At 69.6% G+C, this 57,671-nt stretch carries 47 protein-coding genes and 3 pseudogenes (2 of these 50 only partly in view); 27 read left to right on the plus strand and 23 right to left on the minus strand.

The window, feature by feature from the left end:
- Positions 1–966, plus strand: the 3' portion of a protein-coding gene (locus ABT137_RS37165) for a helix-turn-helix transcriptional regulator (protein ID WP_351715670.1). The gene continues 24 nt to the left of window position 1, outside the view; 966 of the gene's 990 nt are visible here — the last part of the coding sequence; its start codon lies off the left edge, out of view; its stop codon occupies positions 964–966.
- A gap of 25 nt (positions 967–991) precedes the next feature.
- Here the strand turns inward: ABT137_RS37165 and ABT137_RS37170 are convergent, their stop codons facing one another.
- Both ABT137_RS37170 and ABT137_RS37175 read right to left on the minus strand, forming a co-directional pair.
- Complete coding sequence (locus ABT137_RS37170) at positions 992–1,747, minus strand: SDR family oxidoreductase (protein WP_351715673.1); 756 nt, start codon at positions 1,745–1,747, stop codon at positions 992–994.
- Positions 1,748–1,759: 12 nt separating this feature from the next.
- Entirely contained in the window at positions 1,760–3,238 is a 1,479-nt protein-coding gene (locus ABT137_RS37175; RefSeq protein WP_351715675.1) for an FAD-dependent monooxygenase, read from the minus strand.
- A gap of 95 nt (positions 3,239–3,333) precedes the next feature.
- Between ABT137_RS37175 and ABT137_RS37180 the strand changes: the two genes are divergently transcribed.
- From ABT137_RS37180 to ABT137_RS37190, 3 genes are all read left to right on the plus strand, one after another.
- A complete protein-coding gene (locus tag ABT137_RS37180) occupies positions 3,334–3,960 on the plus strand; it encodes a TetR/AcrR family transcriptional regulator C-terminal domain-containing protein (RefSeq protein WP_351715677.1) in 627 nt (208 codons plus the stop codon).
- A gap of 168 nt (positions 3,961–4,128) precedes the next feature.
- On the plus strand, positions 4,129–4,824 hold the full coding sequence (locus tag ABT137_RS37185; protein WP_351715679.1) for an alpha/beta fold hydrolase: 696 nt from the start codon (positions 4,129–4,131) through the stop codon (positions 4,822–4,824).
- Positions 4,825–4,912: 88 nt separating this feature from the next.
- The gene (locus ABT137_RS37190; protein WP_351715680.1) at positions 4,913–5,515 is read left to right on the plus strand and encodes a helix-turn-helix domain-containing protein; all 603 of its coding nucleotides are present in this window, start codon (positions 4,913–4,915) and stop codon (positions 5,513–5,515) included.
- 97 nt (positions 5,516–5,612) lie between these two features.
- Here the strand turns inward: ABT137_RS37190 and ABT137_RS37195 are convergent, their stop codons facing one another.
- The 3 genes from ABT137_RS37195 to ABT137_RS37205 all read right to left on the minus strand — a co-directional run bounded on the left by ABT137_RS37195 (position 5,613) and on the right by ABT137_RS37205 (position 7,493).
- Entirely contained in the window at positions 5,613–6,020 is a 408-nt protein-coding gene (locus ABT137_RS37195; protein WP_351715682.1) for a RidA family protein, read from the minus strand.
- Between the two features lie 90 nt (positions 6,021–6,110).
- Positions 6,111–6,920: a class II aldolase/adducin family protein gene (locus ABT137_RS37200; protein WP_351715684.1), complete on the minus strand. Its 810-nt coding sequence runs from the start codon at positions 6,918–6,920 to the stop codon at positions 6,111–6,113.
- A 123-nt stretch (positions 6,921–7,043) separates the two neighbouring features.
- Positions 7,044–7,493, minus strand: coding sequence for an Lrp/AsnC family transcriptional regulator (locus ABT137_RS37205; protein ID WP_351715686.1), 450 nt, complete (start codon positions 7,491–7,493; stop codon positions 7,044–7,046).
- A gap of 136 nt (positions 7,494–7,629) precedes the next feature.
- On the opposite strand from ABT137_RS37205, the gene ABT137_RS37210 reads away from it, so the two are divergent.
- The 4 genes from ABT137_RS37210 to ABT137_RS37225 are packed head-to-tail and all read left to right on the plus strand — an operon-like array spanning position 7,630 to position 11,365.
- Positions 7,630–7,860 (plus strand): acyl-CoA dehydrogenase family protein, encoded by a 231-nt coding sequence (locus ABT137_RS37210; protein ID WP_502984640.1) that lies wholly within the window; start codon positions 7,630–7,632, stop codon positions 7,858–7,860.
- A gap of 34 nt (positions 7,861–7,894) precedes the next feature.
- Positions 7,895–9,067 (plus strand): thiamine pyrophosphate-dependent dehydrogenase E1 component subunit alpha, encoded by a 1,173-nt coding sequence (locus ABT137_RS37215; protein WP_502984639.1) that lies wholly within the window; start codon positions 7,895–7,897, stop codon positions 9,065–9,067.
- Positions 9,064–10,035 carry an alpha-ketoacid dehydrogenase subunit beta gene (locus tag ABT137_RS37220; protein ID WP_351715691.1) on the plus strand — a complete coding sequence of 324 codons (972 nt, stop codon included), beginning with the start codon at positions 9,064–9,066 and terminating at the stop codon, positions 10,033–10,035. Before ABT137_RS37215 ends, ABT137_RS37220 begins: the two co-directional genes overlap by 4 nt.
- Before the next feature lie 10 nt (positions 10,036–10,045).
- Positions 10,046–11,365, plus strand: a complete 1,320-nt coding sequence (locus tag ABT137_RS37225) for a dihydrolipoamide acetyltransferase family protein (RefSeq protein ID WP_351715693.1) — start codon at positions 10,046–10,048, stop codon at positions 11,363–11,365.
- Between the two features lie 9 nt (positions 11,366–11,374).
- On the opposite strand, the gene ABT137_RS37230 is transcribed toward ABT137_RS37225, so the two are convergent.
- A complete protein-coding gene (locus tag ABT137_RS37230) occupies positions 11,375–11,737 on the minus strand; it encodes a winged helix-turn-helix transcriptional regulator (protein ID WP_351715695.1) in 363 nt (120 codons plus the stop codon).
- A 199-nt stretch (positions 11,738–11,936) separates the two neighbouring features.
- On the opposite strand from ABT137_RS37230, the gene ABT137_RS37235 reads away from it, so the two are divergent.
- The 3 genes from ABT137_RS37235 (at position 11,937) to ABT137_RS37245 (ending at position 14,402) form a co-directional block, all read left to right on the plus strand.
- Positions 11,937–12,977: a zinc-binding alcohol dehydrogenase family protein gene (locus tag ABT137_RS37235; RefSeq protein ID WP_351715697.1), complete on the plus strand. Its 1,041-nt coding sequence runs from the start codon at positions 11,937–11,939 to the stop codon at positions 12,975–12,977.
- Between the two features lie 170 nt (positions 12,978–13,147).
- Complete coding sequence (locus ABT137_RS37240) at positions 13,148–14,062, plus strand: SGNH/GDSL hydrolase family protein (protein WP_351715698.1); 915 nt, start codon at positions 13,148–13,150, stop codon at positions 14,060–14,062.
- 97 nt (positions 14,063–14,159) lie between these two features.
- Complete coding sequence (locus tag ABT137_RS37245; protein WP_351715700.1) at positions 14,160–14,402, plus strand: hypothetical protein; 243 nt, start codon at positions 14,160–14,162, stop codon at positions 14,400–14,402.
- 48 nt (positions 14,403–14,450) lie between these two features.
- Here ABT137_RS37245 and ABT137_RS37250 read toward each other — a convergent pair whose 3' ends face one another.
- Both ABT137_RS37250 and ABT137_RS37255 read right to left on the minus strand, forming a co-directional pair.
- Positions 14,451–14,879, minus strand: coding sequence for a VOC family protein (locus tag ABT137_RS37250; protein ID WP_351715702.1), 429 nt, complete (start codon positions 14,877–14,879; stop codon positions 14,451–14,453).
- A 46-nt stretch (positions 14,880–14,925) separates the two neighbouring features.
- Positions 14,926–16,413 (minus strand): FGGY-family carbohydrate kinase, encoded by a 1,488-nt coding sequence (locus ABT137_RS37255; RefSeq protein WP_351715704.1) that lies wholly within the window; start codon positions 16,411–16,413, stop codon positions 14,926–14,928.
- Between the two features lie 350 nt (positions 16,414–16,763).
- Here ABT137_RS37255 and ABT137_RS37260 point away from each other — a divergent pair, with 350 nt between their 5' ends.
- Positions 16,764–19,556, plus strand: a complete 2,793-nt coding sequence (locus tag ABT137_RS37260; RefSeq protein ID WP_351715706.1) for a lectin — start codon at positions 16,764–16,766, stop codon at positions 19,554–19,556.
- 103 nt (positions 19,557–19,659) lie between these two features.
- On the opposite strand, the gene ABT137_RS37265 is transcribed toward ABT137_RS37260, so the two are convergent.
- A complete protein-coding gene (locus ABT137_RS37265) occupies positions 19,660–20,787 on the minus strand; it encodes a glycoside hydrolase family 19 protein (protein WP_351715764.1) in 1,128 nt (375 codons plus the stop codon).
- Between the two features lie 95 nt (positions 20,788–20,882).
- The gene (locus tag ABT137_RS37270) at positions 20,883–21,704 is read right to left on the minus strand and encodes a lectin (protein WP_351715708.1); all 822 of its coding nucleotides are present in this window, start codon (positions 21,702–21,704) and stop codon (positions 20,883–20,885) included.
- A gap of 286 nt (positions 21,705–21,990) precedes the next feature.
- Here ABT137_RS37270 and ABT137_RS37275 point away from each other — a divergent pair, with 286 nt between their 5' ends.
- The 5 genes from ABT137_RS37275 to ABT137_RS37295 all read left to right on the plus strand — a co-directional run bounded on the left by ABT137_RS37275 (position 21,991) and on the right by ABT137_RS37295 (position 27,324).
- Positions 21,991–23,664, plus strand: coding sequence for an esterase-like activity of phytase family protein (locus ABT137_RS37275; protein WP_351715710.1), 1,674 nt, complete (start codon positions 21,991–21,993; stop codon positions 23,662–23,664).
- Between the two features lie 529 nt (positions 23,665–24,193).
- Positions 24,194–24,958 (plus strand): SDR family oxidoreductase, encoded by a 765-nt coding sequence (locus tag ABT137_RS37280; RefSeq protein ID WP_351715712.1) that lies wholly within the window; start codon positions 24,194–24,196, stop codon positions 24,956–24,958.
- A 187-nt stretch (positions 24,959–25,145) separates the two neighbouring features.
- Positions 25,146–25,934, plus strand: a complete 789-nt coding sequence (locus ABT137_RS37285) for an SAM-dependent methyltransferase (protein WP_351715714.1) — start codon at positions 25,146–25,148, stop codon at positions 25,932–25,934.
- Between the two features lie 83 nt (positions 25,935–26,017).
- Positions 26,018–26,179, plus strand: a complete 162-nt coding sequence (locus ABT137_RS37290; protein WP_351715715.1) for a hypothetical protein — start codon at positions 26,018–26,020, stop codon at positions 26,177–26,179.
- A 200-nt stretch (positions 26,180–26,379) separates the two neighbouring features.
- On the plus strand, positions 26,380–27,324 hold the full coding sequence (locus tag ABT137_RS37295; RefSeq protein WP_351715716.1) for a helix-turn-helix transcriptional regulator: 945 nt from the start codon (positions 26,380–26,382) through the stop codon (positions 27,322–27,324).
- 64 nt (positions 27,325–27,388) lie between these two features.
- Here ABT137_RS37295 and ABT137_RS37300 read toward each other — a convergent pair whose 3' ends face one another.
- From ABT137_RS37300 to ABT137_RS37325, 5 genes and pseudogenes are all read right to left on the minus strand, one after another.
- Entirely contained in the window at positions 27,389–28,291 is a 903-nt protein-coding gene (locus ABT137_RS37300) for a hydroxyquinol 1,2-dioxygenase (protein ID WP_351715717.1), read from the minus strand.
- A complete protein-coding gene (locus ABT137_RS37305) occupies positions 28,288–29,349 on the minus strand; it encodes a maleylacetate reductase (RefSeq protein WP_351715719.1) in 1,062 nt (353 codons plus the stop codon). Before ABT137_RS37305 ends, ABT137_RS37300 begins: the two co-directional genes overlap by 4 nt.
- Positions 29,350–29,353: 4 nt before the next feature.
- Positions 29,354–31,147 carry an FAD-dependent oxidoreductase gene (locus ABT137_RS37310; RefSeq protein ID WP_351715721.1) on the minus strand — a complete coding sequence of 598 codons (1,794 nt, stop codon included), beginning with the start codon at positions 31,145–31,147 and terminating at the stop codon, positions 29,354–29,356.
- 356 nt (positions 31,148–31,503) lie between these two features.
- A pseudogene (locus ABT137_RS37320) lies at positions 31,504–31,608 on the minus strand (transposase); the annotation flags it as partial.
- A gap of 353 nt (positions 31,609–31,961) precedes the next feature.
- Complete coding sequence (locus ABT137_RS37325; RefSeq protein WP_351715723.1) at positions 31,962–32,915, minus strand: DUF5996 family protein; 954 nt, start codon at positions 32,913–32,915, stop codon at positions 31,962–31,964.
- 994 nt (positions 32,916–33,909) lie between these two features.
- Between ABT137_RS37325 and ABT137_RS37330 the strand changes: the two genes are divergently transcribed.
- Positions 33,910–34,725, plus strand: coding sequence for an SDR family oxidoreductase (locus tag ABT137_RS37330; RefSeq protein WP_351715725.1), 816 nt, complete (start codon positions 33,910–33,912; stop codon positions 34,723–34,725).
- A 106-nt stretch (positions 34,726–34,831) separates the two neighbouring features.
- Here the strand turns inward: ABT137_RS37330 and ABT137_RS37335 are convergent, their stop codons facing one another.
- Together ABT137_RS37335 and ABT137_RS37340 are read right to left on the minus strand one after the other, a co-directional pair.
- Positions 34,832–35,803, minus strand: a complete 972-nt coding sequence (locus tag ABT137_RS37335; protein WP_351715727.1) for a helix-turn-helix domain-containing protein — start codon at positions 35,801–35,803, stop codon at positions 34,832–34,834.
- Positions 35,790–36,371 (minus strand): hypothetical protein, encoded by a 582-nt coding sequence (locus tag ABT137_RS37340; RefSeq protein ID WP_351715729.1) that lies wholly within the window; start codon positions 36,369–36,371, stop codon positions 35,790–35,792. Before ABT137_RS37340 ends, ABT137_RS37335 begins: the two co-directional genes overlap by 14 nt.
- Before the next feature lie 455 nt (positions 36,372–36,826).
- Here ABT137_RS37340 and ABT137_RS37345 point away from each other — a divergent pair, with 455 nt between their 5' ends.
- The 4 genes from ABT137_RS37345 (at position 36,827) to ABT137_RS37360 (ending at position 41,370) form a co-directional block, all read left to right on the plus strand.
- Complete coding sequence (locus tag ABT137_RS37345) at positions 36,827–38,494, plus strand: extracellular solute-binding protein (protein WP_351715731.1); 1,668 nt, start codon at positions 36,827–36,829, stop codon at positions 38,492–38,494.
- Positions 38,494–39,546, plus strand: coding sequence for an ABC transporter permease (locus ABT137_RS37350; protein WP_351715732.1), 1,053 nt, complete (start codon positions 38,494–38,496; stop codon positions 39,544–39,546). Before ABT137_RS37345 ends, ABT137_RS37350 begins: the two co-directional genes overlap by 1 nt.
- A complete protein-coding gene (locus tag ABT137_RS37355) occupies positions 39,543–40,469 on the plus strand; it encodes a carbohydrate ABC transporter permease (protein ID WP_351715734.1) in 927 nt (308 codons plus the stop codon). The genes ABT137_RS37350 and ABT137_RS37355 overlap by 4 nt, the downstream gene beginning before the upstream one ends.
- Positions 40,470–40,653: 184 nt before the next feature.
- Positions 40,654–41,370: a glycoside hydrolase family 12 protein gene (locus ABT137_RS37360; protein WP_351715735.1), complete on the plus strand. Its 717-nt coding sequence runs from the start codon at positions 40,654–40,656 to the stop codon at positions 41,368–41,370.
- A gap of 203 nt (positions 41,371–41,573) precedes the next feature.
- Here ABT137_RS37360 and ABT137_RS37365 read toward each other — a convergent pair whose 3' ends face one another.
- From ABT137_RS37365 to ABT137_RS37380, 4 genes are all read right to left on the minus strand, one after another.
- On the minus strand, positions 41,574–43,334 hold the full coding sequence (locus tag ABT137_RS37365) for a cellulase family glycosylhydrolase (protein ID WP_351715737.1): 1,761 nt from the start codon (positions 43,332–43,334) through the stop codon (positions 41,574–41,576).
- A gap of 99 nt (positions 43,335–43,433) precedes the next feature.
- Positions 43,434–44,948, minus strand: coding sequence for a glycoside hydrolase family 43 protein (locus ABT137_RS37370; protein ID WP_351715738.1), 1,515 nt, complete (start codon positions 44,946–44,948; stop codon positions 43,434–43,436).
- Positions 44,949–44,986: 38 nt separating this feature from the next.
- Positions 44,987–47,125 (minus strand): alpha-galactosidase, encoded by a 2,139-nt coding sequence (locus tag ABT137_RS37375; protein WP_351715739.1) that lies wholly within the window; start codon positions 47,123–47,125, stop codon positions 44,987–44,989.
- Between the two features lie 750 nt (positions 47,126–47,875).
- Positions 47,876–50,122, minus strand: coding sequence for an alpha-L-fucosidase (locus tag ABT137_RS37380; RefSeq protein ID WP_351715741.1), 2,247 nt, complete (start codon positions 50,120–50,122; stop codon positions 47,876–47,878).
- Between the two features lie 337 nt (positions 50,123–50,459).
- On the opposite strand from ABT137_RS37380, the pseudogene ABT137_RS37385 reads away from it, so the two are divergent.
- Both ABT137_RS37385 and ABT137_RS37395 read left to right on the plus strand, forming a co-directional pair.
- Positions 50,460–50,759, plus strand: a pseudogene (locus ABT137_RS37385) (sugar ABC transporter substrate-binding protein); the annotation flags it as partial.
- A gap of 290 nt (positions 50,760–51,049) precedes the next feature.
- Entirely contained in the window at positions 51,050–51,742 is a 693-nt protein-coding gene (locus tag ABT137_RS37395) for a FadR/GntR family transcriptional regulator (protein WP_351715742.1), read from the plus strand.
- 16 nt (positions 51,743–51,758) lie between these two features.
- On the opposite strand, the pseudogene ABT137_RS37400 reads toward ABT137_RS37395, so the two are convergent.
- Both ABT137_RS37400 and ABT137_RS37405 read right to left on the minus strand, forming a co-directional pair.
- Positions 51,759–52,601, minus strand: a pseudogene (locus ABT137_RS37400) (SGNH/GDSL hydrolase family protein); the annotation flags it as partial.
- A gap of 137 nt (positions 52,602–52,738) precedes the next feature.
- Positions 52,739–55,081, minus strand: coding sequence for an alpha-L-fucosidase (locus ABT137_RS37405; protein WP_351715743.1), 2,343 nt, complete (start codon positions 55,079–55,081; stop codon positions 52,739–52,741).
- Positions 55,082–55,420: 339 nt separating this feature from the next.
- Between ABT137_RS37405 and ABT137_RS51110 the strand changes: the two genes are divergently transcribed.
- From ABT137_RS51110 to ABT137_RS37415, 3 genes are all read left to right on the plus strand, one after another.
- A complete protein-coding gene (locus ABT137_RS51110; protein ID WP_502984636.1) occupies positions 55,421–55,669 on the plus strand; it encodes a hypothetical protein in 249 nt (82 codons plus the stop codon).
- A 264-nt stretch (positions 55,670–55,933) separates the two neighbouring features.
- Positions 55,934–56,323 (plus strand): RICIN domain-containing protein, encoded by a 390-nt coding sequence (locus ABT137_RS51115; protein WP_502984637.1) that lies wholly within the window; start codon positions 55,934–55,936, stop codon positions 56,321–56,323.
- Between the two features lie 196 nt (positions 56,324–56,519).
- A protein-coding gene (locus ABT137_RS37415; RefSeq protein WP_351715745.1) for a non-reducing end alpha-L-arabinofuranosidase family hydrolase crosses the window boundary here: on the plus strand, positions 56,520–57,671 show its 5' portion. Its footprint extends 309 nt past the window's final position; the window shows 1,152 of its 1,461 coding nt (coding positions 1–1,152); the start codon lies at positions 56,520–56,522; the stop codon falls past the right edge of the window.

Genomic DNA, 57,671 nt, shown 5'->3' on the forward strand with positions numbered 1-57,671 from the left:
CTGACCCTCCTGGAGCTGCTCCAGTCGGGCGGCACCCGGACCGTGGCCGAACTCGCCGGCCGGCTCGGTGTCGAAGGGCGTACCGTGCGGCGGTACGTGGATCAGCTGATCGACCTGGACGTGCCGGTGGAATCGGTGCGCGGCCGCTACGGCGGGTACCGGCTCGCCCCCGGGTACCGTCTGCCGCCGCTCATGCTCGGCGACGACGAGGCGCTGGCCGTGCTGCTCGGCCTGGTCGCCGGCCGCCGGGCCGGGCTGACGACGACGGAGCTCACGGCGAGCGAGACGGCATCGGCGAAGATCCGGCGGGTGCTGCCCAAGCACGTCGCCCGCCGGCTCGACACCCTCCTGGAGGCCCTCGCCTTCACGGACCGGCCCGGCGAGTTCGACACCCCGGACGCCGGGGTGCTGCTCACCGTCGCCGACGCGGTACGTCACCGCCGGCCGGTCTCGATCCGCTACACCGACCGCGACGGACGACGCAGCGAGCGCACGCTGCACGCGTACGGGATCGTCGCCCACGCGGGCCGGTGGTACGTCACGGGCAGGGACGCCTCGATCGGCGCGGACCGGACCTTCCGGCTCGACCGCATCGCGGACGCGCGGACCCTGCCCGGCTCCTTCGAGGTGCCTGAGGGGCCCGGTCCGGCGGAGCGCGTACTGTCCGGGTTCGCCACGGCCGAGTACCGGCACGAGGTGACCTTGCGGATCCACGGGACGGCCGAGCAGATCCGCGCCCGTCTTCCCGCCGGCGTCGCGACCCTGGAGGAGTACGAGCCGGCGGCCGCCCGGGACCGGACGGCCGAGCGCTGGCTGCGCGTCGAGCTGCGGGCGGAGCGGCTCGACTGGCTGCCTCCGGTGCTCGCCGCACTCGACCGGCCGTTCGTCATCGAGCGCCCCGACGAACTGCGCGACCTCGTCGCCGCACTCGCCGACCGCCTCGCGTCCTACGCGCGCCGGGCCTGACGGCGAGCGAGCCGACTCGGAGTGGTCAGAATCCGCGCCGTTGGCCGCCGTCCACCTGGAGCATGATCCCGGTGAGGTAGGAGGCCGCCGGTGACAGCAGGAACGCGCCCGCGCGTCCGAACTCCTCCGGCGTCCCGTACCGCCGCAGCGGAATCCGGGACTCGTTGGCGGCCCGCGTGCCCGCGGGATCGGCGGACAGGCCGTCCAGCTCCCGCATGCGGTCCGTGCCGATCCGTCCCGGCAGCAGCCCGAAGACGCGGATGCCGCGTGGGCCCAGCTCGTCCGCGAGCGACTTGGCGAGCCCGGCGAGGCCGGGCCGCAGTCCGTTGGAGATGACCATCCCGGGGGCCGGCTCGTACGCCGTGATCGACAGGACGAACCCGATCGAACCCCCGGCCGTCAGCTCCGCGGCGGCCGTCCGGGCGAGCCGCACCGCACCCAGGAACACCGACTCGAAGGCCGCCTGCCACTGTGCGTCGGTGTGGTCCGCGATGCGGCCCGCGGGTGGCCCGCCGACGCTGACGAGGATGCCGTCGAAGCCGCCGAACCGTTCCCGCGCGGTGTCGATCAGCCGCTGCGGTGCCCGCGGGTCGGCGTTGTCGACACCGACTCCGGCCGCGTGCGGACCGAGCTCCGCCGCGGCCTCGGCCGCGTGCCTCTCGTGGCGGCCGGCCACCACCACCCTGGCCCCGTCGGTCACCAGTTCGCGAGCGACGGCGAAGCCCAGCCCGCGGCTGGCGCCGGTGAGGACGTACACCTTGTCGGTGAGTCCGAGATCCATGACCGTGTCCTTTCAGTGGCCGAGGACGGCGGCGAGGGCGTCGTCCACGGCAGCGCCGAGCTTGGCGTCGTCCCGCTCCGCCCAGGCGTGGGCGACATGCCCGTCGGGCCGGACCAGGGCGGCGCGCACGTCGTCCCAGCCCTCCGGGATCCGGTCGAGCGTCCCGCCGTGCACGGCGATCCGCTCCTGCGCGCGATCGGCGAACGCACCGCCCCCGGTCAGGTCGAGGAGGAGGTACGAGTCCGCCCGCAGCAGGCCGAAGAGGGTGATGTCGGAACCGGTGAAGGTGAGTCCGGGGGCCCGGGTGCCGGTCAGCGGGTGGGCCGCCGGGTCGTCGCCGGGGTAGCGGATGCCGATCGCGCTGATCTTTCCGGCCAGTACCCGGCCGAACTCCGGCACGGTGGCGATCAGCTGCGCGACCAGGGAGCGCATGGCGAGCGCCTGGGGCGTGAAGGTGGTCAGCAGCAGGGTCTGCGCACGGCTGTGCTCCTCCAACTGGGTTCCCACCAGGTGCCGTTCGGTGTGGTACGTGTCCAACAGCCCTTCCGAGGCCCACCCGTTGAGGGTGGCCGCCAGCTTCCAGCCGAGGTTGTGGGCGTCCTGCATGCCGTAGTTCATGCCGACGCCGCCGGTGGGGAAGTGCTGGTGCGCGGCGTCGCCCGCGAGCAGCACCCGGCCGCGCCGGTACTCGGTGGCCAGCCGGGTGGTGTTGCTGTACCGGGAGAGCCAGGACGGGTCGCGCATGCCGAAGTCGTCGCCGGTGATGGCGAGGGTCTTCTGCCGCAGTTCGTCCAGCGTGAGGTCGCCGGGCCACTCCGTGGCGCCCCCGTCGGGGCTGGTCCCTGCGAGCCGCCACCGGTTGCCGGGCAGCGGCGCGACCAGTACCCCGCCGTGCTCGTTGAACCGGTTGAAGGCGAGCGGGGGCGGGTTGTCGAGCGCCACGTCGCCGAGCCAGCCGAGGAAGTCGAACGGCGTGCCCGGGAAGTCGATGCCGGCGGTCTCGCGCACGGTGCTGCGGGTGCCGTCACACCCGACGAGGTACTCGCCGCCGATCTCGTACGGCCCCTCCGGTCCCGTCGCCTGCACGGTCACCGAGTCCGCCTGCTCGGTGAAGCCGGTGACGCGGTGCCCGCGCCGCACGGTGGCGCCCAGCCCGCGGGCGTACTCCTCGAACAGTTCCTCGGTGCGGGCCTGCGGCAGGAAGAGGGTGTACGGAAACGGGGTGTCCAGCAGTGAGAAGTCGAGCCGGCTGGAGAGATTGGCGAAGTGGCCGGTGGGGATCCTCGGCGTCCCGTCGTGGAACCGCTGGTCGATCCCGCGGGAAGCCAGTAGCTCGATGCTCCGCGGATGCATGGTGAGCGCCTTGGAACGCTGGTCGATCTCGGTGCGCTCCTCCAGGACCGTGACGGAGATGCCGTTCAGTCGCAGCTCGGCGGCGAGCCAGAGCCCTACGGGCCCGCCGCCGGCGATGACGACCTGCTGCTTTTCCATGCGATCACCTTTCCCTTGGGTCTGTGGCCGGGCGCTGGGCCGACCAAGACTCTTGGTCACCGACCAAGACGCCGTGTGGTCAGTAAACTAGGTCAATGACCAACAGGCAACAAGGCGACCGACTGGATCCCGCCACTGTGATCCGTGCGGCACTGGGACTGCTGGACGAGAAGGGCCTGGAGGCGCTGTCCACCCGAGCGGTCGCCGACCGTCTCGGCGTCCGCATGAACACCGTGCTGTGGCATGTGAAGACCAAGGCCCGGATGCTGGAGCTGATGGCGGACGCCGTACTCGGCGAGATCCGGCTGACCGACCTGCCGCCCGCTCCCGAGGACCGGGTGCGCGAACTGGCCCGCCGCTACCGGCGTGCCCTCCTCGCCCACCGTGACGGCGCCGCCCTCGTCGTCGGCACCTTCGGCGTCGACCCGCACACCCTGCGCTTCGCGGACAGCCTGGTGGGGGCGCTGCTCGAGTGCGGTCTCGACGACCGCGAGGCCGCCTGGACCGCATGGGCGATCACCTACTTCGCCCTGGGGCTCGCCCAGGAGGAGCAGGCGGCAGGAGACCGCCCCTTCGGCGGGGCTCTGGCGAACGCGATCTCCGAGGCGACCCACCCTTCGCTGCACCGGGTGGTCGCATTTCTCGCGCCGGGGTCCTTCGACGAGCGGTTCGAGTTCGGCGTGGCCGCGATCCTCGCCGGACGATCGTCCCCCCGCCGCTGAGGCACGTCATCGGCGCCTGCGCGGCCCCCGGCTTCTGGTCCCCTTCCGGGTTTCGACCTCTGAGGCAATTTTATGTGCCCCACAGGTTGACTGGAAGGTGATGGCTGCCGACCCTGTGAGGGAGGGCCACCGGGTCCTCGCAGGCCCGGACCCTCCTAGGAGCGGCAGATGGCAACCTTCGTACTCGTGCATGGTTCTTGGGGCGGCGGCTGGGTGTGGGACCGGCTGCGCCCCCTGCTGGAGGACGCCGGCCACCGTGTCCTGACCCCGACCCTGACCGGTCTCGCCGAGCGGCGTCAGCTGTCCGCGCCGGACGTCGGCCTGAGCGTGCACGTGCAGGACGTCGCCGGGCTCCTGGAGTCCGAGCGGGTGGAGGACGCCGTCCTCGTCGGGCACAGCTACGGCGGGATGGTGATCACGGGAGTGGCCGCGCTCGCGGGCGACCGCATCGGGCAGGTGGTGTACGTCGACGCCTTCGCTCCCGTGACCGGCGAGTCGGCGTTCACCCTGCTGCCCTGGCTGGAGGGGGCGTTCGCCGATGCGCCGGGCCCTGCGGAATGGGAGATCGCCCCGCTGGCCCCGGAGTCGCTCGGCGCGGACGGCGAGGGTGCCGCATGGCTGTCGAGCAGGCTGACGCCGATGCCGCGGCGCACCCACGAAGAGCCGCTGGGCCCGGGCAGCGAGGAGGTGCTGGCCGGCAAGGCGGTCACTTACCTCTACTGCGCCGACCAGGCCATCTTCGAGGACATGGCCGCCTCGGCGGAGAAACGGGAGTTCCGGGTCGTCGCGCTGTCCGGCGCCACCCATGTCGACCTGTTGACGCGACCGCAGGTGCTCGCGCGGGAGCTCCTGGGCCTCGTGTAGACGCGCGCCCGGGGCCGTCGCCCTCCGTGGAGATCGGTGTGCCTGTCAGGTGATGTCTCTTGCCTGACAGGCATGCTATGTTGCCCAGATGTCGATCGAAGACACCGATCTCTGGGTGGCTCAACGCCTCAAGGACATGCGCAGTGAGCGCGGCATCACCCTCACGGCCCTGGCCGAACAGACCGGCATCTCCTCGGCACACCTGTCGCGCCTGGAGAAGGGTGTCCGCAAGCCCTCCATCGGGAGCCTGCTGCAGATCGCCCGCGTCTACGGCGTCTCCATCAGCGAGTTGGTGCAGGAACCGGACGAGAACGACTTCCATCTGGTGCGCGCCGACGCGGCGATGACGCGGGACGGCCAGGACGGCCGGTACACCGTACTCAGCGGCCCGCGCGAGACGATGTCCGTGATCCGGGTCGACCTGGCGCCCGGCAAGCACTCCAAGACCGCCCGGCATGTCGGCGAGGAATGGCTGCACGTGCTGGCCGGGACCGTCACGCTCCATGTCTCCGGGGCATCTCTGCGGCTGGGCACAGGCGATTCGGTCCACTTCGACTCCTCGAAGGAACACCGTCTCGTCAACGAGGAAGACGCCGCCGCCACCGTGCTGATCGCCTCGACGGCGGCGACCGTCCCCATGCGCCACCCCATCCCCGCGTCCCGTCGCGGCGCCGCGGCCCCGCGAGACTGACGCACGCCCGGTCGGCGGCGGACACCGAGGCCGTCCGAGACCCTGGACAAGGCGGCCTGGCGCGGCGGGTCGGGGCCGCGCCCGCTGTCCGGAATCCCTACGGCAGGACCGCGAACCCGTCGACTTCGATGAGCCATTCGGGCCTGCCCAGCGTCTGCACGCCGAGGAAGGTGCTCGCGGACACGGGCCACGTGCCGCCGAAGGCGCGATGCCCCGCGGCGAAGATGGGTCCGACCAACTCGGGCCGGTGGCCGACGACATGGATCGTGTTCTTGATCAGGTCGTCCGGGGTGGCGCCGGCGGCCTCCAGCGCGACCCGGAAGTTGCGGAAGGCCTGTTCGGCCTGCGCCTCGTGGTCGCCCGGGCCGACGAGGTTGCCGTCCCCGTCCAGGGCGATCTGACCGGCGATGGCGACGAAGCGCGTGCCTGTGCCCGTCACCGCGTGGCTGTAGAGACCTTGGACCGGGGCTGCGAGGGCCCCCGGGTTGACGCGTCGAACCGACATCTCTTCTCCGGAATCGTCTGCGAGGGACAAGGAACAGGGGGCTGGATGCGGGCACTTGGCGGTCCTGGTTCCGGAACGGCGGTGACGCCGCTAGTCCAGGACGTCGGGCTCCTCGTCCCGCACCAGCCCGGCGAGGAGGCCGAAGTTGTGCCTGGCCATGTTGGCGTTGCTGAACTGCCGGTGCGCCAGGGTCACTTCCTCGGCGCTCATGATCCGGGGCCGGCCTGCCGCGTCGGCCAGCAACTGCATCTGGCAGGCCCGGTCCATGGTGATGAACCACCAGGCGGCCTCCGCCACGGACCGGCCCACCGTGAGCAGCCCGTGATGCCGCAGGATCGCGGCCCTGCTGTCCCCGAGCCGTTCGGCGATGCGCTCGCCCTCCGCCTTCTCCAGCACGAGGCCCTTGTACTCGTCGAAGAGCACGTGGTCCCCGGCGAAGGCGCAGGACTCCTGGACGATCGGGTCGAGCAGCTTGTCGAGCGAGGCGAACGCCCGGCCGTGGATCGTGTGGGCGTGCGCGACGGCGACCACGTCGGGGCGCGCCCGGTGGATCGAGGAGTGGATCCAGAACGCCGCCTTGTTGGTGCGGCGATCGCCCTCGATCACCCGCCCCTGCTCGTCGATGAGCAGCAGGTCGCTCACCCGGATCCGCGAGAAGTGGACGGCGTAGGGGTTGACCCAGAAGCGATCGGGGAACTCCGGGTCGCGCGCCGTGATGTGCCCCGCGATGCCTTCGTCGAACCCGTGGCGGGCGAAGATCCGGAAGGCGATCGCGAGCTGCTCCTTGCGGCGCCGGCGTTCGGACTCCACGGAGTCCGCGGCTTCCGGCAGCTCGGGTATGTCGAGCTCGCCGATGCTCTCCAGCTCCTCTGCGCCGGCACTGTCAGTCGACACGGACATGCGCTGATGCCTCCCTCGGTCGGTGCGGACGGACCTCCTTCAGCGTGGGGTCGACGTACACGTGAAGTCAACCTCATAGGCAAATTAATGTGCCTGGTGGGCAAGTCTCGCGGAGTGGGGGCGTCACCCGTCCCGCCGCCACGCCCCCAGCACCATCAACGTCTTCGTCCCGATCACCGGCCCCGAACGGCGCAGCCGGTCGATGACGTCCCGCAGATGCTGGACGCCCGCCACGCGGACCCGGACCAGCGCGTCGGGGTCCCCGGCCACCGTGAAGACCTCCAGGACCTCCGGGACGCTGGTGGCCGCCATCGTGATCGTCTCGACCTTCACGTCCCCGGCGAACCTGAGCTCCACGAAGGCCTCGAAGCCGGACCCGAGCTTGTTGTGGTCGAGGATGACGGTGTAGCCGGCGATGATCCCGACCCGCTCCAGGCGGTCGATGCGCCGCTTCACGGCGGAGGGGGACAGGCTGACCTGGTCCGCGATCTCCGTGACCGTTCGCCGGCCGTCCTGCACCAGCAGGTCGATGATCATGCTGTCGACACTGTCGACGTGCTCGGTACCGGGCATCTCCACACCTCGTTCGGTAGCAGGTTCTTTGCGCAGAACCTGGGTCGGCCATGCGAAATCTTGCGCGCGCCACAAGAACTCAGCAGGTTAATTGCACCCAGCGTCGCAGCTGTCGACCGTGGTCCTCCACCGGGACATGACCGCAGGAGGGGGCGCCGCAGTGCACGTCGAACGAGAACGGCCGTCCCGCGAGGTCTTCGAGCTCCTGGGCGAGGCCGGTCTGCTCACCCTGTCGTTCGGTGAGGACGTCGGGGACGGGGGACCGGCGTACACGGTCTACCTCCAGGTGCTGGAGGAGATCGCGGCCCGCCCGGCCCCTGCCCGTGCGGCGGACACGCCCGGAGACCTCCGCATGGCACCGCGCTGACCCGCGCCCATGCCCGCCCTGCCCACATCCGCCGGTGCCCGCACGGGCGCCTCCGAGAACGAGAGCCGCGATGCCACGAAAGCCGTCCACACCGACCACGGACGCCCGACGCCCCGACGGACCGATCCGGTTCCTCACACCCGAGGGGGAGTTGCTGTCCGACAGCCGGCTCGACCTGCCCTCCGCACTCGACCTGCCCGCGCTCTACCGGGACATGGCCCTGGTGCGCCGCCTGGACTCCGAGGCGATCGCCCTCCAGCGCCAGGGCGAGCTGGGCCTGTGGCCCTCGCTGCGCGGTCAGGAGGCCGCCCAGGTCGGGGCCGCCCACGCGCTGCGCGCCCAGGACATGGTCTTCCCCACCTACCGCGAACACGGCGTGGCCTGGTGCCGGGGCCTGGATCCGGTGTCGCTCCTCGGCCTCTTCCGCGGTACGACGCTGGGCGGCTGGAACCCGTACGAGAGCCGCTTCCACCTCTACACCCTGGTCATCGGCGCACAGACGCTGCACGCCGTCGGCTACGCCATGGGCCTGGTCCGCGACGACGTGATCGGCTCGGGGGACGACAGCCGCGACACCGCGGTGCTGGTCTTCCTCGGCGACGGGGCGCTGAGCGAGGGCGAGACCAACGAGGCGTTCGTCTGGGCCGCCGCCCAGAACCTGCCCGTGGTCTTCCTCTGCCAGAACAACCAGTGGGCCATCTCCGCCCCCTACAGCGTGCAGAGCCGCGTCCCCGTCGCGCAGCGCGCGTCCGGCTTCGGTTTCCCCGGTGTCTCCGTGGACGGCAACGACGTGCTGGCCTGTGTCGCGGCGACCGGTGACGCCCTCGCCCGGGCCCGGTCCGGCGGCGGGCCCACCCTGATCGAGGCCGTGACCTACCGCGTCAACGCGCACACCACCGCCGACGACGCCGGCCGCTACCGTCCCTCCGCACTGACCGACGAGTGGATCGCCAGGGATCCCCTGGAACGGCTGCGCCGCCACCTCACCGCGAGCGGGACGGTCGACGAGGAGTACTTCGCCGACCTCGAGCGCCGGGAACAGGAACTGGCCGACCACCTGAGGACCGGCTGCCGCTCGCTCCCCGCACCGGACCCCGCCGCCCCCTTCGGCCACACCTACGCCACGATGCCCGCCGAACTCGGGCGCCAGCTGGCCGAGCACCTGGAGTTCGTCGCGGCCGGCCAGGAGAACGGGGTCACGCGATGAGCGGCATCTCCATGGTCAAGGCCCTCAACAACGGCCTGCGCAGCACCCTCCAGGACGATCCCAGGGTCCTGCTGATGGGCGAGGACATCGGACGCCTGGGCGGGGTCTTCCGCGTCACCGACGGCCTGCAGGAGGAGTTCGGCAGCCTGCGGGTCGTGGACACCCCGCTCGGCGAAGCCGGCATCGTCGGTGCCGCGATCGGTCTCGCCTTGCGCGGCTACCGCCCGGTGTGCGAGATCCAGTTCGACGGCTTCGTCCACCCCGCCGCCAACCAGATCATCAGCCAGCTCGCGAAACTCCGGCACCGCTCGGCCGGCGCGATCACCCTGCCGGTCGTCATCCGCATCCCCTACGGCGGCGGCATCGGCTCCATCGAGCACCACTCGGAGTCACCCGAGGTCTACTTCGCCCACACGGCGGGGCTGAAGGTGGTCACCTGCTCCACCCCCCAGGACGCCTACGACATGATCCGCCAGGCCGTCGCCGACGACGATCCCGTCATCTTCCTCGAACCCAAGCGGCACTACTGGACCAAGGGGGAGGTCACGGAAGAGCCGCCGGCACCGTTCGAGCGGGCGCGCGTCGTGCGCCACGGCACCGACGCCTCCCTCGTCGCCTACGGCCCGACGGTTCCCGTCGCCCTGGAAGCGGCCGACGTCGCCGCCGGGGAGGGCCACAGCGTCGAGGTCGTCGACCTGCGCAGCCTGTCGCCGCTGGACATGGACACCGTACGGGAGTCCGTCCACCGCACCGGTCGTGCCCTCGTGGTCCACGAGGCCTCCCTGTCCCACGGGTTCGGGGCCGAACTCGCCGCGCGGCTCCAGCAGGAGGAGTTCCACTTCCTCGAAGCGCCGGTGCTGCGCATCACCGGATACGACACGCCCTACCCGCCGAGCCGCCTCGAGTCGGACTGGCTTCCGGGTGTCGACCGGATCCTCGACGCCCTTGACCGCAGCCTGAGTTACTAGAGGAGGAACCGTGTCACGAGAGCAAGTCTTCCTGCTGCCGGACGTCGGTGAAGGGCTCACCGAGGCCGAGATCCTCCAGTGGGCGGTGCGGGCCGGCGACTCCGTGGAGATCAACCAGATCCTCGTCGAGGTCGAGACGGCCAAGGCCGCCGTCGAACTGCCCTCCCCCTATGCGGGTGTTGTCGCGACCCTGCACGCGCGGGAAGGGGAGACCCTGCCGGTCGGGCACCCCCTCATCACCGTCCTCGGCGACGACGGCGCCGGTGCGGGGCCCGGGGCGACCGCGCAGCGCGCGGAGGCTTCCGGCACGGAGGCCCTGCTGGTCGGTTACGGGCCACAGGAGTCCGCCCGCCGCCGACGCCGTCGTACCCCCGCCGCGTCCACTGCCCGATCGGTCGCGGAACCGGCGGTGACAGCCGCACCGCCGGCCCCGGCCACCGAGCGGACGGCCGCGAAACCGCCCGTCCGGAAACTCGCCAAGAACCTGGGCGTCGACCTCACCACCGTCACGCCGACGGGACCCGGAGCCACCGTCACCCGAGACGACGTCCACCGGGCCGCCGCGGACACAAGTCCCCGCACGGCGACGGAGGTTGCTCCGGCGGCGGCTGCGGAGCCCGCGGCCGAGACCCGTGTCCCGATCCGCGGCGTACGCAAACACACCGCCGCCGCCATGGTCGCCTCGGCGTTCACCGCCCCGCACGTCACCGAGTTCACGACGGTCGACATCACCGCGACCATGCGGCTGCGGGACACGGTCGCCGCCCGCCGCGACTTCCGCGACCTGCGCGTCACGCCCCTGCTCTTCGTGGCCCGGGCACTCCTGCTGGCCCTGCGCAGGACCCCCGAGGCGAACGCCAGTTGGGACGAGGCCGCCCAGGAGATCGTGCTCAAGCACTACGTCCATCTCGGCATCGCCGCCGCCACGGAACGCGGGCTCGTCGTGCCCAACATCAAGCACGCCGACCGGATGTCCCTGCGCGAACTCGCCGAGGCGCTCGCCGAACTCACCGGCACGGCCCGGGCCGGGAAGACGACACCCCGGTCGATGACGGGCGGGAGTATCACCATCACGAACGTCGGCGTGTTCGGGGTGGACACGGGGACGCCGATCCTGAACCCCGGGGAGGCGGCCATCCTCGCCATGGGCGCCGTCCGACGTATGCCCTGGGTCGTGACGGACGCGTCGGGAGCGGAGACGATCGAGCCCCGCTGGATCACCCGGCTGGCCCTGTCCTTCGACCACCGGCTCCTCGACGGCCAACAGGGCTCCGAACTGCTGGCCGACATCGCCGCCGTCCTGCACGATCCAGGGCTGGCGATGCTCTGACCCGCCGGGTCAGCGGGACGCCGGGAACCGTTCGATGTTGTCCTCCACCCAGGTGCGCAGGTGGGCCAGGGGACGGCAGGCGTCCTCGCCGAGGGGGGTCAGGCTGTATTCCACGCGGGGCGGGACTTCCGGATAGATCTCGCGGTGGACCAGGCCGTGATCCTCCAGACGGCGCAGCGTCTGGGTGAGGACCTTGGGGCTCACCCCTTGCAGACGCGCGCGCAGTGCCCCGAAGCGCTGGGGCCCGTTCTCCAGAGCGCCCAGGGCGAGGGCGCTCCACTTGTTGGCGAGCAGATCCAGCATGTCGCGGCAGGGGCAGGCGGCGAGGTAGACGCTCTTCGGGTCGTCGCACAGGTGTGCCGTGGTCGTCATGCAGCAATAGTACCCAATGGGAACCATGGGCCCTTGCGGGTAACCACCATCCGTTTCGTACTGTCGCCGACGTGGTCGCAGACAGGGATCGCCCGCTCGCGGGTGCTGTCGGTGCGGCCACATTCTGCCGATGCACCTGAAACGGAGCGGCGTCGTCCGCGGCTCTCGGATCACGCACCCATGGAAAGGCCGGACCACCATGAACGACACGTACGACATCCCCGCGACGATGCCCGCGGTCGCCTACCGCACGTCGCTGCCTGTCGACGATGCCGAGAGCCTGGTCGACGTCACGCTGCCCACCCCGAAGCCGGGACCCCGGGACGTGCTGGTGCGGGTCGAGGCGATCGCCGTCAACCCGGTGGACTACAAGATCCGGCAGAACGTCGACCCGGGCGGGGAGCCGAAGGTGCTCGGCTGGGACGCCGCGGGGACCGTCGTCGCCGTCGGCGGCGAGGTGGAGTTCTTCTCGGTGGGCGACGAGGTGTACTACGCCGGCGCGCTGGACCGTCCGGGCGCCAACTCCCGCTACCACGTGGTCGACGAGCGCATCGTCGCCCGCAAGCCGGCCACCCTCTCCTTCACCGAGGCCGCCGCGCTGCCGCTGACCGCGCTCACGGCGTGGGAGGGGCTGTTCGAGCGGCTCGGACTGCGCACGGGTGCCCTGGAGCAGACCGGAGCTCTGCTGGTCACCGCGGCCGCCGGTGGCGTGGGCTCGATCACCGCGCAACTGGCCCGCGCCCTGACCAGCCTCACCGTCATCGGTACGGCGTCGCGCCCCGAGAGCGTCGACTTCGCGCGCCGCATGGGTGTCCACCACGTCGTCGACCACCACAGGCCACTGGCCGCGCAGCTGGGCGAAGTGGCGCCGGGCGGCATCGACTTCGTCTTCAGCACCACGGGGACCGACCACAACCTGACCGCGTACGCCGAGACGCTCACCCCCTTCGGCCGGATCGTCGCCATCGACGACTTCGACTCGCTGCCCCTCGGAGTGCTCAAGGCGAAGAGCATCTCCTTCCACTGGGAGTTCATGTACACGCGGTCGATGTTCCGTACGGCCGACCAGAGCATGCAGCACCACATCCTCACCCAGGTCGCCCGGCTGGTCGACGCCGGCATTCTCACCACGACGGCCACCCGCGACCTGGGCCCGGTCAACGCCGCCAACCTCCGTGCGGCCCACCGCGTCCAGGAGAGCGGCTCCGCCATCGGCAAGACCACGCTCACCGGATTCTGACCGGCCGACGTACGACACCACGCCGCATCCGTGGGTGAACCACTTCGGCTCACCATTTCGTGAACCTCCATGAGTACGGCTGCCGTTCGACGTCGCGGCGGCACATCGCCCCACGGCCGACGACTGTGGTCGGAGCGGCTCGACGAGCGCTCCCGGGCCCTGACGAATGGATGGACTTGAACAAACAGATCAAGAGAGCCCCCGCGCGGCGGGGCCTGCTGCGCGGCGCCATGGCGGCGTGCTGCGCGCTGGCCCTGTCCACCGCGGGGGCGATATCGGCGAGCGCCGCGACACTCACCGCGCGCACCGGCAACTACGTCGCGCTCGGCGACTCGTACGCCTCCGGCCCCGGCATCCCGACCCAGGTCGACTCCGCGTGCGCGCGGTCCGACCAGAACTATCCGTCCCTCCTCGCGGCAGCGACGCACCGGCAGCTGACCGACGTCAGTTGTGCGGGCGCCACGACGACGGCGCTGGCCGGACCCCAGGGCTCGCAGCAGCCTCAACTGGACGCGCTGGGTGCGGACACGGACCTGGTCACCCTGACCATCGGCGGCAACGACATCGGTTTCTCCGGCAACCTGGCCACCTGCGCCGGGCTTGCCGCCAAGGACCCGGCGGGCAACCCGTGCCAGACCTTCTTCACGAGCGACGGCACCGACCGGCTGGCGCAGCGCGTCGACGACACCGCCCCCAAGGTCGCCGCGGCGCTGGACGCCGTCCGGCAGCGGGCGCCTCGCGCCGAGGTCCTGGTGGTCGGCTATCCCGACCTGTTCCCGGAGGACGGGGTCGGTTGCACCAGCTCCGTGATGCCGCTGGCCGCCGGTGACTTCGCCTATCTGCGGGACACCGAGAAGAAGCTCGACGCCATGCTCGCCCGCCAGGCCGCCGCGCACGGCGCGCGCTATGTCGATACCTACACCCCGACCGTAGGACACGACATGTGCCGACCGGCCGGGGAGCGCTGGATCGAACCGCTGGTCGCGGCGGCTCCGACCGCGCCCGCCCACCCCAACGCCGAGGGCCAGCGGGCCATGGCCGCAGCGCTGGAGCACGTCCTGCGCTGCGGCGCGCACCGCCGCTGACACCACTGGGCCGGGGTGTCGGCTGTCCTCGCGGAGAGCCGACACCCCGGCACGTGACGGGGAAAAGCACGCTCATGGAAGGAGGGGGACAGCGCGTATGCCGATCTCGAAGTTCACGTCGGACCAGAAGATCCACCATCTGGTCACCTGGGCCACGGAGTGGAAAGGAGAACGGAAAGGGCGGAGCATGTGGGCTTATTCTCTGAGTCTGGGCGGATCCCATGCCCTCATGAACGACTGGCTGAAGAACGAGAAGTTGCTCCGGCTGCTGACACAGGAAGACAAGAACCTGATCCGAGCGGCACGTGAGCGGGCGGCACGTGCCTGGTCGGGCAGGTGACCGATCGGTCGTGGATCCTTGTGAACCCCTCCCCGTCCCGGAGAACGGTCAGTCGATACAGAACTCGTTGCCCTCGATGTCCAGCATCGGAATGCACGCGTCACTGCCGTCGTACAGCGTCTGCACGTGTACCGCACCGAGCGGGACCAGCCGCGCGCATTCGGCCTCCAGCGCGGCGAGGCGCTCCTCACCCACGAGGCCGGTGCCGACCCGCACATCAAGATGCACTCGGTTCTTGACGACCTTCCCTTCGGGGACGCGCTGGAAGTAGAGTCGCGGGCCGACTCCCGAGGGATCTATGCAGGCGAACCAGGAATCCCGCTGCTCGGGCGGCTGCGAGGCCTTGAACTCGTCCCATGTGGAGAACCCCGCCGGTGGCGGCGGTACGACGTACCCGAGCACCTCGCACCAGAAGCGAGCGAGACGCTCAGGTTCCGCGCAGTCGAAGGTGACCTGGAACTTCTTGATCGCTGACATCGGCGCACGATAGCAGGCGGAGTCCGCCCTTGAACGCCCCGCGACGTCACGGAGTTTCTCTCTCGAGGCCGGTGATCTGGTCGTGGGCCAGGGCGTGGGCGACCGCGGTGGTGCTTTCGTACAGGGCCCGGTACTGGGTGAACCGGCGGTCGTAGACATCCGCGGTGGCGGGATCGGGCCGGACCACCGACTCCGCCGGGTTCCAGGCCGTGATGTCCGGCCGGCCGATCAGCCCGGCGGCGAGGAAGGCGGCACCGTAGCTGGCGCCGATGGTGGTGCGGGCGACGATCTGTTCGAGACCGGTGACATCGCTGACGATCCGGGGCCACAGCCCGCCCCGGGTACCGCCGCCGACCGCGACGATCCGCCGGATGTCGGCGCCGGCCGCGAGCATCGTCTCCACATTGTGCCGGACACCGTAGGCGGTGGCCTCCAGCGCGGCCCGCATCAGGTCGCCCCGGCTGTGACCCAGCGTCAGGCCCGCGATCACCCCCCGGGCGTCCGGGTCCATGAGGGGGGTGCGTTCCCCGGCGAAGTACGGCAGCATCAGCAGGCCGTTCGCACCCGGGGGCGCGGCGGCCGCCTCGTCGAACAGCACGCCGGGACCGACGTCGCCGAAGAGGTGCCCCAGCCAGTCGGTGACGGCGCCGGAGGTGGCCATGCCGCCTGCCAGGCAGCGGGTGCCGGGCAGGGCGCCGACCGTGGACCACATCGACGGGCTGGTCACCAGCCGGTCGACCGTGTTCACCAGGAACATCGTGGTCCCGTACATCAGCATCAGGTCACCGACGCCGTGACCACCGACGCTGACGGCCTCGCTCCAGGCGTCGATCGTCCCCACGATGACCGGCGTCCCGGCCGGGATGCCCGCGACCGGCGTGCTCACCCGGCCGGCCTCGTCGCCCGGCCAGCGCAGCGGCGGGAGTTCGATGCCGGGTGCGATGTGCTCGGCCCACTCGGGGAGCCAGCGCTGTTCGTGGAGGTCGAACAGTGGGGTGCACTGGCTGGCGGAATGCAGGTCCAGCACATAGGCACCGGTCAGCCGGTGGGCGAGCCACGACGCGGGCATGAGGAGACGGCGGGCGCGTGCCCACGCCTCGGGCTCCTGCTCGCGGATCCAGGCGAGTTTCGGCCCGACGGCCTGGGACGACAGCGCCGAACCGCACCTGCGGAAGATCGTGTCCGGCCCCAACTCCCGGTTCAGCCGCGTGATCTGTTCCTCGGCGCGGGTGTCCACGCCGTACAGCACCGCCGGACGCACCGGCTCTCCCGCGTCGTCGACCAGAAGGGTGCACGGGCCCATGCCGCTGACACCGACGGCTCGGACGGCGATGTCGTCGCGGTCCAGCAGTTCGGCCGCGAGCGAGACGAACTCGTCCCACCACACCTGCGCGTCCATCTCGACATGCCCCGGCCGGGGACGGTCGACCACGTGACCGCGTACGGCCTCGCCCAGAACGCGGCCGGCAGCGTCCACCACCACGCCCTTGGTGCTGGAAGTGCCGACGTCCACTCCGAGGACGACGTCGATCATGCGCTGCCTCCCTTGGTGCCGGATGCGCCACCGTAGCCTGTCGCCCGGTCGGCGAACGGTCGCGGTTCAGCCGGACGGCTGACGGAGATGTCGTCACATCCGTACCTCGGGCGAGTTCGGGGGTGTCCCCAAGGGACCGGCTTGCAGCAGTCGTTGACATGCCCCTGCCTTGTGGCTAGCTTCACGAAAAGTTCCCGCGGTGCTCCTTGGGCGCCCGCAGCCCGGGGGTCCCGTCGAAGCGTTCGCATCTCAGGCACCTCGTCTCCACGGTTGGACAACGTTGTCACCCCTTGTCTCGGCGCTACGACAACGTTGTCGGACCTCCACTCCCGAGTAGAGGAGCAAACCCCGTGATCACACGACTGTCGAGACCTCCCGGAACCATGGCGACCGGTCTCCTCGCGGCCGCGGCGCTTGCCGCGGCCGGGCTGTGCACGCCTGCGTGGGCGGCCGGGAAGGCCGCGCTCGTCACCTCGCCGGCGTCGCTCGTCAATCCGTTCATCGGCACGTCGAACCAGGCCGACGACTTCCCGGGCGCCGACGTCCCGTTCGGCATGGTGCAGTGGAGCCCGGACACGCCGTCGCGTCCCGACGGCGGGGGCTACGAGTACAACGACTCGTCGATCACCGGTTTCAGCCTGACCCACATCGCCGGACCCGGCTGCGGCGCGGCCGGTGACATACCGGTGCTGCCCACGGTGGGATCCGTGAACACCGGTGCCACGGACGCGTTCTCGCACGCCAACGAGTCGGCCTCCGCCGGGTCGTACAAGGTCACGCTCGACAACCAGGTGACCACCGAGCTGACCACCACGACACGCAGCGGCATGGCCCGCTTCACGTTCCCCTCGACCAGCCAGGCCAACCTGATCTTCAAATTGACGGGCAGTCAGAACGGGGCCAGTTCGACCCAGTTCACCAAGGTGTCGAACACGGAGGTGAGCGGACAGGTCACCAGCGGCCGCTTCTGCGGTGCGGGAAACACGTACACCGTGTACTTCGACATGGTCTTCGACCAGCCGTTCGCCTCGCAGGGCAGCTCGCTCGCCAAGGCACCGGCCGCTTCCACTGCGCCGCCCAAGGCGTCGAAGAACGCGGCCGAGAAGCCCAACCAGCCGGTACTGCACGGCAAGAACCCCAGCACCGCGGACCCGAAGGCCACGAAGTCCACGCAGACCACCAAGAGCAGCGCTGCCCCCGACGCCGCCGCCTCCAACGGGTACGTCACCTTCAACACCACGAGCAACCCGGTCGTGCAGGCCAAGGTCGGCATCTCCTACGTGTCGGTCGCGAACGCGGTCGCCAACCGGACCGCGGAGAACTCCGGTTGGGACTTCGACGCGACCCGCACCGCCGCGCAGAACGCGTGGAACAGCACGCTCGGCAAGGTGCAGATCGCCGGCGGGACGGCCGCGCAGCAGCAGAGCTTCTACACCGCGCTCTACCACTCGCTGCTGCACCCGAACGTGATCAGTGACAGCAACGGCCAGTACTACGGCTTCGACGGGAAGACGCACACCGCGGACGCCGGTCACAGCGCGGTGTACGCGAACTACTCCGGCTGGGACATCTACCGCTCGCAGGCCCAGCTCGAAGCCCTGGTCGCTCCCCAGGTAGCCTCGGACACCGCGCAGTCGATGGTCGACGACTACACGCAGACCGGGATCTTCCCCAAGTGGTCGGAGAACAACGGCGAGTCGTACGTCATGGTCGGTGACCCGGCGGACGCCATCCTCGCCGACTACTACGCCTTCGGCGCCCGGAACTTCGACACCACGACCGCGCTGGCCGACATGGTCAGACAGGCGAGCACCACCAACAACGACCGGCCCGGACTCGGCTACCTGAACTCGCCGGGATACATGCCGCACGACGGCAGTTACGGCTGCTGCAACTTCTACGGCCCGGTGGCCACCACCCTGGAGTACGACACGGCCGACTTCGCGATCTCGGCGATGGCCGGAGCGCTCGGCGACACCGCCGACCAGAAGACGTACGCCAACCGCGCGCAGGACTGGCGCAACGTGCTCAACCCCGCCTCCGGCTTCGTGGAACCCCGCAACGCCAACGGCTCGTGGACCGGCGGCTTCGACCCCACCAGCGGCACCGACATGGTCGAGGCCGACTCGTGGATCTACACCGGAATGGTGCCCTTCAACGTCGGCGGCCTCGCGCACGCCAAGGGCGGCAACACGGCGATGAACCACTACCTGGACACCGTGCTGCGCAGCTACACCGGCGCCAACGGCTACGCCTGGGTCGGCAACGAGCCGAGCATCGAGCTCCCGTGGGAGTACGACTACACGGGCCAGCCCTACAAGACGCAGGGCACGGTGCGGGCGATCCAGGACCAGATCTGGTCGAACACCCCGGGCGGCCTGGCGGACGGCAACGACGACCTCGGCGCGATGAGTGCCTGGTACGTGTGGTCGGCGCTCGGCATGTTCCCCGAGACGCCCGGAACCTCCGACCTCGCCCTCGGCTCACCGCTGTTCACGCAGGCCGTGGTCACCCTTCCGTCGGGCAAGACGCTGACGGTCAACGGCAACGGCGCCGCCGACAACGCCCCGTACGTCCAGTCCGCGGCGTGGAACGGCACGGCGTGGAACAACGCCTACGCCCCCACCACGGCGATCACGGCCGGCGGCACGCTGGACTTCACGCTGGGGACCAGCGCCAACACGTCGTGGGCGACCGCGGCCACGGCGGCTCCGCCCTCGTACGCGGGGGACACCACCGCGCCCACCTCGCCGCGGATCGGTCCGCTCACCTCGTCGGTCGCCTCGAACCTGTGCGTGGACGACGCGTCCTCCGGCACCTCCGACGGCACCCACGTCCAGATCTGGGGCTGCGACAGCACGTACGCCCAGGACTGGATCATCGCCGGCGACGGAACGATCCGGGCCCTCGGCAAGTGCCTGGACGCCGACCACAGCGGGACCACCAACGGCACGCTGATCCAGCTGTGGACCTGCAACGGCACCGGTGCCCAGCAGTGGACCGCCGGAGCCAACGGTTCGCTGGTCAACCCAGAGTCGGCGCTGTGCCTGGACGACCCCAACTCCTCGACGACGAACGGCACCCAGCTTCAGCTGTACACCTGCAACGCCACGGCGGCCCAGAACTGGAAGCTGCCGAGCTGAGCCGTCGGCGGGGGAGTCGACCGCCCCGACATCCTCCGGAGCCGGCCGGGCAGCTGCACGCCCGACCGGCTCCACGAACGGCTCTACGAACACGCGGAGGTGATCAGCAGTACAGGTTGGCGCCGGGGGTGACGCCGAGGATGGAGGTGAAGCGCTGGTAGGCGTCGACGCGGCTCTGGACCTGGGCCGGGTTGCGGCCGTCGCATTCCAGGGAGCCGTTGATGGAGCGGATGGTCTGGCCGAAGCCGGCACCGTTGACCATGGCGTTGTGGGGCGTCATCGTGCCGGGGCCGCTCTGGGTGTTCCAGTACCACAGGCCGGTCTTCCAGGCGACGGCCGAGTCGTTCTGCACCAGCCAGGGGTTGTTGAGCAGGTCGATGCCGAGCGCGTCGCCGGCCGCCTTGTAGTTGAAGTTCCAGCTGAGCTGGATGGGGCCACGGCCGTAGTAGGCGGCCTGACCGGCCGGGCAGCCGTAGGACTGGCTCCAGTCGCAGTACGTCGGGTAGTTGGCGGTGTTCTGTTCGACGACGTACACCAGTCCGCCGGTCTCGTGGCTGACGTTGGCGAGGAAGGCGGCCGCCTCCTGCTTCTTGGTGGTGTCACTGCCGGTGGTGGCGAAGCCGGGGTAGGCGCTGAGGGCGGCGGTCAGGCCCTGGTAGGTGTAGAAGCCGTTCCGGTTCGGGAACATCTGGTTGAACTGCGCCTCGCTGACGACGAAGCCGGACGGGTTGCCGCCTCCGCCGTCACCGGCCGGGGCGTTCCACTTCTGGTTCGCGGCGCCGGTGCAGGTCCATATCTGCAGGCGCGTGGCGTTCGCGCTGCTGTTGTCCCGCACGTCGAGGCACTTGTTCGCGGCGGGGTTGACGATGTCGTGGGCGGCGGTGACGACCCACTGCTGGTTCGCTCCGCCGGAACAGTCCCAGAGCTGGACGGCGGCGCCGTCGGCGGTGCCGCGGTCGACCACGTCGAGACACTTGCCGAGGGCCCGCAGCGTGCCGTCGCCGTTGTTGGACCAGCTCTGGGCGCCGGTGCCGTTGCAGTCGTAGAGCTGGACGGCGGTGCCGTTGGCGCTGCTCGCGCCGGCCACGTCGATGCACTTGCCGGCCAGCCCGGTGATCTGGCCGGTTGCCGCCTGGGCCGGGGCGACGGTGAACAGGGCGGACAGGACGGCGGCGAGGACGACGGCCAGCGTGAGTCTGCTGAGGGCGCTGCGCCCGCGGAGGCGGGACATGACGGGAGAGAGGCGCATGGAGAGCTGCTCCTGACGTGAAGTGAGGGGGGGTGAGAGCGCGTGACCGGCCTGCCGGGGCAGGCGTCCCGGACGTGTCAGCCGAGGACCTGCTGGGTCACGACGATGTGTCCGGCGTCGGGGTCGAGGACGCCGCCGAGCCGGCTGAACGCGCCGTCGGTCAGGTCGAGGCACTTGGGTTCCTGCGGGGTCTGGGCGAACGTGCCACGGTCGTTGATCCGCACCGTCAGGGAGCGGCCGTTGGCGACGTTGGTGACCTGGACGCGCGTGCCGAAGGGCAGTTGGGGCTGGCGGGAGAGGGAGGTGGCGGCCGTGTCGGCGTTGTTGTCGAAGACCTCGCCGCTGGCGGTCAGGGCGCCGGGCGGCTGGGGGCCGTAGTGCGTGGCCCAGCACTGTTCGCCGGTCTGTTGCTGCGCGGGGGCGTTCCACTTCTGGTTGTCGGCGCCGGTGCAGGTCCAGATCTGGATCCGCGCACCGTTCGCGGAGGAACGGTCGGTGACGTCGAGGCACTTGTTCGCCGCGGGGTTGACGATGTCGTGGGCGGCGGTGACGGTCCATTGCTGGTTGGTGGCGCCGGTGCAGGACCACAGCTGGACCTTGGCGCCGTCGGCGGTGGAGTTGCCGGTGACGTCGAGGCATTTGCCCAGGGCGCGCAGGGTGTTGTCGGCGCCTGTGGTCCACTGCTGGGCGCTGGTGCCGTTGCAGTCGTAGAGCTGCACCGGGGTGCCGTCGGCAGTGCCGGCGCCGGCGACGTCGAGGCACTTGCCGGCCAGGCCCGTGACCGTGCCGGTCGCCGCGGCCGCGGGTGTGGCGGTCAACGGGCTGAGCGCCAGGGCCAGCAGGGCTATGAAGGGAGTACCGCGTAACGCGGTGGTGAGGAAGGGAGAGCGAGCAGCCATGGGGGGTGGGGAAGCCTTTCCGAGGTGGCGCGCGGGTGTGACGGACACCGACAGGACGCACGTCGGGACAACCTGACAACGGGAAGGTAAAAGGTCTATACCAAGCTCGTCAAGATGTGAACATGACAGATATGGCGCGGGTCCCGTTCAATGCGGACGGCGGGGACGTTTCCGATGTAGTGCGACCCGTGTACTGCGACCCGAAGAGCGAGAGCAGGCCACTTTTGAACTGTTGGTTCACCGAAAGACGACTCAGAGTTCATCAGTGACCTACAAGTTCATGGGCATGACCTCAAGACCTCGCTTGCGCAAGCGCGCCCGGATCGGCATAGCGATCGCTGTCACCGCCGCAGTGGCGGGCACCGGCACCGTCGTGGCCCAGGCCCATGGCTGGCTGTCGGCCCCGACGCACGACTTCGACGCGACCGCCGACTCCTTCTCCGGCCACGACAAGGTGACGGGCGACGTTCTGCGCAACGACTACGACGCGACCGCGGTCGTGCGGCACACCGACCCGTCCCATGGCACGGCGACGGTCAACGCGGACGGCACGTTCACGTACACGCCGGACTCCGGCTTCAAGGGCACGGACACCTTCACGTACACGGCGACCGACGCCGTACAGCTGTTCAAGGACACCCAGCGGAACGGCGACCCGCTGCCCTCGCTCGCGACGGTCGCCGGCCCGGGCGGTACCACCACCCAGATCTCCGGTGAGGGCTACGGCTCCTCGCTCGCCCCGGTGCCCGGAAAGTCGGGCCGCTTCTACGGCCTCACCGACCGCGGCCCCAACGCGGACGCCCCGGACGGCAACAAGTCCGAGATGCTCACCGACTTCACCCCGCAGATCGGTGAGTTCAAGCTCGACAAGGGCAGGGCCGAGCTGGTCAAGAAGATCACCCTCAAAGGTCCGAAGAGCCTCGGCGGCGTGCAGTACAGCGGCCGTCCGCCGCACGACACGAGCGAGGTGATCGACGACGTCAACGCGACGAACGCCAACGGCGGCACTCCCGTGCCCCTCGCCCGGGATCCCTACGGCTACGACTCCGAGGGCCTGGTGGCGCTGCCCGACGGCACGTTCTGGGTCTCGGACGAGTACGGTCCGTACCTCACGCACTTCGACGCGAACGGCTACGAGCTGGGCCGGCTGACCCCGTACAAGGACAGCCAGGACAACCAGTACCACAAGATCGTCGGCTACTTGCCGGCCGAGCTGGCCAACCGCCTGAAGAACAAGGGCATGGAGGGCCTGACGGTCACGCCGGACGGCTCGACCCTGGTGGGCATCATGCAGGCCGCGCTGCAGCAGCCGGATCTCGGCAGCACCAAGGCGTCCAACCTCGCGCCCACCCGCATCGTCACCATCGACCTGCGCACGTTCCAGACCAAGCAGTACCTGTACCTGCTGGACGACCCGGCCACCACGGGTGACGCCAACAGCGAGATCACGGCGCTGTCCGACACGAAGTTCGTCATCGACGAACGTGACGGCAACTTCGAGCCGTTCGCCCAGAAGTCCCTCTACGAGGTCGACATCAACGGCGCGACCGACGTCAGCGGGCTGACGATCGGCGGCAAGTCGCCCGAGGCGTTCGTCGGCAAGGTCGGCACGAACGCCGCGCTCACCGCGCTCACCGGCGCCGGTGTCCAGGTCGCGCAGAAGCAGCCGTACCTCAACGTCGGGACGCTGGTGAGCCAGCTCGACCCCAGCGGGAAGTTCTTCGCGCACGACAAGGTCGAGGGCGTCGCCACCACGGACGCCGGCAAGACGCTGTACCTGTCCAACGACGACGACTTCGGCATCGACACCATCGCCGTCGACCCCGACGGGAAGTGGACCGTCCATCAGAAGGTGCTGCCGGCCACGGGCCAGACCGACAACGGCGAGATCCTGAAGGTCGACACCACCAAACTGCCGGCCGTGCTCAAGACCGTCACGGTCACGATCCGCGTGAACTGACGCACTCACCGCCCAGCCCCGGGCCCGTCCACTCGGTGGACGGGCCCGGGGCGGGACCGGGCGGCCCGGACGGTGAGCCTCCGACGCCGTACGACCGGCCGGCCAGGATCGAAAGCCGTCCTCGGCGAGTCGCTCGGCCCCGTGGTGGTCATGAGGGGCACCGTGCCGTCGGGGGCGTCCGTCGTCGTCACGGTCCGGCACATGTCACTGCCGGGCAGAAGCAGCCCTGTCCCCGCGGTGGTTGAACGCCCGGTGCGCCCTCGCCGGACTCCGGCTCCCGCGAGCAGGGCACCGGCTTGCGTCACCACATCACGACCGTCGCCCTCGACACGCACCCGCGGGTACGAGCCGATACGCTTCGTCGCCCGAGGAGTACTGCTTTCCCGACTCGGCTGCCGTAGGGCCACCGCGGTACCCGTTCATACGTCGAGCCACCCGACCGATGCGGCGAGAACATGCCGGTCAGGTGGTTTCTGCAGTGAGTTATCCTCTCTTGAGGCATATGACGCGCTCATGACATGGGGGCCCGGTGGGTACGCTGAACGGCAGAACGGCTCTGGTCACTGGTGCCGGGCGGGGGATCGGCCGGGCCATCGCCTGCCGTCTCGCCGCGGACGGCGCGCTCGTCGCCGTCCACTACGGCAGTGACGAGTCCTCGGCCCGGGAGACCGTCGCACTGATCACCGATGCCGGCGGGCGCGCTTTTCCCGTGCACGGTCCGCTCGATGCGCCCGACGACATCCGAGCGGTGTACGAGCGGTTCGATGCCGGCCTGCGCGCCATGGGCGAGCCGACCGCGCTGGACATCCTGGTCAACAATGCCGGCTTCAACATCCGGGGCGGTGTCCGCGAGGTGACCCCGCAGGACTTCGACCGGCTCATGGCCGTCCACGCCAGGGCGCCGCTGTTTCTCGTGCAGGAAGGACTTCCGCTCCTGCGCGAGGGCGGCCGTATCATCAACATCAGTTCGGCGGCCACCCGCGTTGCCCTCCCGTCCTCGCTCGCCTACTCCATGGCCAAGGCGGCCCTGGAGGCTCTTACTCACACGCTCGCCAAGGAACTGGGCGGCAGTCAGATCACGGTGAACTGTGTGGCACCGGGCTTCGTCAAGACGGACTTGAACCGAAGGCGCTGGGCAACGCCCGAGGCCGAGGCCGAGCATGCCGCGCTCTCCGTGTTCGGCAGGATGGGGCAACCTGCGGACGTGGCGGACATCGTCGCCTTCCTCGCCTCCTCGGACTCCCGCTGGGTGACGGGGCAGTGCATCGACGCGTCCGGCGGGACGGCCCTGTGACTCCCGTTGGCCACCGGGGTCACAACGGCAGGCAATGTCGCACGTGCGCGTGCCGGATATCGAGGGGCAACTCTGCGTGAAGGCTGGGCCAATGGCACAATCGCCGTGCCCTCTACTGCCTCCCCCCACGGCGCACGAAGCGGCCTCGGTGAGTCGGTCAGCGATCTAGTACCCGCTGGAGTCATGCATGCCGGTAGACCCCTCCTCCGCCAGTCGTATCGACACGAGCAGGCCCCACCCGGCACGTGTCTACGACTGGCTGCTGGGCGGCAAGGACAACTACCCGGTCGACGAGGAGGTGGCGGCGAAGCTGCCACCGGAGGCGCGTCTCAACGCCATGCGCAACAGGGCGTTCATGCACCGCGCGGCGGCCTGGCTGGCCGGCAACGGCATCGACCAGTTCCTCGACATCGGTACGGGCATCCCGACCGAGCCGAACCTGCATCAGATCGTCCAGGGCATAGCGCCGTCGGCGCGGATCGCCTACGCCGACAACGACCCCATCGTGCTGCGGCACGCGGAGGCTCTGCTCTTCAGCAGTCCCGAGGGAAGCACCGACTACATCGAGGCCGACGTACGGAAGCCGGCGACCATCCTCGATCACGCCCGTACGTTCCTGGACTTCACCCGGCCGGTCGCGCTGTCGATGATCGCGCTGATGCATTTCATCACCGACGACGAAAACCCCTACGGTCTGACGCGGACGCTTCTCGACGCGCTGCCCTCGGGCAGTTACTTCATGTTCTCGCACGGCACCACCGACGAGCACCCGCACCTCGTCAAGTCGGTGACCACGACCTACCGCAAGGGCGAGATCCCGCTGCGCATGCGTACGCGGGCCGAGATCGAGCCGTTCTTCGAGGGCCTGGAACTGGTGGCTCCAGGGCTGGTCACAGCGACCCACTGGTACAAGGACTCACCTGCTCCCGCCCAGGAGCTGAGCGGCTTCTACGTCGGCGTCGCCCGCGTGCCGTAAGGCCGTCCTCGCACCCGAGGTGGTCAGGCGGTCCCGTGCGCCAGGAGCCGACCGCGATCAACGCCTGATCGTAGGAGGCGGCGGTGCAGCCGGTGGCCGGCGGTCTGCAGCCCAGCTTTCCGCGCAACCGCAGCGCGGGCGGGCGGGAGCCCTCGGCGGTGAAGCGGGTGCAGTGGTCGACGATCACGTCCCGGTCGCCCAGCGGCTCGGGGAGCCTGAGCCTTGCCGTGGCCGCACCCCGGTGACCGTCGAAGGCTGCATCGTGGTCCACGGGATCGGCTCGGTCGCCGCCGGCGAGGGCGCCCCCCGTCCCCCTGACCGGCCACCTCCGTCCCGCACGCGCCGAGAGACAGCACGTCCGCCAAGGTGGCGCCGGCCCGGTCGGCCATCGCGCGCCGGGCGGGCGGCTGGTGCCCAGGGGTGCCCGAGGGAATACTCTGGGGAAATGACGACCGGCATGCTGTCGGGGCCCGTGCGCTTCAGCACGACAGGACTGCCCGAGGCCCAGCGGGTCGCACTGTGGGAGAACCACAACGCGACTGCGCTGATCGGCCTGCGCTGCCGATCGCTCGATGACGAGGCCCTTGAGGCGACGGAGATCAACCTTCAGCTCCCCAGGGTGCATGTGGCCCGGGTGACGGGGAACTCCCACGTCGTCGAACGTACCCGGGCGGTCGTGCGGCGCCTGCCGTCCGAGGCCGTCGCCTGCTATCTGACACTGGTCGGAGAGGCGTTCTTCTATCACGACGGCGGCGTACAGGTGGTCCGGCCGGGTCAGCTGATCGTGTGCGACGCGGACCGGCCCTTCATGCGCGGCTTCTCCCACGGCCTCGAGGAACTGGCCGTCAAGGTGCCACGGCAGGTGTGGCGGGAGGTCGCCGGGCCGGAGCCGTTGGCTCGCCCCCTGGTGTTCGACTTCGGCGACGGCGACCTTCAGGCCAGGGTGCTGGCGCGGCTGGCCGGCCGGGCCGTGCACCCGGAGAAGTCCCGGCCGGTCGACGAGGACACCCTGCTGGACCTGCTCGCCGGCGTGGTGACCGGCCGCCCGGCCGCGCTCTCCGCCGTCCATCTGGCCATGGCCAAGGCCTACGCCGAGGACCACCTGAGCGACAGCGGGCTCAACGCGGCCCGGATCGCCAAGGGCATCGGGATCAGCGAGCGGCATCTGTCGCGGGTGTTCGCGGCGGGCGGGACGACTGTCCCGCAGCACCTGCTGGCACGCCGGCTGGAAGGAGCGCGGGCACTGCTGGCCGAGGGCGGGACCGCGACCGTCGCCGAGGTGGCCGCGCGCTGCGGATTCGGTTCGGCCGCCCACTTCTCGCACCGGTTCAAGGCACGGTACGGGGTGCGCGCCACCGATGTGCTGCGGGAGGCCCGGGCGGGCGGCTGACGGTCGACGGCTGACCGCTGGCGGCCTGAGGAGAGCCGAATCTGCGACCCGCCCGGTGCGCGGGTCAGGCGCCGTCCGGTGCCAGCACGATGTCGAACCGGACCCGGGACCAGGCGCGCCCCTGCAGGTCCCGCTCGCCGGGCGCCGGTGTGTCGGGCCGCTGCCGCCGGAACTCCTTGACCAGGGAATCCTTCACGCCGAACACCGCGTCATGGTCCAGGAGCTCGTCGCCCTTCACGAAGATGTGCGTGACCAGGGTGCGCAGACCGGGCGCGCTGACCATGAAGTGCAGATGCGAGGCGCGCATCGGCGAACGGCCGGTCGCCGCCAGCAGCTCGCCCACCGGTCCGTCGTGCGGGATCGGGTAGGGGGTCGGGGTGAGGGCCCAGAAGCGGTAGCCGCCGTCCGCCTCGGTGAACAGATGTGCACGGGCTGCCGTGCGGTCGTCGCCGTACTGTGTGTCGTAGAAGCCGTCCTCGTCGGCCTCCCACACCTCGATGCGCGCTCCGGGGACCGGCTTGCCGGTGCTGTCGGTGACGGTGCCCTCCACCCAGCAGGGTTCGCCGGCGGCGTCGAACGCGATGTCCTCGCCGCTCGCGATCTCCGGGCTGTTCTCGACGAAGAAGGGCCCGAAGACGGTGGCCTCGGTGGCGTCGCCGTACGCCTGGTTGTTGACGGCGACGGTCTGCATGGAGACGCCGAGCACGTCCGAGAGGAGGATGAACTCCTGGCGCCGGTCGTCGGTGATGTGCCCGGTCCGGGTGAGGAACTCGATCCCCTTGTTCCACTCGTCCTCCGTCAGCCGCACCTCCCGGACGAACGCGTGCAGATGGTGCACCAGGGACTCCATGACCTCCTTGAGCCGTGGACCGGTGCAGTCGCTGAACGAGTCGAGGACCTGCCGGGTGATCTCGGCCTCCCGCGCCTGCTGCTCGGCGGGGACGCCGGCCCGGGTGTCACTGGTCATGGCCGTGCTCCTTCCCAGGCCGCACACACCAGCCGGAGGACCGGTTCGAGCGTGACGGCCCGCGGGTTGTCGGGCGGTGCGGCGGCGACGATCGCCTCCGCCGCCGGGGTGATGCCGTCCTCGGGCATACCGAGGTCCCGCAGGGCGCGCGGCGGGTCCAGCTCGTCGTACAGCAGGGCCAGGCCTGCGGTCGCGGTCGGCGCGTCGAAGGCCGCCGCGAGGCGTCGCCCGGCCTCGGGCGCGTGCGGTGCGTTGAAGGCGAGGACGTGGGGGAGGACCACGGCGTGGGTCTGGGCGTGCGGCAGGTCGAACATGCCGCCGAGGACATGGCAGATCTTGTGGTGGAGTCCCGAGCCGGCGGAGGCGAAGGCGGTCGCGGAGAGGTAGGCGCCGTACAGCGCCCGCTCCCGGCCGTCCAGCCCCTCCGGCTCCTTGGTGATCAGCGGCAGTCCGGTGCGCAGGGCCCGGACGCCCTCGGCCGCCAGGGCCTGGTCGATCGGGTCGGTGCGGGGCGCCCACATCGAGTCGACGCAGTGCGCGAGGGCGTTCAGCCCCGAGGCCACGCTCATGCCGACCGGGAGGGACAGGGTGAGCGTGGCGTCGTAGACGACGGCGCGGGGCAGGACCCGCGGGTCGGTGCCGGTCGTCTTGCGGGCGTCCTCGGTCAGGCCCCAGACCGCGGTGGCCTCGGAGCCGGCGTAGGTGGTCGGCACCGCGACCACCGGGATACCGGAGGTCAGGGCGACCGCCTTGGCGAGCCCGGTCGTCGAGCCGCCTCCGACGGCGACCACGACGTCCACGTCGTGCTCCGTCGCCGCCGCACGGGCCCGCTCGGCCACCGCGACCGGGACGTGCATGACGACATCGCCGTCCCGGTCGTGCCAGTGCGCGACGGGCAGCCCGTCCGCGATCTCGTGGGCGACGGCCCGCGCGGCCGGGTCGGCGATCACCATCGGCCGCAGACCGCCGAGGAGTTCGACTTCGTCGCGGAGGTTGGCGGCCGCCGCACCGGACGCGAACCGGACGCGCTGCGGCAGGGTCTCATGATCGAAGCGCACCGGTTCAGTCCCTTCCCAGTACGGCGGTCAGGGCGTCGCGCAGCCGGCCCTCCGGGTCGTCCGGAAGGGTCGTCGCGCGCCAGGCGATGTGCTTGTCGGGGCGGACCAGCAGCACCCCGCTCTCCTCGACCTCGCGCAGCTTGGCCCAGTCGTAGTAGAGGTCGGTGACCTCGCGGCCCGGACCGATGACGACCGTGGCCAGCGGCACGCCGAGCTCCTGGCCGACCTTCTCGGCCGCGCTCTCCCACGCCTCGCCCGCGATGCCGGTGATGAGCGTCCAGCGGTCGTACGGCGCCAGGTCCATCAGTGCCTTGCGGTGCGCGCTGTCCCCGACCCAGGCGTGCGGCAGATGCGAGCCCGGCACCGTGGACATCTCGTAGTAGAGGTCGGGATCGCGCGGTGACACGGGCGGTGCGCTGCCGTCGGAGCGGATCGCCGACGAGGTGTAGAACTGGCCGAGTTCGACGCCGTGCGCGTTGAACTCGTAGTTCTTCAGGTCCATCGCCCGCACCAGCGCGGCCCGTTTGGCGGCGCCCGCGGGGGTGTTGGCCTTGCGTTCCTCGATCGCGGCCGCCATCTCGGCCTCCGTCGTGGCGTCGAGGACACCGAGGGCGCGGAAGATGTCGACGAACTCCCGGCTCGACCTGTTGGCCCGCTTCACGATGCGTTCGGCGACCGGTGCCCGTTCGGCGGAGTAGGTGTCGAGCAGCGCGGGACCCGCCTGGCCCTTGAGGACGGCGGCCAGCTTCCAGACGAGGTTGTAGGCGTCCTGCACCGAGGTGTTGGAGCCGAGGCCGTTGCTCGGCGGGTGCCGGTGGACGGCGTCGCCCGCGCAGAACACCCGGCCGCTGTGCAGGCGGGTGGCGTACATCTCGTTGTTGCCCCACAGGCTGGTGCCGGTGATCTCGACGTCGAGGTCCGGCATGCCGAGGAGGTTGCGGACGATCTGGACCGCCGCCGCCTCGTCGACCTGCGGGGGCTCCTCGTCGATGTCGTAGCCCCACACGATCAGCCACTCGTTCCAGGGACGGACCATCCGGACCAGGCCCGCGCCGATCCCGCCGACGTTCGAGCCGGGCTGGATCACCCAGTACAGGACCGAGGGCCGGTGGGAGACGTAGCGGCTGATGTCGGCCTTGAAGGTGATGTTCATCGAGCCGGCGATGTCCATCGCCCCCTCGAAGGGCAGACCGATGTCGGCGGCGACCATGGAGCGGGCGCCGTCGGCGCCGATCAGGTACTTGGCGCGGATCAGGTACGCCTTCCCGGTCAGCCGGTCCAGGACGTCGACGGTGACGCCGTCGGCGTCCTGCGTGTGGGAGAGGTACTCGGTGGAGAACCGCACCTGGGTGCCGCGCCGCGCGGCGTTGCGGACCAGGATCGGTTCCAGGTAGGTCTGCGGGATGTCGACGGTGAGACAAGGGGAGGCGAGCCGGTAGTCCGCCTCGCGGTCCGGGCGGGTGCCCCAGGTGTGGATCCGGCCGATCTCCTCCCCGGCGATGCCGGTGCAGAAGACCGTGTCGCCGACGAGGGCGTGTTCCGTGGCGTCGGCGAGTACCTGGTCCTCGATGCCGACGTCGCGGAAGACCTCCATGGCGCGCTGGTTGGTGATGTGGGCGCGCGGGGTGTTCGCCGTCCAGCGGTACTTGGTGATCATGATGTTGTCCACGCCGAGCGTGGAGAGCAGCAGGGCCGCGGCGGCGCCCGCCGGTCCGGATCCCACGACCACGACGTCCGTGGTCATGACCGGACCGGTGGGCGGTTCGGTCTCGGGGGTCCCGTCGTCGAATTCCGGCATCCTGGGCACCTTTCGTCCGTCCGGCGTCGTCGCCGGTGGCTTCACTGTGCGTCCGGCGGCGCCTGGTGACAGCGGTCGCACGCGTTCTCGGCGGAAACCGCAAGACATGGCGGATCCGGGAAGATCCGCGACCGCTCGGACCGCGGTCCGTCCAGCAGTACCCGTCGGCAGCGGCGAGGGCGTCGATGATGCCGTGGGCGCGGCATGCCGTGATGTCGTGCACGGAGCCGGGCGGTGCGGGTGAGAGGCCCACGGCAGATTCCCGAACGGATCGGCGAGGAACACCGATGCCGACAGCGCGAGGGGATCTCCCGGCCGAGCGCGGCCGACTACGGGCGAGGTGGCACAGACGCGTGTTCGAGGTTGTGTTTGGTGAGGTTGGCCAGAGATCTCTTCAGGTGCAACCACACGCCCTCGACGGGGTTGAGGTCGGGAGCGTACGGCGGCAGTTGGTAGACGGCCACTTCTTCAAGGGCATCGACCTGGCCTGCTATGGGCGCGCGTAGTTGTACGCCGTGGCCGCTGAGCCGAAAACAGTCCGACACGCGCAGCGCTCCTGGCCGCAGCCGGTTCAACGACCCCTGGAATTCGCCGGATGGGCGACGGGTCCTGGGTGGCTGACCGGCCTTCGACACGTCTTGTCCACCGCCGCCGGACGGTCCTGCCGTCGTTCCGCCTCGGCCGGCTCGACCACGAACAGCCCACCCCCCCACACGTACCGAGATCATCGCGTACGAAAGATCACGAGACGCGAGCGGGTCGCCCGTTGCTGAGACAGGCTCCTGGTCCTCCGGGTCAGGAATCTTGACCCGAGTCAGCCGTGCTGGTGCTGGACAGGCGCGGGCGGTGTCCTGCTCATGTACCAACCCTCGACGCGGGGTCCGACGAGGTCGGACGGCCAGCCTGCCGTCTCGACGGCGGCGTCGTAGACGGCGTCACCGAACGCCACAATGGCCTGGTGCGGGTCCGCTGTCTCCCTGAGCTTGGCCCACGGCAGACGAACCAGACCAGCGTCGGGATGCCAGGCGGCGCCCTCAACACCCCACGACCGGTCTCCGAGACCGTCCGGCCGGGGCCAGATGTACGCGTACATGCCGACGTTCGGCGCCTTGGCATCCCCGAAGGAGAATCCCACCGACACGTACGCGTCGAGCTGGGCGTTCTGCATGAACGGCGGCTGGTGGGGCGTCGGCACGGTGGACCGCGCACGGTGACGCGTGGCGGACAGGTCGAAGCCGCCCCACATCACACCGACCCGGGGGCGATATCCCAGGAAGGGGGCCTGCCACGCCTCGAGCCCGTCAGAGGCAAGGTTCAACGCTGTCCAGATCAGCCGGGCGGCGTGGCCGTCCCAGGTGCGTTCGACGTGATCGTCCTCGAAGCACGCTGGGGCATCCGGAATCTCGCAGATCAACGAGCTGCGCGGTGGGTGTATGCCAAGCTCGTCCGCCGCCTCGCAGAAGGACGCATAGAACATGGCGACTGACCCCTTGGACAACGGCACCGTCCGCGAGCCGTTGTCGGCCTCGATGACCACGCCACCGTCGAGCAAGCGGTAATGCACCGTGAAGGTCACGCCTCGCTGCCGAAGGGTTGGCGTACTGAGCCCCCGAGGGGTGACACCGAGGACGACGTTTCCCCAGCCGACTTCGAAGGGCTTGTCGAGGGTGTACTTGCCTGCGACCTGTACCAACCGGTTCACGTAGTCAACCATGGGCGCCAGGTCCTCATGGACCAGCGTCGGCCACGCGTCGAGACGTTCGCTCATAGAGAGCCTCCCAGCGTGTCGACGGGATCAGTGGGAGGGGACGTCAGGTGGTGCGCCCGCTCCCCATCCAGCGATGGGCGGGCCTCGGACACCGAACCGTGATCCAGTACTCAATTCTCACACGCAGGTCAGGGTCCTGCCCACTCGGTGGCGCCGGGCGTCCGACGTGCTGGGCCAGCAGCCAGGATGCGGGGGGCGACCGAAAACCCCGCCTTCTTCGCCTGCGGGTCGAACCGCGCCGCTTCTTTGCAGGCCAGCTTCCTACCAGAGGGTGGAACGCGGTTCACAGAGGGTAGAGCGCCATCGACTCGAACGGGGTGAAGGCCGACGCCGCGGCCGTCGTCGTCCTGCTCACGGCCCCGGCGCCCTCGGTGTGCAGGGACACGGCGGATGCGCCCGGGTCTGACCGAGCCGGCCCGCCGCACCACCGTCAGACTCGGCATGGAGCGGTCCCCGCTGCCACGAACATGGATGCGCCGGGCACAGTTTCGTCTGCCTCGGCACGGGCGCGCTGCATCATATGCAGGTGCTGTTGGGCCCGCTGCTGAACTGGCCGGGATGGTTCGGGGTGCCGGTGGTGCTGTTGCCGGTGTCGGTGAGTCCGCGTGCTTCCTCGTCAGGTCCTGTCGCGTCATCGTGTGGCGAGGCGCCGCACGCCATGACGTCGAACGGGATGTGGCCGGATCGACAACCCGCCCGCAACTTCTTCCGGGGCGCGTCAGGAAGCGGCCCCGTTGGCGCCGTGACCACTCACCTGCGTCGCAATGGACGTCACCGCCCGTCCGGCCGCCGCCCCGGCGAACCTTCCCGGTCGGAGCACCTGGTCTCCGCGCCTGACGGCGCAGGCTCCCACGGACCGGTGGCAGGCGGCCGAGGCGATCGGCCGGCATCACCGCGAGCACGGCGAATGCTGCCGGGACGAAAGGCCGCTCTCGTACGTTCCCCGCTGACGGACGCCCTTCCGGCGGTGAACCGTTCCGATACGCTCCCGGCCATGAGACTGCGGAACTCCCGTTCGCTGGACGTCCGTTCGGTGCATGTGATCGTGACGGGTGGGTCGAGTGGTATCGGGCTGGCCACGGCCCGGCTGCTCGCGGACCGTGGGGCCGTGGTGTCGCTGATCGCACGGGGGCCGGAGCGGCTGGCCGAGGCCGCCAAGGATCTGTCGGCCGCCGCGCGGGTGGCCGACGTGTCCGACCAGGCGGCCCTCACGCGGGCCATCGGCGAACTGGAGGAGGAGCAGGGCCGGCCCTGCGACGTCCTGGTCACGTCGGCGGGGCTCGCCCGCCCGGGGCACTTCCTGGAACTGCCCGACGACGTCTTCCGGCAGATGATGGAGGTCGACTACTTCGGCACGCTGTACGCGATCCGGGCCGTGGCCCCCGGCATGGTGGAGCGCGGGCACGGCAGCGTCGTCGCCGTCTCGTCCGCCGCCGGGCTGATCGGGATCTTCGGTTACAGCGCCTACGGACCGGCCAAGTTCGCCGTACGCGGGCTCATGGAGTCGGTACGGGCTGAACTCACGCCCCACGGAGTGCACGTCGGGGTCGTCTTCCCGCCGGACGTGGACACCCCGCAGCTCGCGGAGGAGAACCAGTGGAAGCCGGCGGAGACCCGCGCGGTGGGCGGGACGATCAAGCCGCTCACGGCGGAGAAGGTCGCGTCGGCCATCGTGGACGGCATCGACCGGGGCCGCTTCGTGATCTGCCCGGATGCGGGGACTCGGGCCCTGGCCCGGTTCGGAAGCATTCTCCTGCCCTTCCTCAACCGGGAGTTCGACCGGAAGGTCAGGGCGGTCCGCAGACAGTGACTGCCAGGAGGCCTGGGATTCGACACCGAGGCTGCGGGCCCGCAGGCCGCGGAGGGTGCCCACGTGCACGGTGTTCGTGACCTCGGTGAAGCCGGCAGGTGGTGATTCATGGCTGGACGAAGACGGTGAGCCATTCCGCTTCCCGTGGCCGGTACTCGTAGCGGTCCCACAGGCCCGACACGATCGCCGGGACGTGGCCGGCTCCGTACACGATGGCCACCCGGATCGGCTCGTTGCTTCGTTCCGCGTAGATCTCGCCGAGCGCGTCGAGCAGTCGCCGGTCGCGCCGATCGGTCATCGCGTGTTCCACGGGATTGTCGGCCCTCATCTCCGCTCGCAGTGTCGAGGGCAGGTCCTCGACCTCCAGGTCCTCGTCGAGGAAGGCGCGCGGACCGCGCAGCGCGAAGACCAGACCCATCACCGGTGCCGCGACCATGAGCAGCATGTACATCCACCGCGGCAGTGTCTTCAGGTCGGCGATCGCCTCCGCCGCGGTCACGTCCGGGTTGATGACCGGCACGTCTTTGGGGAGCAGCAGTTCTTCGCGCTGTTCCTGCAGGCCGTTGCGCCGTCGGCGTGGGGCGAACCGGTAAGCGAGCGTGAGGGCACTCACTCGGGCCGAGTTCCCCCGGATTCCCTCCATGACTATGAGGTCGCATTCTCTGAGCCTGATGCGGACCTGGGAGTAGAACGTCGGCGAAGCGACATGCAGCATCGGGAAGATCACGAATTGAAGTGGTGTCCCTCTCCGTCTCATGGTGATCGCAGCGGATCGGACGGCGTACCCGTTCGCCTCGATGATCTGCATGATCTCCCCCGCGAAACTCGCCCGGTCTCCCTGGACGTAGCAGGACACGAGCCCGCCCGGAGCCGCGGTTCCCAGAGTGCGTGGACCCTCCCGCGACAGCAAGAGTTCACGGCGGCAGGCCTTGTTGAAGGCCTGGAGATCGGCGATGCCCACGGCCGCGGCGATGGCGGTGATGGACAGAGTGGAGGACAACAGCAGGCGGCGGGCGCGTTGAAGGCGTCGGTGCCGGATGTACGACACGACCGTGAGGCCGGTTTCAGCGTGGAACACACGTGTCAGACGGGTGTGGGAGATGCCGACGGCACGTGCGACCTCCGGTACGGACAGCGGGCCGGGCCAGGTGTTCCTCGACATGGGCCTGTGCGGTGACCACGTAGGGGTGCCTGCGCCCGGCTTCATCGTCCCTTGGGAACTCGGCGATGCGCCACAGAGCGGCCCAGGCCTCGGCCTCGGCTCGCAGGGGAGATGTCGGCATGGCCGGCACTGCGTGTCTGAGCAGGTCGGCCAGGCCTGTGCTCTTGGCCGCGGCGTCCTGCATCACCGGCACGACCCGGGCGGTTTTGCCCTCGTGCAGCCGTAGATGGACGTAGAAGTGCTCCGACCTGCCCCGGTGGTGAAAGTGCACCTCCGTGTTCGGCGGCACGAGGCTGACGTGGCCGGGGCGTATGGGGTGGACCGACTGCCCGAGGGACAGCGCACCCTCGTAGTGGTAGAGGTGCAGCTGCCACAGGTCGGGGGTCACGAGGCGGCCGACGGTGTCCTCCGCCGTCCAGCCCAGCAGCAGTCGGCCCCCCTCGCTCCAACCGCCGCCTCCAGCCTGGATCGGCCGCTGTTCCACGGCGCTCCGGCTGGTGCGTTCGGAGGTGCCAGGACCGGAGCGACGTGAACCGGGGCCTTCGCGCCCCGCCTCGACGCGGGCCGCAGCGCGTCCGCCGGCGGGTGGCGCGCGAGCGGAGACATTGGATTTTTCCGTGACGGATCGGTAAGTGCTTTCGAAGCGCTTCGACGCAGCATCGAACGTCCTGAGGAGTGTGAAGAGATCAACATCGTTGGATCAAGCGGAGTGCGCTGGATACATGGAGTGCTCCAACCAGGGCGTCTGAGGAATCTTGGAAGCGACCCTTGTGCAGGTCCGGGTGTTCACCTAACCTCACAGCAATTCGAAGCGCTTCGACAGTGAATCGAACCGTAGTAATGGGATGTCTGCTCTCCCAGCTCAGCCAGTTCCAGTCACGACACCGCAGCCGACGGCCCACCGCCGGGTGTCCAGCCGCGCCACGAAGGGTTGACGCAATGACGCCGAACGCCGCCTCCCCCTCCTCAGGTCCCAGCCGGAGAAGCTTCCTCGCCTCCACCGCGGTCGCCACCGCAGCGGTGGCCGGTGGGATGCCGCTGCTCACCGCCTGTGGCGGGTCGGACAGCGGGTCGGGCGAGGGCGCCACCTCGGGCAAGGCCGCCGACAAGCTGCTCCCGACATTCGTCGCCAGCACGGTCGGCGAGCCGGATCTTCCGTCGAAGAACGGTTCGTCGGCCGGCTACACCAGCAAGGTCGACCTCGCGGCTCTCGGCACCTCGGTCCCGAACAAGCTCGGTACCGGCGCTCCCCTGACGATCATGTCCCCGCTCTGGGGCACTCCGCCGAAGGCCGGTTGCGCGTACTACAAGGCGGTCGACGCGGCGGCGGGCACCAAGGTGACCTGGCAGAACCAGGACGGCAACACCTACGGCCAGAAGCTCGGGGCAGTCCTCGCCTCCAGCTCCATACCCGACATGGTCGTCGTGCCCAGCTGGGAACTGGTCGGCAAGATCCCGAACGCGGTCAGCGCGAAGTTCATGGACCTCGGTCCCTACCTGGCGGGCGACAAGGTCAAGAAATACCCGAATCTGGCCGCGATCCCCTCCGACTCCTGGCGCATGAGCATTTTCGGCGGCGCGCTGCGCGGTATTCCGATGCCGTCCGCTCCCGCGACCGTCATCGTGCCGTACTACCGCAAGGACATCTTCGACAAGAAGGGTTACTCCGTACCCAAGTCGGCCGACGAGTTCCTGAGCTGGGCCAAGGAGGCCACCAGCGCCAAGGCCAAGGTGTACGCGTGCGGTGACATGAGCTGGGTGTCGGGGAGCATCTTCGGTGCCTGCCCCGGCTGGAACATCGACAGCGACGGCAAGCTGAGGTACGGCATCGAGCGGCCCGAATACCTCGAAGCCCTGGAGTGGACCCGCAAGCTCTTCGACGCCGGCGTGGTCCATCCCGACGACAGGGCACGCTCCGGCGACGCGGGCCAGCGGTTCACCGCCGGACAGATCCTGGTCTTCAACAGCGACGCCTCCGCCTGGTACGTGAAGACCGCCGAACAGGCCCAGGCCAACCCGGACTTCCAGATCGAGGGCATGGACATCTTCGGCGCCGACGGCGGCAACCCGACGCTGTACGCCTCCGCGCCCGCCACCATCTGGTCGCTGATCCGCGAGGGCGCCTCGAAGACGACGGTCGAGAACGCGCTGGCCGCCGCCGACTTCGCGGCCGCGCCGTACGGCACCAAGGAGCGCATGCTCGTCGACTACGGCGTCGAGGGCACCCACTACACGGTCAGGAACGGCGTCCCCGTCAAGACCGACCAGGGCAACTCCGAGGTGATCAACGCCTGGGCGATGCTGGCGGCCCCGGCTCCCTACTTCGCCCACCCCGACTACCCCGACGTCGCCCGCAAACAGGCCGAGTGGCAGCAGCGGATGGGGGCGTTCATGAAGAAGACGTCCACGTACGGCATGAACATCGTCGAGCCGACCCGCTACGCCAACCTCGCCAGCCAGTTCGAGCAACTGCAGATCGACTACGTGCGGGGCAACAAGAAGCTGTCCGACGTGCAGGCGGCCATCTCGACGTGGAGGTCCTCCGGCGGCGACAGGCTGCGCGACTGGTACAAGGAACTCCTCGACAAGAACGGCAGCGGCAACTGATGTCTCTCACGGCCGGGAGCAGGCCTGACGGGACTCGTCCCCCCGTGGCCGTCGAGGAACCGGCGGCCACGGTCGCCACCGCGGGGACCAAGATGCGGGCGCCACGCAGGGCGAGCCGGGGCGGCAAGGTTCCGTTCCGGATCCGGCTGCGCCGTGACCGCGCGCTCATCCTGATGACGCTGCCCGTCATCGTGCTGCTTGTGCTCTTCAACTACGTCCCGCTGCTCGGCAACGTCGTCGCCTTCCAGGACTACGACCCGTACGTCTCCAGCAACGGAGTCACGGCGATCTTCCACAGCCCGTGGGTCGGCGTCGAGCAGTTCTCGCGGATGTTCGACGACCCGTTGTTCTGGAGTGCCGCGAAGAACACCATCGTCCTGTTCGTGCTCCAGCTGGTGCTCTTCTTCCCGGTCCCGATCATTCTCGCGCTGGTCATCAACAGCGTGATCCGGCCCCGGGTGCGGGCCGTGGCACAGGCGATCATGTATCTGCCGCACTTCTTCTCCTGGGTCCTCGTGGTCACCGTCTTCCAACAGGTCCTCGGCGGCGCCGGCATCATCGCCCAGACCCTGGAGAACCACGGGTGGAGCGGCTTCGACCTGATGACCAACGCGAGCCTCTTCAAGTACCTGGTCACCGCGCAGGCGGTGTGGAAGGACTCCGGCTGGGGGATCATCGTCTTCCTCGCCGCACTGGCCGCCGTCAGCACCGACCTGTACGAGGCCGCCGCCATGGACGGTGCCGGGCGCTGGCGGCGCATGTGGCACGTGACGCTGCCCGCGCTGCGCCCGGTGATCGCGCTGCTGCTGGTCCTGCGGGTGGGCGACGCGCTCAGCGTCGGCTTCGAGCAGTTCCTGCTCCAGCGGGACGCGGTCGGCGCGGGGGCCAGCGAGGTCCTCGACACGTACGTGTGGAACATGGGTATCCAGAACGGCGACTTCAGCTACGCGGCCGCGGTCGGCCTGGCCAAGGGACTCATCGGAGTCTGTCTCGTCCTGGGCGCGAACAAGTTCGCGCATCTGCTGGGCGAGCAGGGGGTGTATCAGAAGTGAGCCTCAACACCCAGCTCATCCGCAGCCTCAAGGCTCCCGCCCGCCCGGTGTGGGAGGAGCCGCCGAACAAGGCAGGACTTGCCGCCAAGAGCGGCTTCCTCCTGCTCTGCTGCCTGGGGGTGCTCGGTCCGCTGTGGATCGTGATCGTCACCAGCCTCTCTCCCAAGCCCGTGATCGACCGGGTCGGCGGCCTCGTCGTGATCCCCCGGGGTATCACCTTCGTCAACTACAGCGAACTGCTCGGCGGCGGCCAGGTCAGCCGGGCGATCATGGTCTCGGCCGGTGTCACGTTCTTCGGCACGCTGTTCTCGATGACGGTGTCGGTGCTGGCCGCCTACGGCCTGTCGCGGCGGGGGAGTCTGGGCCACCGGTTCTTCCTGATGACCATGATGGCGACCATGTTCTTCGGGGCCGGGCTCATTCCGACCTACCTTCTGGTGCAGTCGCTGCGCCTCACCGACACCTATCTGTCGCTGGTCCTGCCGAGCGCGGTCAGTGTCTTCAACATCCTCGTCCTGCGGGCCTTCTTCATGGGCATCTCACCCGAACTCACCGAGTCCGCCCGTATCGACGGGGCCAGTGACCTGCGCATCCTGCTGACCATCATCATGCCGCTGTCGCGCGCGGTGCTGGCCGTCATCTCGCTGTTCTACGCGGTCGGCTACTGGAGTGCCTGGTTCAACGCCTCCATCTACCTCACCGACCAGGACATGATGCCGCTGCAGAACGTGCTCATCCAGCTGGTGCAGAAGAACACCGAGGCGCCCACGGGCCTTCAGCAGGCGGTCAGAACCGGCCAGCTCTCCTCCCTGGGACTGCAGATGGCCGTCATGGTCCTGGCGCTGATCCCCGTCGCGGTCGCCTCCCCCTTCGTCCAGCGGCACTTCAAGAAGGGCATGCTCACCGGAGCCATCAAGGGCTGAAGCCGCCCGGTCCGAGTACCGCCGCAGTGCCTTCCGCCGTATCCCGTCCGTCATGGCACGGAGGTATGGACTTCTTCCGGTGACGAGGAGCCGAAGGATCTCGTCGCCGGAGAGGACCACGTCCTCGGCAAGGGGGCGTGGTAGCACCCCCCCACATTTCCCCCCCACCCGTGGAAGGGACACCATGGTCAAAAGCGGCATACGCAAGATCACCATGGCGGTAGTCGCGCCGGCGCTGGCTCTCGGTGCCACCGTCGGCCTCGCCTCCGCCCCCGCTTCGGCAGCCGTCTGGAACTCCTGCGACCAGTGGGCCGGCACCAGCCTGGACGGATACAAGCTCTACAACAACGTCTGGGGCGCCGGCGCGGGCGCCCAGTGCATCTGGGCCAACTCCGGTACCGGCTGGGGCGTCTGGGCCGACCACCCCGACACCGGCGGCATCAAGTCCTACGCCAACTCGACGAAAACGATCAACAGGACGATCGACTCCCTGAGCTGGCTCACCGGCAACTACGACGTCAGCGTCCCGTCGTCCGGCGCGTACAACACGTCGTACGACATCTGGGACAACGCCCACCAGTACGAGATCATGCTCTGGGTCAACCACACCGGAGCCGTCGGGCCGATCGGCAGCTGGCAGGCCAACGTCACGCTCGGCGGCCACAACTGGAACGTCTACAAGGGCACCAACGGGTCGAACCAGGTCTTCTCGTTCCTGCGGACGTCCAACTCCACCTCCGGCACCGTGGACGTCAAGCCGATCCTCGACTGGATCGCCTACACCAAGGGCTGGATGCCCGGCAACGAGGTCATCGGCGACGTGCAGTTCGGCTATGAGATCACCTCGTCGTCGGGCGGACTCAACTTCAACACCAACAACTCGACCGTCAGCGGCGGCTGACCCGACCCCAGGGCCGAGGCCGGTTCCGCGTCCTTCTACGGGCGCGGCCGACCTCGGCCCGCGGCGTGCGCCCCGCAGAAGCGGCGGGTCCCACCTGGTCAGCAGGGCGCATCGGGCTGGGTGAGGAGGCCGAGCCGCCACGGGAGGAGATTGGCGGTGCCCTGGTTGCCGGAAGGGGCAACCAGGGCGAGCGGGCCGGTCGGTCAGGACGTCGTGCCGGTGACCGAGCCCCCGGACCTGGTGACGTGGTAGGTGGCGGTGGCGCCGCTGTAGAAGTGGAACGTCAGCGTGACCGGTGCGCCGTCGTGCAGCGCGTTCAGGAAGTCGGGAGTCAGAATGATCGTGCCGCCCGCGTAGTCCGGTGAGAAGGCCGCGTTGAACTCCTGGTACGACGTCCAGTCGGCCTGGCCGGCGTTGGTGCCGTCGGCGTACTTGGCCTCCATGGTCGCCAGTACGTCACCCCGGTACTGGGTGGGAAGGCTGAACGAGCCGGTCGTACCCGTGGCGTTCGACAGCACCGGGGTGTCGGACGTGATCACGTCGATCGTCCAGGGCAGCCCGCGGGAGAACCGGGCCCGGAGCGTCGCGTCGACCCCGTACCGGCGGTCGCCGGTCAGCCGGGTCAGTGCGCGCGCCGTGAGGGTGAGCCGGTTGTCGATGACGGTGTAGTCCCGTCCCCGGACAAGCCGGCTGCTGCCCTGCCACAGACCGCGGAAGTGGGTGCCGTTGAGGTTCAGCGTGAGCGTCTGGGCCGTGACCGGGCTGGACTTCGGCACGAAGACCCTGTCGAACGAGGCGGTTCCCGAGCGAGTGGTCCAGCTCGACCTGATCCAGGCGAACAGGGCGGGGTCGGTCCACTTCAGCGTCTCGCGGTTCAGGAAGGCGAAGGTCCCGGGGTCCCACAGGGCGGTGGTGACACCGGCGACGCGCGCCGCGTAGCCGACGTGCTCGAAGTACTTCAGCGCCTCACCGCGCTCCACCCGGTCGGGGTGGTTGTGGTCCGGCCAGCTGAGCAGACCGTACTCGCCGAGGTAGACCGGGATGTTCCTGGCGACGAACGTGTCGTGCATCCGGGCGAAGGCGTCGGTCAGGTCCTTCTGGGCGGCGGCGTCGTACAGGGTGCCCCCCGCGATGTTCACGCTGAACGGGTACCAGCTGTAGTAGTGCACGGTGGCGACCAGATTGCGGTCGTGCAGCGCGCCGATCGTGGCGGACAGGGAGTCCATGAAGTTCTGGGAGGGCGTGCAGCCCACCGTGGGCAGGACGAGGAGGCGGTTCGCGTTCCCGCCGCCCGAGGAGCGGACGACCTTGTGGAAGGAGGTGTTCAGCTCGTCCAGGAGCTGGGTCTTCTGCGCGTCCGTGGCATTGTCGAAGCTCGGTTCGTTGACGCTCTCGAAGAGCAGGGTGCGCGGCTCGTCGCGGAACGCCGAGGAGATCTGGCGCCACGTGGCGTCGAAGCGGGCGAGTACGTTGTCGTGGTCGGTGGGCATCTTCGAGATCCACTGCCACGAGTCGTGATGGACGTTGAGCACGACGTACAGACCGTCGGCCTGCGCCCAGTCGACCACCTGCCTGACGCGGCTCATGAAGGTGGCGTCGATGGCGTAGGGCGCGGTCGCGGACTGGTGGCCGGACCAGGTCACCGGGATGCGGACGCTGCGGTAGCCCTGCGCGCTGAGGGTGTCGAACAGGTTCTTGGTGACCTTGGGGTTGCCCCAGGACGTCTCGTCCGGGATCGCGTCCAGGGTGTTGCCCAGGTTCCAGCTGGGCTGCATCGCGGCGACCGCGTCCATGGCCCGGGACGGAACCCTGACCGTCGACGGTGCCGGCTTCGCCGTGGCGTCCGGCGCCGCGAAACCCGTGCCGGCGGACAGTCCCACGATGACGAGCAGCACCATCAGCAGACCGGCCAGGCGTCCGGGGCCGCGGCGGCGGTGGCCCGCGGCTTGCCGAATGTCCTTCATATACTTTCCCTTCGTCGGGTCGTGTGCTTCGGTCGTGCCTTTCGGCGGGGCATGCGTTGGTGCGCGACGGGGTGAGGTGCGCCGAGACGTCCCCCGGGCTCAGCCGTCGAGGGACTCGTAGTCGAACCAGTCGAAGTGGACGGCGCCTTCCGTGGCGTACATGCCGATGACCCGGCCGGTGAAGCCGCCTGCCACCTCCGTCGACAGGTAGCGACCGTCGAGGGCCGCGAGCTCGGTGTACGTTCCGTCCGGGGCTTCGACGCCGAGAGAGACGACGTCGGGTCCGGTGCAGGGACCGTGCGGTGCCGGCGGGGCGGCGACGGTGACGGCGAGGACCACGGGCCCGGCGGGCACGGACCGGGAGGCCACGACCGTGCGCAGGGAGCCGACGCGCGCGATCACCCGCACCTCCGTGCCGCACGCCTCGATCGCGTAGTGGTGCCGCTCGTCCAGCCGTACGGCGAGGCCGCCGCGCCCCTGTCCCGGGTCGGCCAGGGTGCGTGCCCGGCAGGACAGGTGCTGCTGGCGACGGCCGGTGAACACCACGTCGGGCTCGTCCAGGGAGCCGCCCCGCGCGCGGAGCGTGAGCCATCCAGGGCGCTCTTCGGTGGTGCAGAGCTCGGCGGGGCGGTCCCGCACGGAGATCCAGGCCGGCCCGAGTTCACCGAGTTCGAAGTCGTCGCGCCGTTCCTGGGCGGGGGCGGGGGAGACCGGCCAGGGGATCCCGGACAGGTCCAGGGTGATCTCGCCGACGACCGGCCAGCCCTCCTCCCAGGTCACGGGTGCCAGGAAGGTCTCCCGGCCGAGCACGTGCCAGCCGGGCGTGCCGCCACGCGGCCGTACCCCGAGCAGAACCATCCACCACGAGCCGTCGGGGCCCTGGACCAGGTCCGCGTGGCCGGTGTTCTGCACGGGGTGGTCGGTGCCGCGGTGGGTGAGGATCGGGTTGGCCGGGCACGGCTCGAACGGCCCGTCGGGTGTACGGCCGCGGGCGATCGACACGCCGTGGCCGCGCTCGGTGCCGCCCTCGGCGATGAGCAGGTACCAGTAGCCGCCGATCCGGTACAGGTGCGGCGCCTCCGGAGCCTTCGCGCCGAGGCCGCCGGACCAGAGCCGGTGCGGTGTGCCGAGCGTCTGTCCGGTGGACGGGTCGAGACGGACCTGCGACACCCCGGCGACAGTGCACCAGCAGGTGCCGTCCTCGTCCCAGGCCAGGTCGGGATCGATACCGGGCACGCCTGGTGCCGGGATCGGATCCGACCACGGTCCGGCCGGGTCGGTCGCCGTCACGATCAGGTTGCCGCCGCCCTCGCTGCAGTTGGTGACGATCAGCCAGAAGCGTCCGTCGTGATGGCGCAGGGTGGGCGCGTAGATGCCGCCCGAGGACGGCATGGAGGCCGGCAGACGCAACTGTTCGGGCCGGTCCAGGACGTTGCCGATCTGTTGCCAGTGCACCAGGTCACGGCTGTGGAAGAGGGGTACGCCGGGGAAGTACTCGAAGCTGGAGCAGGCGAGGTAGTAGTCGTCGCCCACCTGGCAGATGCTGGGGTCGGGGTGGAAGCCGGGGATCACGGGGTTGGCGAACGTGCCGTTCGCCTGATGTCGGTGGGGCACCCGGTGGGGTCCTCTCGTGAAATCGTGGGTGGGGTGGGTCAGGGGGCGTCGGGCGTCGCGGGAGTGATGCGCAGCAGGACGGCGGACGGTGCGGTGGGCAGGGTCAGGCTCAGCTCGGCCGTGTCGGGTGCCCAGGCGGGATCGGCCCGGCCGGCCGACGGATAGAGCAGGCCGATACGGGCGGCGGTGCCTCGCAGGTGGGGCAGGCGGAGCGTGGCCGTGGTGGCGGCTCCGGGGCGGCGCCAGGCGGTGAGGTAGGTGGTGGCGGGGGTGCGCAGGGCCAGGGCGATCCAGGTGTCGTCCCAGGAGGGAAGGCCGAGCGGCCAGGACGGTACCGCCTGTGGCAGGTCGGCGCGGATGGCCTTGTACGCCGCCACCGCTTCGTGGACCAGGGCGCGGGCCGCCGGTTCGAGTTCGGGAATGCGTCCGGACAGATGGATCCGGCCGAGAAGCGCGTTGGCCATGGTGAAGGCCACCTCGTCGAGGGAGTCCTCCGGCTGGGGGTACGCCCAGACGGCACCCTGTTCGGGAGTGGCGGCGGTCGGCGCGGAGGCCGCGATGGGCGCGTAGAGCCGTAGGTCCTGCTGGTCGCTGGTGGACTGCAGCTGAACCCGGGACAGCAGTGCGTGGTCCCAGCGCATACCGCCGGAGGAGCAGTTCTCCAGTACCAGGTGCGGATGGCGGTCCAGGACGCTGTCGAGCCAGGCGAGGTGCGCCCGGTTGTGGCCGAGCAGGCCGGCGCCCGGGGTCTCGCCGGGGTGGGCGCTGGTGCCGGAGCCGGGGTCGATGTTGTGGTCGAGCTTGAGGTAGCCGACGCCCCACCCGCCGACCAGCCGGTCCACGACCTCGTCCAGGTGGACACGGGCGGCCGGGTGGCGCAGGTCGAGGTGGTGCCGCCCGGTCTCCGTGACGCGGACGCCGTCACGACGGAAGAACGCCTCGTCGGGCAGGGACCTGGCCACGGGGCTGTGGACGCCGATCACTTCCGGCTCCAGCCACAGGCCGGGAACCATGCCGCGTTCCCGGATGCGGTCCAGCACCTCGTGGATCCCGCGCGGGCCGGGGAACCTGGAGGCGGCGGGCTCCCAGGCGCCGACGGAGTCCCACCAGCCGCCGTTGTCGCCGTCGTACCAGCCGGCGTCGATCACGAAGTACTCCGCGCCCGCGTCGGCCGCCGCATCGATCAGCGGCAGCAGTTGCTCGGTGCTGGGGTCGCCCATCAGGCAGTTCATGTAGTCGTTGAAGACGACGGGCAGGTGCTGGTGGTCGGTGTGCGGACGGCGGATCGCACGGCGGTAGCGGGTCAGCGCGGCGAAGGCGGCGTCGAGGCCGCCGTCGGCGCTGAAGGAGAGGGCGACGGGCACGGTGGTGAAGGCGGCTCCGGGCTCCAGGGCGTGCCGCCAGCCGTGGTGGGTGTCGGTGGGTCCGAACAGCGCCGCATAGGCCGCCTTGCCGCGCTCGCCGCTCTCCCAGCGCCAGCCCCCGCCGTTGTGCTCGATCTGCCACACCCAGGTGCGGCCGGAACGGCGGTCCGTCAGGCCGCCCATGGGCAGGTGGCCGCAGCTGGACCAGGTGCCCTGTCCGCTCAGCGCGAAGCCGGATCTGCCGTTGACGTCGCTCACGCGTCCGGGGTGGGCGGGTGAGGTCAGGCGCAACGGCCGTCGCCGCCAGCGGCATTCGGAGAGCCAGTCGTTGTCCGCCGACAGCACGTCCACGGCGTCGACGGCCGCCGGGCTGTTGGCGGTGAGGCGGCCCACCACGAGCGAGCTCACCGACTCCAGGTGCAGCGTGGCCTGCCCCTCGTTGCGCAGGGTCACCTCGCTGCGGAGCACCGGCACACCGTCTGGCGACCGGTAGGTCACCTCCGCGGCCAGTCCGGTTTCGGGGTCGTGGAGGTGGACGGTCAGGGTGTGCCAGTCGCCGTCGCGGGTCACGTGGTGGGCCCGGTGGCGCAGCCGCTCGCCGAGTTCGGTGCCGACGAGGCGGGTGCCCGACCAGACACGACCGTGACCCGTGGCCGTCACCTCCACCAGGGGCAGGAGCTCACCGGCGCCGTTGCCTCCCTCGTCGGGCAGTCCGAGATGCGTCAGACGGGGGGTGCCGTTGTCGTCGCGGGCGATCTCCAGCCGGAGGGTCTCGTGCCCCCAGCGGAGGGTTGTTCCCTGTTCGGTGGTCATGGTGCTCCTTTCCGGTCAGTGCCCGCTCAGGGCCACGGAGCCCCCGCTCGGAACGCCGAAAGCGCGGCCCCCAGGCGCTCGGTGATGCCGCGTGCCGTCAGGAGGCTTCTCTGTGACAGAACGTCAGGACGGTTTGGATCCGGCGCGGTTCGTCCGCCGGCCGCGAGGCTTCCGCGGTTCAGACGACGACTCGCGGTGGCGGCTCATTCCCGATTGTCGAAGCGCTTCACCTGACAAGCGAAGGTAACGGAGAAGTTTCGTGCGAAACAAGAGCCTCTACACCGTGAATGGCATTGTCGATGCGCTTCGACAATCGTGCTTGAGTTCGCTGCGTGACCGTCCGTGCGGAGCAGGGGGGAGAGGTCCATGTCTCCGAGACGTCGGGAACCCCGGACGCGTCAGACAGAGTGGGAGCGGCTCAGGTTGCCGAACTTCTTTCGGGTCGTCGCCAAGGAGGGGCGCCGGCCCGCCCGGCGGCGGTGTGGCACGTGGCGCGGTCGGTCGCCACGACCGCTCCGCCGTGACCCGTACCGGCACGTCGCGGCTCCAGGACAACGGCGGGCAGCTCGCTGGGCCGACCGCGGAGCGGCTACGGTCACAGGGCGACCAGCCGCCTCCGCCGGTTGGTTCCGTCACCGACAGGCCATTGGATGAGGCGGGCACCCTGTCCGGAGCCCCCGGGACTGTCGATGACGTGCCGCTGTGGCGGGCGACGAGGCGGAAGGTGCCGTCGGCGTCGCGCTGGAGGCTTCAGGCGGGCCCAGGCCGGTGGGCTGTGAAGGACCACAGCAGATTGGTGCTGCTGCCGTACGTCCACTGCTTGGCGACGGAGCCCGAGTCGACGTTGCCGCCGCCGTCGAGGACCAGGCCGGTGGTGCGGTTGGCGATCGAGTAGGCGTCGCCGCCCCGGGAAGTGATCTTCCACTGCTGGTTGGTACCGCCGTTCCAGGGAGCCTGCCGGGCCGGAGAGCCGTCGGAGGTGGCGCCCCAGCCGTCGGCGACCATCCCGTTGGTGCGGTTGACCAGCCGGTAGTAGCCGTCGCCGACCGCCTCCGCCTGCCACTCCAGGTTGGAGCTGCCGTTCCAGGTCCACTGCTTGAGGTTGGACCCGGAGGCCACGCCGCCGCCGCTGTCCAGGGCGAGCCCGTTGGTGACGTTGGTGAGCCGGAAGTAGGTCGCCGGGTTGAACTGGACCCGCAGGGAGGCGATCTGGTCGTTGTTGCCGGTGACCCGCAGATCGGGGTTCTCGGCGGTGAACGTCCAGGAGGTGCCGCTGAAGTCGTCCCCGGAGTAGCCGATCACCTGGTAGCCGGGGGCCGGCCGGAGGGAGGAGATGCTGCCCGCGCCCAGCCCGGCCGAGGTGAGGTCGGCCGTCGTGTGGTCACCGACGGCGAGTACGGCCGAGGCGCCGCTGTAGTCGACGTCCGTGGAGGCGAGGGCGCCGGCGAGCGGCAGCAGGCCCGGGATCGTCCCGGAGAAGGTGAGCTTCAGGACGTAGGCGTTGGCGCTGTACGGCGCCGAGGACGGCAGGGTGACCGTGAGCCCGGAGGAGTTCTGGGTCGGCGTGAGCAGGTCGAGGTAGGTGCCGGCGGTGGTGCCGAGGAGCTTCACCGAAGTCAGCGACGACAGGTTGATCCGGTCCGAGCTCAGAGTCTTGATCGTCAGTGAGCTGCCGGGCCAGCCCAGGACGGTGGCGTACAGGACGGTGCCCGCCTTGTCGCGGGTGAAGCGGATGTCCTGCGGCGTGCCGGCGTGCGGGGTGGTGAAGGCGCCACCGCCCATCTTCGTCGGGCCCTCGCCGTACGCCGTCCAGGCGCGGGTCGAGTACACCGACTCGCCGAAGCGTTTCAGATGGTCCCCGATGCCGAGCAGGACGTCCTTCTGCGCCTGGGGTATGGTGCCGTCGGCCATCGGCGCGATGTTCAGCAGCATGTTGCCGTTCTTGCTGACCCGGTCCAGGAACGAGTGCAGCATCTGCTGGACGGTGTAGTAGCCGATGCCCTGGGTGTAGCACCAGCTGCTGCTGGAGATGCTGTCGTCGGTCAGCCAGTACGGGGAGGTCAGGTCCCCCGGACCGCCGCGCTCGTAGTCGAAGACCTCGCCCTTGCCGTTCAGGCCGTCCTTGTACGTGGCGACGACCTCACGGCCCCAGCCGACCGCCTGGTTGTAGTAGTACGCCAGGAAGTTCAGGCGCTGCGTCTCGTCGACCGCGTCCAGCTTGAAGTCCTGCCACAGGATGTCGGGCTGGGCGCGGTCGATGACCTCCTTGAGCTTGTCGTACCAGAGCTGGTTCTCGGCGGTCGAGCCCAGCTGCCCGTAGAGCTTCTTGAGGCTGGGGTCCGTCTGGGCGGGGACGAACTCGTAGAAGCCGTTGAAGTGGTACGCGTGATGCATGGCCACCAGCAGCTTGAGGCCCTTGGCACGGATGGCCGTGGAGAAGAGCCGCAGGAGATCCAGCCCCGGGCCCTTCTGCACCGAGTTCCACTCGTTGACCTGGCTGTCCCACATGGAGAAGCCGTCGTGGTGCTCGGCGACCGGGCCGGCGAACCTGGCGCCGGCGTCGACGAACAGCTGCACCCACTCGTCGGGGTCGAACTTCCCGCCCGCCGACTTCAGCTTCGGCGCGAACCGTACGAAGTCGCCCGCCAGGTCCTGCGCCCCGTTGATGAAGTTGTGGTACGGCCATGCCGATGGCCGGCCGTAGGTCGCGATGTGGTGCTGGTTGGCGTTGCTGCCCGCCTGGTACATGCTCCGCGGGTACCACTCGTTGTCGTAGGCGGGGACGCTGAAGACGCCCCAGTGGAAGTAGATCCCGAACTTCGCGTCCTGGAACCACTCCGGGGCCGGCGGGTGCCGGTCGACCGAGTTCCAGTCGGGCGTGTACGTGCCGGGCGCCGCCTGGGCGAACCCGGCACCGGAAACACCTCCGGCAACGGCCGCGGCGGCGACGCAGGTTGCACCGGCCAGGAAGTGGCGTCTGTTGATCGAACTCGACATGGAGACATCCCTGGTGCAGAAGGAGACAGGGGATTGCAGGGCGCCGCTCGTTAGGGACGAAGGTCTGTCATGTCTCCCTCGGCTGTCAACCGGTGTGCAGGGATGAATGGCGTCGAACAGTACGGCGTTTAGCTGGACTTGATATGTGTTTGAGGTGATTTGGTGTCACTCAAACATGGAATGTCTGTCAGGGACCCATGGGCGATTCGGGTCATCGGCCGGAGTCACCCGTTGCCACCGGTGGTGTGCGGGCCGGCATTTCGATGTTCGTTCGACCGCGAGGGCGGACAGTGTGCCAGGGAGATGCCTATGGACATCCCGTCTCTCTTGCGCGGCGATACGCAGATGTCGTCGAGGCGCATCGGCTCCCGCCACGGGACCGGCGCGAGGAAGCACCACACCGTTGGTCGGCGTCGACCACCCGCGCTCCGACACCGACTTCTGGAACTCGTACAGCGAGTGCACACCCCAGTACGCCAAGGTGCTGGGCCTGGACATGAAGACGAGCCACTCGCAGAACGACGTCGCCGAACTCACCGCCAACGCACAGACGTTCATCAGCCAGGGCGTAAAGGGCCTCGTGATGGCCCCGCAGGACACCGCCGCCATCGCGCCCGCCAACGTTGACGCGGCGAAGGCGGCGACCACGCCCGGAGATGTCTCCATGGCCACGCTCGCCGAGGCCGCAGTGCTCATCGCGGGGGATCAGCCCGCGTGAGGCAATGAACGGCGCCCGTCGCCCGGTACGCCAAGAGCACGTCCCAGTATCATCAACATCACTCTCGGCATCCGGAATCCCGAACAGGTCGTACGAAACGTGCAACTACGTGATCGGCACGTCCCCGACGGTCTCTGGGACGATCTCCGAGCTCAGGGGCTGATCAGGTTGGCCGTGCTCACGGAGCACGGCCGGGGCAGGGGTGTGCGATGACTCTGACGGACAAGGCCATCGAACAGCTCCGTGAGCTGATCAGAACCGGTTCCCTGCCGCCGGGCTCGAAGCTCCCACCGGAGCCGGACCTGGCCGCACAGCTGGGCCTGTCCCGCAACCTCGCCCGTGAAGCGGTCAAGGCGCTGGCCGTCGCGCGGGTCCTGGAGGTCCGGCGGGGCGACGGCACGTACGTGACCAGCCTGCAGCCGAGCCTGCTCCTGGAGGGGCTCGGTGGCGCGGTGGAGCTGCTGCAGGGCGACTCGGTCGCCCTGCAGGACCTCATGGAGGTACGGCGGCTCCTCGAACCCATGGCCACGGCCCTTGCCGCCACGCGGATCTCCGATGAGCAGCTGGCCGAGGTGAAGCGGCACCTGGACGCCATGCGCGAGGCCAGCGACGACGTCGAACGGCTCAACGCCCACGACACCGCCTTTCACCGCGCCGTCGTCTCGGCCACGGGTAACGAGACCCTCCTCACCCTCCTGGAAGGGATATCCGGCCGCACCCTGCGCGCCCGCATCTGGCGCGGGCTGGTCGACGACAAGGCCGCCGGCCGCACCCTCGCCGAGCACGAGGCCATCTTCAACGCTCTGTCCACCCGTGACGCCACCCTCAGCCAGGCCGCGGCACTGCTGCACGTGAGCAACACCGAGCAGTGGTTGAAGGAGCATCTGCACTCGGGCGGGTGACGTCGAGCAGGGGTCATCCGGCGGCCGGAGTGGTCCACTTCTGGTTGGAGCCGCTGCCGTTGAGCTGCGTGCCGTCGGTCGTGGAGAAACCAGGAACGTCCAGGCACCGGCCGGAGATTCCGGACCGCACGCGTGCGGCGGCGGGGGCCGGGTTCCTCAGCCATCCGGCGCGGTCCGCCGCCTGGATGCCCCGGTGGAAGGCGTCGGCCATCTTCTGGTAGCCCGCGTCGTTGGGATGCAGGGTATCGGTCAGGTCGGCCGTGATCAGGCAGCTCATGTCCACGTACGCGACGTGCTCGCCCGCGGCCTGTGCATCGCTCACGATCTGGTGGACGGCCTGGTTGTACGCGGCACGGTACTGCTCCTCGGAGCCGCTGGTGGACACGACCAGGGAGGCCACGAGGACGGTCGCGTCAGGCACGGCGGCGGTGATCTGGTCGACCAGCGACCTCAGCCGGTCGCCGGCGGTGGCGGGCTGGTGGTTCCCGTTGAGGTCGTTGGTACCGATATGCAGTGTCACGACGTCGGGCCGGTAGCGGGTCAGCGAGGCGTCGGCGAGTGCGGCGATCTGGTCGATGCGGTATCCGGAGTGGCCTTCGTTGTCGGGGTCGGACATCGAACCGCCCCGCAACGTGCCGACGAAGTCGAGCCGATGGCCGTCGGCGGCGAGCCTGTCCCACAACGGCCCCCGGTAGCCGTTGCCCGTGCTGCTTCCCACACCCCAGGTGATGGAGTCACCCAACGGCATGACCCGCAGGGGTGTGGTCGAGGCGGCGGAGACAGCGGTCACACCTGCCGCCGTCACCCCGAGCGCGGCCGTGGCACGCGCGATCAGGGTTCGAGCCCAAGACATCCTCATGCAGTGTCCTCCTCCGCCACTTGGTCTCGACAGCACAGCTTCTGATGCTTGTTCGCCGACCTCGGTCTCTCCGGGATCAGACCGGCAACATCCCGAGGGAGCGTGCCGGCGCGCGGCACGGCCTCCGCCCGGCGTCGTCACAGCGCGAGGATCTGCCAGTCCTGGTTGGAGCCGCCGGTGGCGGGCCACTGGATGACCGAAGCTCCGTCCGTGGTGGCGGCGTCCTTGACGTCGGCGCACCAGCCGGTGCGGACGTTGACGAGTTGGTGGTAGCCGCTGCTCTGGGAGGGCACCAGTTTCCACGACTGGTTGTCGCCGCCGTCGTCGGTCCACTGGTCCAGTCCGTCGCCCTGGGCTGAGTCGCCCGGGCTTTCCAGGACCTTGCCGCTGCGGATGTTCGACAGCCGGTAGGAGCCGTCGGTGTTGGGCAGCAGCTTCCACTGCTGGTTGGTGCCGCCGTTCCACGGCCACTGGATGACGGCGCCCCCGTCGGCGGTCGAGGCGTCGCTGACGTCCAGTACCTTGCCGCTGTTGCGGTTCACCAGCCGGACGGTGCCGATGTCCGCGCTGAAGGGCCGGTCGTAGACCTCCAGGTTGCGGATCGACGCCCAGACACCCGAGGGCAGCCCGGTGACGGTCACCCGCACGTACCGCGCCCGAGCGCGGAAGACGGAGACCTGCACCTGACTGGTGCCGGTGGTGGCGGTCAGGTCGGCCAGGGTGGTCCAGTTGGCGTTGTCGGTGGAACCCTCGATTCTGTAGCGGTAGTTCGTGGCCGGAGACTCCCAGGCGATGCGGGTTCCGGTCAGCGACCTCGCCGACCCCAGGTCCACCTTCAGCCACTGCCCCGTGTCGCCGTCACTCGCGCACCAGCGGGTCGCGGTGGAGCCGTCGACGGCCTTGTCCGCGGTGTTGCCCTTGGAGGTCTCCTCGCTGCCGGCCGTGGCCGTCTTGCCGACGGCGATGTCGGCCGGCTGCACGGAGCGGTCCAGCGTGACCCCGACGACGCTGTCCTCGGGGATGCGGGTGCGGTTGATTCCGGTGATCGTCACCTTGCCGTCCGAGCCGACGGTGTACGGCAGGTCGGTCCCTGTGGCGACTTCGAAGACGCGGGTGACCTTGGCGTCTCCGGTGGACGGGGTGGTGAAGGAGGTGCCGCTGTAGCCGGGCAGCAGGTGGACGTGGAAGGTGTCGTCCTTGTGCGTGAAGCCGTACTGGCCGTCCACCGGTTCCCACGGCCCGCCGCGCGTGCCGTAGACGGCCTGGCCGCAGGTGGACAGGAAGGCGCCGACCCTGCGCACCGCTGCGGCCTGGTCGGCGGGGACCACGCCGGTGCGGTCGGGGCCGACGTTGAGGAGGACGGTCATGTTGCGAACCCAGGAGTTGACCAGGATGTTCATGATGTCGCTGAAGCTCATCACGGGCGCGCCCGCCGTGTAGCCCCAGGCGCCGCCGATGGTGAAGCACTTCTCCGCCAGCCTGCCGGTGCGCATCGCGCCGCTCGGCACGGAACCGCCTTCCTCGCTGGTGAAATCCCCGATCCAGCCGGAGCGCAGAGTGGTGACGATGTCGGGCTGGTGCTTGCGCGCCAGGCCGGTCAGCCCCAACGGCTTGCCGGTCACGGAGTCGGTCTCGCTGTAGGCGGAGTCCACCGGCCACTCATTGGCCGGGTCGCGGAACTTGCCGGGCTCCCAGAAGAAGGCGGCGTCCGCGTCGGTGCCCTGCTGGCCGAGCCAGCCGCCGTCCCACCACAGGTCGTCGATCTTGCCGTACTGGGTGACCAGTTCCTTGACCTGTTGGTAGACCTCGTTCTTCATGATCCGCGCGTTCTCCTTGTGCGCGGGATCGGTGACGTAACCCCAGTTGTTGGGCAGGCAGTTGGTGCCGCGGACGTCGTAATAGCCGGGGTAGCGCCAGCTCAACGGCGAATAGTACAGACCCACCCGCAAGCCCGCGTCGCGCACGGCGGTGACGTACTGGCTGATGAAGTCACGCTGCAGGGGCGCCTGTCCGCTGTGCCAGGCGTTCGGGTGCGTGGACGGCCACAGCGCGAACCCTTCGTGGTGGCGGGCCGTGAGCACCGTGTACCGGGCGCCCATGTCCTTGGCCAGCTGCGCCCAGTCGAGAGGGTTGTACGCGACGGCGGTGAACTGCTCGCCGGTGGCGTCAGTGACGTACTTCCGGTAGTTCTCCGGGGTGATGGCGGCGTTCTCCATGAACCACTCGCCCCGGGCCGGGCCGGAGTAGACGCCCCAATGGATGAACATGCCGAGCTTGGCGTCCTGCAGCCACTGGATCTTCTCGTCGGGCTGCTGCTCGATGCCCAGGTCCGGTTGGGGGACCCGCAGCGGGAGCAGGGGCAGAGGCTGTGGGGAAGCGGCAGCCTCGGCGGCGGTCGCCGACGTCGGCGAGAGGGCTGTGACAACCGTCATGGCGGCCATGCCGGTCAGCACTCTGCGGCGACTGATCGGTTCGGACAAGGATCTCTCCTGACTGTTCGCAGAACCGAACGGACTGTGGTGCGGCGTGCGGGGGAGCAAGCACAGGCAGGGCCCCCTGCGGTGGACCGCATGGGGCCGCACCACCCGAGAACATAGGATGTATTAGCGGGTCTGGTGATGCTCGCTGTCCAGAGGTACGACGCGAATGCCTCGAAAGTGCCGATGCCGTGACGGGGGCTCCCGTTTGGTCGATGTTTGACATGGGATGTATTTACCTGGCGGTAACCGTTGACGAGGGCATGCCTAGTGCCTACCGTCCTGCGACGGATCCGAACAGATTTCAACAACAGGAAGCTTGTCGCTCGGAGCGGAGTGCCGATGCTCAGACGTGTGTTCCCCTCGTTTCTCGTCCTTGTCCTCGGCCTGTTCACGCTGCTCGCCGTCGGTGCGCCGGCCCAGGCGGCCCCGGTCACCGTGACCAACGGGACGCAGTTCACCGACACCACGGGTGCCGTGGTGCACGCCCACGGCGGCGGGGTGATCAAGGTGGGCGCGTACTTGTCGACGGTGACTACGCCTGGCGGGGCAGCTTCCGCCCGCCGTCCGGTACGACGTCCCGGGACATGACCCTGTTCAAGGACGGCGACGGAACGGCGTACCAGGTCACTTCCGCGGCCGGCAACGCCGACCTGCACATCTACAAGCTCACCGCCGACTACACGGGCTGCGACAGTCTGGTCGCCAACCCGTGGCCGAACAACTACCGCGAATCACCCGCGCTGTTCAAGCGTGACGGCGTCTACTTCATGCTCACGTCCGGCACCAGCGGCTGGAATGCCAACCAGCAGAGGTACGCCACCGCCACCAGGCCTGGCCGGCCCCTGGACCGCCATGACCGAGATCGGCGACGCCACCGCCTACGGCTCCCAGACGACGTTCGTGCTGCCGGTGCAGGGAACCTCGGGCACCTCCTACCTCTACATGGCCGACCGCTGGGGCAACTCCATGGGCGGAACCGTCAACGACTCCCCGTACGTGTGGCTGCCGCTGACCTTCCCGACCAGGACCACCATGAACCTGCCGTGGTACCCCCAGGTCGCCATCGACACGGCCGCCGGCACGGTCACCGGAGTGGGCGGCGGCCCGTACTACAACCTGGTCGCCCGGCACAGCGGCAAGTGCCTGGACGTCCTCAACCGGTCCACCGCCGACGGCGCCCGCCTCATCCAGTGGCCCTGCGGTACCGGCGCCAACCAGCAGTTCCAGCGGCCCGCGGCCTGAGCCGGCCGGCAACGCCCACCGACGATTCCTGCAACAGCGCGCCCCGGCCCCGCCCGGGGCACGTCCCCCCACAGCGGCGAGGTCGCCGCGCTCGGTGAAGGAGAGACAGATGACGGGCATGCGTACGGCATGCAGGGTGGTCCCGTGGTGGCGACGCGGGAGGCGAACGGCCGTGCTCGCTGCGGTGACCGCCCTGATGGCAACGTTTCTGACCGCCTTGGGCACCGCCGGGACGGCGCAGGCGGCCACCGTGGACACGAACGCGTCATATGTGCTGGTCAACCGGGGCAGTGGCAAGGTGCTCGACGTGGCGAATGCGAGCACTGCCGACGGGGCGAGCCTGACGCAGTGGCCCCGCACCGACGGTGCCAACCAGCAGTTCCAGTTCGTCGACTCGGGTGGCGGCTACTACCGGTTGAAGGCGCAGCATTCCGGCAAGGTGCTCGACGTGCTCAACTACTCCACGGCCGATCACGCGGACATCGCGCAGTGGAGCGACCTCGACGGCACCAACCAGCAGTTCCGGCTGGCCGACTCGTCGGACGGTTACGTCCGTCTGATCAACCGCAACAGCGGCAAGGCCGTCGAGGTCGACAACGCCTCCACCGCGGACGGTGCCAAGGTCGTGCAGTTCACCGACTGGGGCGGGGCCAACCAGCAGTGGCAACTGGTCCGCGTCGGCTCCGGCAGCGGCGGCGCACTGCCCTCGACCTTCCGGTGGTCCTCCAGCGGCGTTCTGGCCGGCCCGAAGCCGGACGCACAGCACAGCACCGTGGCCATCAAGGACTTCTCGGTGATCCGCAACAACGGCCAGTGGGTGGTCTACGCCTCGGCCGTGGGCCCGAACTTCGGTTACGGTCTGGAGCAGTTCAGCTTCAGTGACTGGTCACAGGCCGCGTCGGCACCACACGCGTACCTGGACGCGTCGCCGATGGGACCGGGCTACCGGGCCGCGCCCCAGGTGTTCTACTTCGCGCCGCAGAACCTGTGGTACATGGTCTACCAGACCCCTGCGCCCACCTACTCCACCAGCACCGACCCCGCCGACCCGAAGTCGTGGTCCGCGCCGCGCACCTTCATCGCCCAGGAGCCGCCGATCGTCACCCAGAACAAGGGCAACGGCACCTGGATCGACTTCTGGGTCATCTGCGACACGGCAAACTGCCACCTGTTCTTCAGTGACGACAACGGTCACATCTACCGTGCGGAGACCAGCCTGGCGAACTTCCCGAACGGTTTCGGGAACACGCAGATAGTGATGTCGGACTCCAAGAACAACCTGTTCGAGGCGACCAACGTGTACAAGGTCGCCGGCAGCAACCAGTACTTGCTCATTCAGGAGGCCATC

The sequence above is a fragment of the Streptomyces sp. NPDC001980 genome, from assembly GCF_040296885.1.
In the GTDB taxonomy this organism is placed as follows: domain Bacteria; phylum Actinomycetota; class Actinomycetes; order Streptomycetales; family Streptomycetaceae; genus Streptomyces.

Coding starts and splice junctions, on each gene's coding strand:
- ABT137_RS37170 (WP_351715673.1), bottom strand. CDS start 1,747: ATGGATCTCGGACTCACCGACAAGGTGTACGTCCTCACCGGCGCCAGC.
- ABT137_RS37175 (WP_351715675.1), bottom strand. CDS start 3,238: ATGGAAAAGCAGCAGGTCGTCATCGCCGGCGGCGGGCCCGTAGGGCTC.
- ABT137_RS37180 (WP_351715677.1), top strand. CDS start 3,334: ATGACCAACAGGCAACAAGGCGACCGACTGGATCCCGCCACTGTGATC.
- ABT137_RS37185 (WP_351715679.1), top strand. CDS start 4,129: ATGGCAACCTTCGTACTCGTGCATGGTTCTTGGGGCGGCGGCTGGGTG.
- ABT137_RS37190 (WP_351715680.1), top strand. CDS start 4,913: ATGTCGATCGAAGACACCGATCTCTGGGTGGCTCAACGCCTCAAGGAC.
- ABT137_RS37195 (WP_351715682.1), bottom strand. CDS start 6,020: ATGTCGGTTCGACGCGTCAACCCGGGGGCCCTCGCAGCCCCGGTCCAA.
- ABT137_RS37200 (WP_351715684.1), bottom strand. CDS start 6,920: ATGTCCGTGTCGACTGACAGTGCCGGCGCAGAGGAGCTGGAGAGCATC.
- ABT137_RS37205 (WP_351715686.1), bottom strand. CDS start 7,493: ATGCCCGGTACCGAGCACGTCGACAGTGTCGACAGCATGATCATCGAC.
- ABT137_RS37210 (WP_502984640.1), top strand. CDS start 7,630: ATGACCGCAGGAGGGGGCGCCGCAGTGCACGTCGAACGAGAACGGCCG.
- ABT137_RS37220 (WP_351715691.1), top strand. CDS start 9,064: ATGAGCGGCATCTCCATGGTCAAGGCCCTCAACAACGGCCTGCGCAGC.
- ABT137_RS37230 (WP_351715695.1), bottom strand. CDS start 11,737: ATGACGACCACGGCACACCTGTGCGACGACCCGAAGAGCGTCTACCTC.
- ABT137_RS37235 (WP_351715697.1), top strand. CDS start 11,937: ATGAACGACACGTACGACATCCCCGCGACGATGCCCGCGGTCGCCTAC.
- ABT137_RS37240 (WP_351715698.1), top strand. CDS start 13,148: ATGGACTTGAACAAACAGATCAAGAGAGCCCCCGCGCGGCGGGGCCTG.
- ABT137_RS37245 (WP_351715700.1), top strand. CDS start 14,160: ATGCCGATCTCGAAGTTCACGTCGGACCAGAAGATCCACCATCTGGTC.
- ABT137_RS37250 (WP_351715702.1), bottom strand. CDS start 14,879: ATGTCAGCGATCAAGAAGTTCCAGGTCACCTTCGACTGCGCGGAACCT.
- ABT137_RS37255 (WP_351715704.1), bottom strand. CDS start 16,413: ATGATCGACGTCGTCCTCGGAGTGGACGTCGGCACTTCCAGCACCAAG.
- ABT137_RS37265 (WP_351715764.1), bottom strand. CDS start 20,787: ATGTCCCGCCTCCGCGGGCGCAGCGCCCTCAGCAGACTCACGCTGGCC.
- ABT137_RS37270 (WP_351715708.1), bottom strand. CDS start 21,704: ATGGCTGCTCGCTCTCCCTTCCTCACCACCGCGTTACGCGGTACTCCC.
- ABT137_RS37275 (WP_351715710.1), top strand. CDS start 21,991: ATGACCTCAAGACCTCGCTTGCGCAAGCGCGCCCGGATCGGCATAGCG.
- ABT137_RS37285 (WP_351715714.1), top strand. CDS start 25,146: ATGCCGGTAGACCCCTCCTCCGCCAGTCGTATCGACACGAGCAGGCCC.
- ABT137_RS37295 (WP_351715716.1), top strand. CDS start 26,380: ATGACGACCGGCATGCTGTCGGGGCCCGTGCGCTTCAGCACGACAGGA.
- ABT137_RS37300 (WP_351715717.1), bottom strand. CDS start 28,291: ATGACCAGTGACACCCGGGCCGGCGTCCCCGCCGAGCAGCAGGCGCGG.
- ABT137_RS37310 (WP_351715721.1), bottom strand. CDS start 31,147: ATGCCGGAATTCGACGACGGGACCCCCGAGACCGAACCGCCCACCGGT.
- ABT137_RS37325 (WP_351715723.1), bottom strand. CDS start 32,915: ATGAGCGAACGTCTCGACGCGTGGCCGACGCTGGTCCATGAGGACCTG.
- ABT137_RS37330 (WP_351715725.1), top strand. CDS start 33,910: ATGAGACTGCGGAACTCCCGTTCGCTGGACGTCCGTTCGGTGCATGTG.
- ABT137_RS37345 (WP_351715731.1), top strand. CDS start 36,827: ATGACGCCGAACGCCGCCTCCCCCTCCTCAGGTCCCAGCCGGAGAAGC.
- ABT137_RS37350 (WP_351715732.1), top strand. CDS start 38,494: ATGTCTCTCACGGCCGGGAGCAGGCCTGACGGGACTCGTCCCCCCGTG.
- ABT137_RS37360 (WP_351715735.1), top strand. CDS start 40,654: ATGGTCAAAAGCGGCATACGCAAGATCACCATGGCGGTAGTCGCGCCG.
- ABT137_RS37365 (WP_351715737.1), bottom strand. CDS start 43,334: ATGAAGGACATTCGGCAAGCCGCGGGCCACCGCCGCCGCGGCCCCGGA.
- ABT137_RS37375 (WP_351715739.1), bottom strand. CDS start 47,125: ATGACCACCGAACAGGGAACAACCCTCCGCTGGGGGCACGAGACCCTC.
- ABT137_RS37380 (WP_351715741.1), bottom strand. CDS start 50,122: ATGTCGAGTTCGATCAACAGACGCCACTTCCTGGCCGGTGCAACCTGC.
- ABT137_RS37395 (WP_351715742.1), top strand. CDS start 51,050: ATGACTCTGACGGACAAGGCCATCGAACAGCTCCGTGAGCTGATCAGA.
- ABT137_RS51110 (WP_502984636.1), top strand. CDS start 55,421: ATGCTCAGACGTGTGTTCCCCTCGTTTCTCGTCCTTGTCCTCGGCCTG.
- ABT137_RS51115 (WP_502984637.1), top strand. CDS start 55,934: ATGACCGAGATCGGCGACGCCACCGCCTACGGCTCCCAGACGACGTTC.